This window comes from Anaerotignum lactatifermentans DSM 14214 (assembly GCF_900142265.1).
Taxonomy (GTDB): domain Bacteria; phylum Bacillota; class Clostridia; order Lachnospirales; family Anaerotignaceae; genus Anaerotignum; species Anaerotignum lactatifermentans.
The window spans coordinates 1-48,162 of record NZ_FRAH01000022.1; the positions used below are offsets into that span (position 1 = coordinate 1).

The following is a 48,162-nucleotide window of genomic DNA, read 5'->3' on the forward strand; positions in this document are numbered from 1 at the left end:
CTTTCGTTTGGAATTAAAGTGTTCAATCGGCTTGGTAAACCCATGACCATGGAGCATCAACACCCTCGCATATAAGAATCCAGCTTAAGATGGACAGATGCGAAACCACACTGCAAGATGGTTGTCCAATCACTTAAGCAAACAGCCAGCGGTTTGAAGCTAACTTCCATGTCAGGGGAACAGACTTTTGGTGAAGTAACTCTCTGGGAGTTCAACAGGGGTGACTAGAACTTTTGCCTGATTGACACTGGGACAATTATATCATGGGTTTAATGAAGCCTATTGAACAAAGTAACTATTAAATTTTATATAAGAATAATGGTATCTAAAGATACTATACGAGGTGGTGTAAAGGGTGAAAACAGTATATGAAATCATGCATGGAAATCGGAAGGTTGCCTGGATCGATACACAGGGGCACTGCAAAATATATTATAAAAGTTTTATGCCCTTTAGCCTGTATCTTGAGGAAACAGAGAATGATATTGATACATTGGTAAATAATATCACAAATTTTTATCATTGGTGCGCAAGCAGGATATTGACATTGGACCGTCAGTATGCGAAGGCAATCTTAAACAGTATTGGTGCTTCGCAGGCATTTACAGATAAAGAACGTGCAGGAATTGCATTAACATACAGATGCCTGTCCTTGACAGATATTTATTGGGTACGCCAGAAAAAAGAAAAAATCTTCTTTGACGAAGTGAACCTTTATGAGAATCATTTGGACAATGCTTTGGTAGATGTTTCCTTAAAGGGAAAACAGCTTACTGTCCATAATGAGCATTTGGAAAATGAATTTGCAAAGGATCTTTCTACGAATGGATGTTTCCCGAAAGCATGGATTAGAAATAACGATAATTTTCAGCTTTATAAAGATGGTGGGAGAGAAGTAGTGGAAAATGAAATCCTCGCGAGTAAAGTTTGTCAGTGCTTTGACTGCAAACAGGTGACATATACTTTGGGAGAATATGATGGGGAACCTGTATCTGTCAGTGATATCATGACAACCAAAGAAAGATCTATCGTATCCAGAGAAGCCTTTGAAATTTATGCGGTAAATAAAGAGATTGACCCAATGAAATATATTTTGAAGCTGGATGCCTATTCTTTTTATATGATGAACATACTGGATTATCTTGTTGGCAATGTGGATAGGCATTGGGGTAACTGGGGATTTTTGATCGACAATCAAAAGAATAAACTACTCTGTTTGCATCCGTTGATGGATTTTAACCAGTCTTTCCAAGCGTATGATACCATAGAAGGAGCTAGATGCCAGACAGTTTTACCACTGCATATTTCTCAAAAGGAAGCCGCGGTGGAGGCTGTGAAAAAAATAGGTATGAATCAGATAACAGAAATCGATCCAGCGTGGTTTGCAGGAAAAGAAAAGGAATACAAGATGTTGCTGGATAGGCTGCATATTTTAAAAACATATGTGAAATGAGAAAAAAGTGAATACAAAGAGCAGAATCTATAATCAGGTTCTGCTCTTTTTTTGTTTCAAGAATTTTGTGCGGAAGTAGAAATTTTCATAAGTTAAATTATTTCAGATTTTATTTGTTTACATAATGTTGGTACAAATTTAAGCCACTGATTTTTCAGATTTGTAGATTTTATCATTTTATTTTCCTACAATTTTAGTAAAGAAGGATTTACAAAGATTGAGGTGATTCGTATGAAGACAAAAAAGAATCATAAACAGATGAGATGTCTATACTGCGGTGCAACAGTGATGCTACGTGATGCCAGTTTTGTATACGGGAAAAATGCTTTGGAAAAGAAAGTCTATGTTTGCTCAAACTATCCATCTTGTGATGCTTATGTAGGCGTATTGCCAAATAGCAATGGACCAAAAGGGACGTTAGCCAATGGAGAATTACGCAATTTAAGAATCTATGCCCATCATGTCTTTGATGAGATTTGGAAAAGAGGCATAATGAGCCGAAAAGATGCCTATCGTTGGATGAGAGATCAATTTTTTATGACAGGGGAGCAAGCTCATATCGGAAATTTCTCTGAATATATGTGTCAACGACTCATGGAGAAAAGCCAAGCATTATTGGAACAACACAACAAAGGAACGGGAGGGAAAAAGAATGAATATACATTTGAATGCAGAACAAAGAAAAATGGTAGAAGAAAATTTGTCGGTGATACAAAAAGTCATCAGCAAACATGTTATGCTCAATGAATCTGTAGATGGGATGGGATATGATGACATTTATCAGATTGGCAGTATTGGTCTATGTAAAGCAGCAGTGACATATCGCAGTGGAAGCGATGCGTCTTTTCAAACCTATGCTTTTTCCGTGGTACGCAATGAGATTTATAATCATCTGCGCAGTATTGTAAACAAACAAAAAGCAAAATTGACAGATATTGCGGAAAAACAGGCACTGGTATCATCAGAGCAGACACCGGAAGAGAGGATAGCGGATCAAGCAGCGCTGGATGCACTTCGCTTATCAAAGGAACGATATCAAGGTGTGGCAAAATGCGGAATTGAAGCCTTAGAACTGAAACTGAAAGGATACAGTGGTGCGGAAATCGCAAAAATGTATCAGGTAAAGCCTAATTATATCGCTGCTTGCATTTGCAGAGCTGTAAAGTATCTAAAGAAGGATAAGGCATTTTTCGCGGACTTAGGAAAATAACGAAATTTGTTGTAGTTGATATACTTGATTTTGTATCAGATAAATAAAGGAGGAAGAAAACATGATTCAATTATATGCGGCAGTTGGAAGATATCATATTGAGGTTCAGCCAAATGGCAAAAAAATACCTATTGTTACTGTTGGGATCAATGAATGTGCTTTGACCATAGAAGAGATGGTCCTTTGGTCTAGCCTGATCTGGAACATCCTGACAAAAGAGGAACTGGAAGAAAGCTATAAAAGAAAAGCAGAGAAATCTGGAGTAGATCCAAAAACTTTTGAAAATACTTTGCAGCGAATGGAAGGGAGAAACCTAGTTGCTAGTGCGAAAGCGATAAAGGGCGATGAGGCTTTATATCAACTTCTTGCGAACCTTTATGTGGTTCCTATCACAAGCAGCTTTTCTACAAAAGTAAAAGCGTTTCTGCATTTGATATTTTGCGAGAAAGTACCATTTTCTGCAGTAAAATTAGTTTTTCAAAAAGAATCCTATGACCAGATGCAGCAGAAAGTAATCCATTTGTCTAAGCAAACGCTGTTGTCTAGTGCAGAGATTTTGAAATGTATCGAAACAGGTGTGACAGATGTATCTACCAGTGAAAAAGTTCTGGATGCATTGTATGATGATGATTTCAGTACCTGCGATAATCTGGGACTTTTTATGCGATTTTATGACCATTATAGAGAGATTCTGGAAGCAGTGGCAACATTGTATTTGAGCAGGAATATTGTATTTGATAAATTGAGTCCAACAGATAAGATTTAATCTGATATATTTGGCATTATATATGGAAAACTGGTGATGAGATTTTTCATCAAAAAAAAGAGAATTGGAGTCGTTGCAATACAAAAGATTCCAGTTCTCTTATTTTATGGGATCTTTTTTGGCATTTTTTGTGTTAGATTACGGAATAGCTTAGAATTCATGAGACTTTTTTCACAAAATAATCTGATATGTAAATCTCAAAATTATTTCAAAATAAATACATACATGATATACTTAAATAACAAGATTTTCCATTTAAGCAGTATGCTATTAAGGTAAAGAACATGTATGAGGGCTATCACAGACTTAGGAAACAAAAAATTAGTATGAACCTAGAGAAAAATGCTCGCTCTGTTATGGAAAAACAGTAGAAATTAACTAAATAAAACGGGTAAATTATTGAGGTACAAAGATATGCGAATTATAAACAATGAAGAATATAAAGATATATCTATAGCTGAGCTAAAGTTATCTAAGAGGACATACAACTGTTTGATGCGTGCAGGTTTCCATACGCTTTATCTGCTTATCGAGAATTACGAAATTTTACCATCTATACGAAAAATGGGTGTAAAGAGTTTCAATGAAATTGAGGAGGTTTTAGATAAGATTTCTCAGGATGGGATTTCAGCTTTTATTCAAGGGTATCCTAATGTCACGGTACACTCTGCTGCTGAGGAATGTATGGTAGTTCAAGGTGTTCCTTTATCAGAGAGGATTCTTTCTCGTCCAGCAAGTGACTTGCATGTTTCTGTACGAATATATCACTCTTTTCAGAGTGAAGGGATTGAAACAATCGAACAGGCATTAAAACTGACACCAGAAGCAATATGCCATATGCGAAATATAGGGGCGATATCTGCACGACAACTACAGGAGCAGTTAGAATTACTATGTGAAATGGGTGAAGCTTATTTTGCATTAAATAACGGAGCGGCTGAGGATGATCCAAAAAGCCGGGTGTATAATAAGAGAGAAATAGATATAGCACTTGTAAAGACTTTGCAGGAAAACTATGGCCTTAAAATATCTTGGCTCAGTGAGTGGTACAGTCTTTCCAAACAGTCAATTTACAATAAACTTGCAAAAAAAGTGAACAAAGGACATTGGTGTAATAAAGAACTTCTATCCGAAGAAAGAATTGTTATTACCAGAATGATTGACGAGAGGCTGTTTTTCTTTGAAAAAGATGATGTTAAATATTACTTAGTAAATAATATGAAGGATAACTGTGCATATCTGATTATATCTGCCGAGGATATCAAATGTTTTTTTCTCGTTGATTTACCCGAAGCATTACAGGTGCGTATAAAAACACAGAATCTACATAGATTTACTGAGGATGAATGTACTGTGTTGGATACACTTGGTAAAAAAGTTTTTATTTTAAAAAAACAACATTTTATGCCAAATAATTCTTTAATGTTTAGGAATCTTGCGAATATACGAAATCTATCATTGGATGAATATTCAAAATTCCTTTTTGGACTTCCGTTTTGTTCAGCGAGTGTTTCCATTACTGATGATCGTATAATTGCTTTTTTAGAGGAAAACACAATTAATGGGCAAACTTACATTCCAGCCACTCCTGATAGTCAGTGGATTAGGGCATATATTTCGAGAAGTCCTTACAATACTGAAGAATTTATATCATTTTATGGTTTTAGTGTGGCAGGAAATGAAGAAAATGCTGTACTTGATTTTACTGCTGAGGATTTTAATATTGTCGAGCCGGATATGCAGATTCATGGAACAGGAGTGGATTATATTGAAAAACTATTTGCTGATACACCTCTTTTAGGTAGCCGAATTCTTTCAGAAAAGAATCTAGATATTTTGTATCAGAACAGTAGGGAATTTGTTGGTCAATTATTAAATTCTTTATCAGCAAAGCCTAGTCCGAAGGTTGAAATGCAGATTGCACTTGCAGTAATTAACTATGCCAAAGGCTGGAATACTGAGGGTGAATCTGGATTTTGGCGATATATTACTGCACAGTTTGGATATCGTGATGAGAGTGGTCAATTAAGAAATCTGCTGTGTAGTTGCATAAAAAATGCGTTGATTCGTAACAATAGATGGTTTGTAACAAATGCCAGCGGTAATCAATTTAAGTCTACCATTGTTGCCCATGCGTTTTCGACTAAGAAGTCATGGTTGTATTTCTGCGATTTCTTATTTGATTTTTACAAAACGAATCTTAACTGGCAGTATATTGAGGATGATCCGATGATTGCTCGTATGGTGTTGTCACTTCGAAATAAGATGAATACATCTGATGAAACATCTGATGAAGATATTGAAATCAGTTCTAAGGTCTACTACTTCAGAGAAGGTATTATCAAGCTAATTGTATATCGACCGAAATATGCAACGCGGTTGGTTACATCATTGATAAAGAGAATTGATAGTTTAGTGAATCACACGAACCTGGCTGCAACTACCTATGAGGAACAACTTTGCGATGAGTGGATGGCTAAAAAACTTCAAGGTATTACTACTGTAAGGAAAAAAGAGACAACTCGTGAAAGGCGAACTGTTGCAATTGATTATACCCGGATTCGACCCATCTATCAGTTGCATAATGAAACTGAGGTTAGAATTATGTTTCCTGATGTTCGACTTGCACATAATGAGTTTTCGTCGTTACGGCTTACAGTATGTCATGAAGGTAACATGGTTGAACAAAGAACGCTGAGTTTTTATGGTAATGAACTCGGAAAAACAATGAGCGGATTTGTGTTAAATCTAGAAGATTATCTTAGACGCTCTGGTTCTAATAAATTTGATCCACAGATCATTATTACTTGTGATGATACTGAAATTTATAACTCTGAAAAAGTGTTATATAGAGGTTGTCTGATTTTTAAGGAGAAGTCAGAGAAGGATGTAAGTAGTTGTGAAACAGGTGGCTATTCTCTTTTTGTACCTAAAACAGCAGTGGTAGATATTAACGGTGCAGAAGTATCTACCATCAAAGAAAGTACGTATATTAAGGGATATTATGCTGATCTTCAGAAGGGTTTCGTAATTAAAATCGATGGTGAACTTGTTGCTCTTGATAATGTTCAGAATAGCGGAGAACTTCGTATTATGGTTCCAAGTGGTAGTTACTTAGCTGAATATGTTAAGAATGGTGTTCGTTATAGTGTTGTTTCTGGAAAAGAAATCATATATATAGTTTCTTCTGAACGTGAAAAAGAAAAAAAATATCGACTTGCAATAAACACTGATCTTGTCGATTTTGATACTTTGTTATATGAAGAAAAGGAAGGGACAAGAATATATAAAGTTGAGATTGGCAAGTTAGGCACTGATGATGTGTCATTACGCTTAATGGATCTCTCTAGTAATCGTTTATTACTTAGAAGAAATCTGAAGATAATTCGCTCACTTAACTATCGTTTTAATAGAGCATATTATTTCTCAGATGAAGATTATTGTGAAGCAAGAGTAAGGGTTGCTATTGGAAATGATGGTGTTCGAGAATACCCAATTACTCCTGGTGATACATGCATCAATATTCCATATGAAAACGGAGAACTTGAAATTTCTGTTCCAGTAATTAAAGTTACCGATAATGCTGATACTGAGTGGAATGGATCAAATCTGTACTGGATTAGAGATATTCCACAGGAAAGGTTTGTTTATGTGAAGGTTCCAACAGGTGTTAACGTAGAAATGACTCTGAATGGTCATAGTATTAGTACAGAGAGTTTGAACGCATTTGCTCTCGGTAATGCTGTATATGGGTTTTCGAATTCTGAAGACAGAAGTTGGTTAATGGTTCAGCTGGCAGTTGCTGTAAATGGTCAGGAACCTCAGAAATATAACTTAGCCAGAATCGCTGTAAAAGAGCAGTTTGTTGAAAAGCCTGTAGTTAAGTTCGATGATGGAAAGATTAGTTGGAATCTTGGTTATGGCTTTATTGGTGATAAAAATGGCAGTTTTCAAATTACTATTTGTGAAGGAACTGAGTTTGAGAGAACCTTTAATTTGCAGTTGGAGAATGAACTAATTGCAGAAAATGTTGAACTTCCTATAGGAGAATATAAATACAGTATTAGCAAGCAATCTGGGAATCTGTTTGCGATGCAGCTTACCCCAATTATATGTGGTAGTCTTTTTGTTGGTGATGCGAACGAATTAAGATTTTTGAAGAAAATTATTAAGATTGAAACAATTACGTTTGAAGATGATACAAAGTATGAAGATGTAAAGATTCGACCTTGTTACATTGATCAAATCGAGTATAAAGGAATCCATTATGTTGGAAGCGAAGATAGAGAGTGTCCGGTATATACAGGTGTTATGTACTTTGTGAACGACAGTGGAAAACGCCATGAGTATTCATATGAAGATACAATTGATGAAAAGGGGCATCGCCTCTACCAGATCAATCCAGTTAGAATCGTGTATATTAATGATAGTACATTAAGCATTACCCATGAAACAGGTGATCCCGAAGATCCTGGTGATGGATTTTATTATTATCGTTACTTTGACAGGTGGAAAAATGTTGATATTTACCAGTTAACTGATTGGGAGCCTACAAGGTTCAATAAAGACAAATACTACCTTGCGGATTTATATTCATATAGAAAAGAGGTTTGATTCCATGTTTGATCCTATTCAAGCTTCAAATAACATACGAGATGAATTTATAAGTTACATTTCTACAAGCTTTCATCTGGCAGATCAGGAATATGCTAGACAATTTGCAGAGGCTTTAGGAAAAGAAAGTGCGGTATCAAAAGGTCCGTACCTTGATATTAGCGATTCCTTCGAATCTGGAAAGAGTATTACTACACTAATTGGTGAAAATGAAATGTCTCCGTTATTCCAAGAGCTGGAGCCAGATGTTCAGGAATGTGATAAGGAGATTAAGCTTGTTCGTGGTCTGTATAAGCACCAGGAAATAGCTGTACGTAAAATAAACTCAGGCAAGAACATCGTAGTTACAACGGGTACTGGTTCTGGCAAAACAGAATGCTTTATTCTACCAATCATTAATCACCTTTTACGTGAAAAAGAGGCAGGAACGCTCAATGATGGTGTACGAGCTATTTTGATTTATCCAATGAATGCATTGGCTAACGACCAGATGAAACGTCTACGTTTGATTCTTAAGCAGTATCCAGATATTACTTTTGGCGTCTATAACAGTAGCACCCGACACGAAGAATCTGATGGTATTGCAGAATATGGAAGAGTCTTTAAAGATCCGGATGGAAAGCCTCTAAAGCCTCTGAAAAATGAAGTGATTTCTAGAAAGACCATGCAGACTAGACCTCCACATATTCTTGTAACTAACTATGCTATGTTAGAGTATATGATGCTTAGACCAAATGATGATTTGGTATTTTCTGGTGCGAAGCTGCGTTTTCTTGTATTGGATGAGGCTCATATTTATAGAGGAGCTACTGGTATTGAAACTTCATTGTTACTTCGTCGACTGAAGGCGCGTATCAGCAATCCTGGTGAAGTTCAGCATATTCTTACCAGTGCAACTTTGGGTGGAAAAGAGGCGGATAACGATATTGTGTCCTTTGCTAGCACTCTGTGTGATGCACATTTTGACACAGATGATATCATTCGCTCTACTACTGTAATGCCTCTTTTGCCAGAGGCATCACAGAATATACCTTTTGAGGTTTTTGCGCGTCTTGCACATCCTGACACATCAATGGACGCTATCCTTGAGCAGTATGGTATTACTGTAAATAGTACTCAAAGCGATTCTGAAATATTATATGATCTTTGCGTTTCCTCAAAGGCATATAAGGTTCTACGGGAATGTGCCGTACGTCCGATGACTGTTCATGAAATTGCATCAGCAATGAGAGCTCATATGGATTTGAGAGATACTGATCTGGTAAACTTTATTCATGTAGCGTCGAAGGCAGAAAAAAATAAAACTGTTCTGATGAAAGCTAGATATCATATGTTTGTGCGTGCATTGGAAGGTACATTCATCACTTTAAATCCAAACAAAAAACTTTTTTTGACACGTCAGAACTATGCAGAAATTGATGGGGAGTCATGGAGGGTTTTTGAGGCGGCTGTGTGTGATGACTGTGGCCGTATTGGTGTTGCTGGTAAAACAATCAATGATCGCCTTGTGCCCGCTGCAAATCGTTATGACGAGGATATGGAGGTATATCTTCTGAGAAATCAAGGTGAAGAATTGGATTTAGATGATGATGACGATGCTGAAGATGAAAGTGGGATTGGCAAAGATGATTATATACTTTGTGCAAAATGCGGTGAAATTCATCATGAAAGTCAGAAAGCAGATTTTTCATGTGGTCATGGTTCGGGAAGTCTGATTCGAGTTCGTAAGGCAGAGCGTAAGGGTGTAAGAAATGAAAACACATGTCCTTGCTGTAATATGGGGCATATGAAGCTGTTTTATATCGGTTATGATGTTGCAACAGCCGTTCTTGGTACAGAGCTTTTTGAACAGCTTCCTGAATCTGAGGAAGTTCTTGAAACGAATAAATCTCCAATCGTAGCAACAAATAACCTTTTTGCAATGGCATCAGTACCAAAGACGCCGGTTAACATTATTAAGAAAAAAAGGCAGTTCCTTACCTTCTCTGATAGTAGGAGTGAAGCTGCATTCTATGCATGTTACATGACTTCTTTCTATGAAGAGTTCTTGAGACGTCGTGGAATCTGGCACGTAATTGAAAATAATAGAAAGAATATCAGTCAGCATCCATGGGAAATCTCAACGCTTGTACAGGAATTGACATCCTATTTTGATTCAAATAGAACATTTGCTTCTCCCGGTGATAAAGGTACAGAAAACCTTACGGTAATAAGTAAACGGCAGGCGTGGATTGCTGTGCTTAATGAAATGGTGAATGCGCGAAGAAGTACTAGTCTAGTATCTCTAGGCATTTTGGACTTTGTATATAAAGGAAACTCTGAAGAGATTATGGCTGCTGTTGCACATAAATACGGTCAGAAGGCTTCGGATATAAATGCGTTGTTTAACCTTCTGGTTATGGATATCGTTTATAATGGAGCTCTTGAGGGTGAAGATTGTGCTTTGACAAATGACGAGAGAGAGTATATATATTATGCAGCACATCCTCGTCGCTTCAAAAAATGTAAGGAATCTGATGCAGATAGGAAGAAGAATTATCTGAATGGTTGGATTCCGCGTGTCCGTGAGAATGGAAGACCATTCAAGAATGGTAGAATAACCCGTCTTATGGCAATGCTGGATATTACTGAAGATGCCGCTAGAGAACTGCTGACAATGTATTGGGATGCAGTGCTTATACATGGTGATTATGGATTAACTCCAGCGGGTGATGGGGAATATTTCTTCTCAACTGATAAATTCGTCATTGTTGTAGGCGATAAGGATCGTCCGATTTACATATGCGAAAAATGCGGAAAGACTACCATGGTTAACTGCAAAAATTGCTGTACAGCTTTGAAATGTGATGGACATCTGAAGCCGATCACTCGAGAGGTGCTTCTTGATGGCAACCATTATGCAAGACTGTATGCGGAAAAACTTATGTCTCCGTTACATATCAAAGAACATACTGCTCAGCTAGGTCGTGCAGAGCAACAAAAATATCAGGAAATGTTTGTTAACAAAGAAATTAACGCACTGAGCTGTTCAACTACTTTTGAGATGGGGGTTGACGTAGGTGATTTGGAAACTGTTTACTTAAGGAATATGCCTCCATCACCTGCAAATTATGTCCAAAGAGCGGGTCGAGCGGGTCGAAGCATTCACTCTGCTGCGTATTCATTAACTTATTCAAAACTGAGTTCACATGATTTTATGTATTTCGAACATCCGGAAAAAATGATTTCTGGTAAAATTGGAGTTCCAATATTTTCGATTTCAAACGAAAAGGTTATTCTGCGCCATGTGTTTGCTGTTGCTTTAAGTGAATTTTTTGCCAATAATCCAGATGTCTACAATGGTAATGATGCAGATGTTCTGCTAAATCAGGATGGGTATGAGAGATTGAAAGATTATTTGCTTGAAAATCCAGAGAATCTGGAAGCGTTGTTGCTGAAGTCTATTCCCAGAGCAATGCATACTGTAATGGGAATTACAGACTGGTCATGGGTAGATAAGCTCGTAGGCAGTGATGGTGCATTGAACATTGCCGTAATGGATTTCAGAGAAACGGTAAATTGGTATGAAAAAGAATTTAAGCGTCTGAAAAGCCGTGGAGATATTCAAACTGCTGCCAGACGTGAACGGCAATTGAAAGAATTCCGTCGTGGTCAGGAAGATAAAAGAGGGCGCAATGAATTGATTGAGTTCCTCGTTCGATATAATGTTCTTCCCAAGTATGGTTTTCCTGTTGATACCGTTGAACTTTATCAAGGAATAGATTTCAATCAGGAAAAGAAGCTTCAGATGGTAAGGGATTTACAGCTCGCAATTGCTGAATATGCGCCAGATGCACAGGTTGTTGCAGATGGAAAGCTTTATACAAGTAGATATATCAGAAAGCTCCCTCAAGCTACTGGTCAAGATTGGAGAGAAGTGTATATTGCACAGTGTGGTAACCCTTCTTGCATGACGTGGAACCATAAGATTATTGAACCATCAAAAGGTGGGGAGATTTGTATCTCTTGTGGTAATTCGATTGAGAGGGCTCGTTGGAGAAAAGCGATTGAACCTCGTAAAGGATTTATCGCAGAGTCAAAATCTAAAGATGTTCCGTTGCGTAAGCCAGACCGTTCATATAGAAGTGACGACTACTATATCGGAGATCCGACGCGCAAAGTAATGCATAAGAAGACCTTCAGGATTTTTGATAATGAGAAAATTCAGATGGAGACTTCAGCAAATGATTCTCTGATGGTTGTTTGTAATGATCATTTCTATGTTTGTGATCGTTGTGGATATGCTATTAGTTCTACTGCCGGTAAGGAAGAAAAAGATTTTAACTCTTTTGCAAAGAGCTATGAGAAGAAGCATAAGTCACCATGGGGCAAAGATTGTAACGGATTGCTGTACAGAAAGGAACTATGTCATTCCTTTAAAACTGATGTGGTAAGAATTACATTTGGTACATCCAGAGCAAAGAATCAGTCAACAATGCTTTCTGTAATGTATGCATTGCTTGAGGCGGTTTCTAGTGTTCTGGATATTGAAAGAACCGACATTAAGGGTTGCCTACATAAGGTTCGTTATGAACGCAGTATGGTATATGAAATTATACTTTATGATGCAGTGGCAGGTGGTGCTGGGCATGTACGTCGTCTTGTTTCCGATGACTGCGGAGTATTTCAGAGGGTTATTCAGAAGGCGATTAGTCTGACAAAGACTTGCAATTGCAATCCTTCTTGCTATAACTGCCTAAGAAACTATTACAATCAGACAATTCATGATAAGTTAAACCGAATTGAAGCTTATTCTTTCCTTGAGCACTACAATGGACCGACAATTGCTATTCCGGATGATCATTTCGAAGAACAGCATCATTCTTTGCGAGAAGAACTTACCGAAGACAAGGTTCGCTTTGCTGATGGATATAGCTGTACAGATTATCAAAATTGGAATGAGTTTGCGCCAATGATTCCTGAAGAATACATGAATGCCTTTGCAGATATGGATATGCTCCATGTTCCGATTCCATCAGAGTCTTATTGCAAGCTGAATGTTATCGGAACCAATATTTCTTCTGAGGTGCTTTTCTTTTGGAAGAATAAAAAGATTCTTGTATTCGATAATGACAATGAAAAAGTAGAGATTCAGGGATGGACATCGTTTTCTGTAAGTGAGATAAAGCCACGGGAATTTGCGGGGTATTTTAAATAGGGGGAATATTAATGGCACAAATGATTCCTCAAACAATGGAAGAGGATAACAACAGTTTTGGTGAACGTCAGGTATTTGAAGCGTTAAAAAAGCTATCGGATGATTATACGGTCTTTCATTCTGTAAGATGGAATGATCGTAATGCAAAGAACACAGTGGTATATGGAGAATCTGATTTCACAGTTTTTCATCCTAAAAAGGGCATTATCGTAATTGAAGTTAAGTCAGGTGGAATTGAGTGCATAAATAACACTTGGTCCTATATCCGTACTGATAATGGAGAGCGTCATCCCATGAAAAATCCTTTAAAACAGGCTGACAGAAGTAAGTATCGATTTTTGGATTTATTAGAGGATTTACTGAAGGACACAGAGTATACTGGCAGACCTCAGTACTGTATGGTTGAATCCGCAGTATGGTTCCCTTCTATTAGTAGGCGTGATGTGATTGGAACTCTCCCGATGGAATTCCATCCGGAAATCGTACTTTTTGAAACTGCATTGGATTCTCCAAAGAAATATATAGATGGCATTTATGATTTTTATGAGGGCCGTAAACATACTAGACTTGATAATACATCTGAAGAGATGATTCTTGATGCATTCTCTCCTCTGTATCGTGCAATGCCTAGTCTTAAATCAAAGCGTCTAGAGCAGGAAGAAATTTTTATTCGTTTGACTAAAGAGCAGAATTCACTGCTTGACTATCTGGAAGAGCAGAGGGTAGCGGCTGTCCAAGGGGCAGCTGGAACCGGCAAGACTTTTCTTGCTATTGAGAAAGCAAGAAGACTTGCATCTAGTGGCAAGGTTCTGTTTCTATGCTTTAATCAGTTTTTGCGTATTTATTTACAGGATCTGAAGAATGAAAATCCTAGGAAGTACGAGAATATTGAATTCTTCAATTTACCACAGTTAGTTTGTCAGAAGCTCAGAGTGCCTTCTGTTGATGTAGATGATATTATCCGATTTCTAGAAAATTATGATGTATATGATTGGGGGTACAAGCATATTATCATTGACGAGGGACAGGACTTCAACGATGATGAAATTGAGAGACTGTATGATATTGCATTACTGCAGGAAGGTGCATTCTATATTTTCTTTGATAAAAACCAGTTTGTGCAAGGACGTGAATTTCCGAACTGGCTAAAAAATTCTGAATGTAGATTAGTTCTGAATGTTAACTGTAGAAATACCTTCTCTATTGCGGATACTTCCGGGAAACCAATTAGTGTTGAACCTAAAGTAAAAAATAAAGGTGTAAAGGGGGATATGCCGAAGTTCTATGTTTGTGATGATAAGGCTGCGGGAATTAAAAAGATTTCTGTGTTGATTGATCAATATAGAAATAATGGATATGCTTACAATCAAATCTGTGTTCTGACTGTAAAAACTGAAACAACATCCATTCTACACGGTGTTGAAAAGATTGGTAACCATGGTATTAAGACAATACGTGATAATAGAAATGTGCTCTTTACAACAGCCAGAAAGTTTAAAGGACTTGAGGCTGATGCAATCATCATCATTGATGCTGATGCAAAGACCTTTGCTGATGAAGAGAGCAGGAGATTATTCTATGTCGGTGCTTCTCGAGCAAAACATTATCTTGACATTGTTTTTGTTGGGAATATGGTTGACCTTGAAGATATGGTTTCAAAGATCGGAGATAAGAAATACCCAACTCCATTAATTGGTATTGCACGTAGTTTGAACGTAAAGCCATTACTTAATTGATGAATCTGTATAGAGATAGCATGTGAAGTCCCAAAAAAGTCTAAACGAATATTAGGACTTAGCTCTTTGGATACCATTGTGTTCCCAAGTCTATTAATATTATCCGTAGTGAATGGTGCCGGTGTTATTACACTTGATATATTTTTCTATGCTGATATACTAACTATACAGAGTATACATATACTGCAATGCGATTGGTTTGTATAGTTATCATAGGCACTGTATATGATGGTACGCTGGATACAGGAAGCTAAAAAACAAGATTTGAAGAGGCTACTAAATTTCTGTAAGAATATCGTAGAATAAAATGTTTTTCTATACGAGAAGTCGGAAGCCAAAAGGCTTCCGGCATTTTATGTAGAAGCAACTGAAAAGGAAATACTAAATTTGTTATGATTATAAAATCGTTTTTTTCTTAGGTGGTATTTTATAACAGCTGTTTACAGCTTCTAGAAAAATAGATATGATGATTTCAGAGAGAATTTGTACATTCGAGATTGTTTTCGTGAAAGAGGAAAGATAAATGGAATATATAGAATTCGATGTAACAGAAAGGAATAACTTGCGTTGGAAAGAAATGATGTATAAAAAGCTGAAAACAGCAAAGACCTTTGAGATACACTGCTGGAATATGGAGCAAGAGGAAATCAATATGGCACTTTTATTTGGAGAAGTGAAAGAAACTTGCTGGAAATATGGAAAGATCATTCAGGGCAATGTAACACCGGAATTTACAAACTATGTTCTGAATATACCAAAACCTGCTGACACAGAAATCTATAATAAAATGACACCGTTTTTTACTATTGCCTTGGATAATGGATTTTGGTCAGAGCATTATGGCACAGAACTGACACAAGCATAAGTTGATGTGGAGAGAACATCCAGATGACTTATTGTTTTCATAAGTTTTATGGATGTAAAGAAGTAATAGAAGGATGGAGGTATATGATGATAAAGGCGCTTTTAAAGATTACGTTTTTAATTTTTCTGTTTCCTGTTATGGTTATTTATAATCTGGTAAAATCGGCATAAGAAACGACATCATGAAAGGGGTATAGAAATGGGGAATTTCAAAGCATTTGCAGCAGGTGTTGTGGCGACTGTTGTTGCATTACAATGTGGCACATTTGCATACGGTAAATGGATGGAGGAAAAGATATCTGTTATTTATCAAAATATACAAGTAACTGTAGATGATAAAGAATTGATTACAACAAACGAACCTTTTATTTATAACGGGACAACGTATCTGCCTGTCCATGATGTTGCGGAAGCTGTTGGGAAAAAGGTTTCCTGGGATAATGAAAAGAAAATTGTACGATTATATGACTCTGATGTAGTAGAGTCTACAAAACCGGATCAAAAGGAAACTTCAAGTCAAGATTGCTTTACTGTTTCGAATTTGAAGACAGACTATTTTGCAGGGACTTATCGTGTATATGGGGAAATCACAAACCACTATGACAGAGATTTTGAGTTTGTAGCATTTAAATTGAATTTCTATAATGGTACAAGTTTAAAAGGAACAGGAAACGGTATTGTTATGAACATGAGTGCAGGAGAAACGAAAGTGTTTGAGATCTATATACAGGATAATATTTCTGGTGCAACAAGATATGAATTGCAGATGGAATCGGCATTGAATTATGATGAGTTGTAATTTTATTCGATAAAAACATCCCGGAACAAAAGTGCTTCGGGATGTTTTTTGCTTTCAGAGGATAGTACCGTGTGTTCTATTAGAGGAAAAGAAGTTATGCATACAAAATTACATAATTTTGATTTTATTATGGTCAAATAAAGTGTTTGATAATTAAGTACGATACATTTGAAATATAGATATTCATAATGATACTGTTCATGCCTTTAAAATAAGATGAGAATGATATTCAATGGGTCAAGAAGCGGGAAAAAGTACATTCAGATTATAGGTATATGTTAGATGTTGTGATATTATTTTTAGAAGATAGTGTATGTAAGTTGGAAAAAAATGTTTTAAGATATATAATGATATTAACAAAGAATATTTGCCTATGTTTTTAATGAGTGTTTTTTAAGGTAGTGTCTTTTCGGGAGAAATGTATATGGAATTGATCAATAATACAACAAAAACATTAAAGGATGATTTAGCTATCGAAATAAAAAAGGGGAGCAAGTTATCTATTGCAGCAGCTTGTTTTTCAATTTACGCATTTCAGGAACTGAAAGAGCAGTTGAAAAGCATAGAAGAACTGCGTTTTATTTTCACATCACCAACTTTTGTGACAGAAAAAGCAAAAAAAGAGAAAAGAGAATTTTACATTCCCAGATTAAACAGGGAACGGAGTTTGTATGGCACTGAATTTGAAGTAAAACTCCGTAATGAACTGACCCAAAAAGCTATTGCAAAAGAATGTGCCGAATGGATCAGAGAAAAGGTTACCTTCAAATCTAATACTACAAATGATAATATGATGGGATTTATCAATCTAGATGATAAAAATTATATGCCTATCAATGGGTTTACCACTGTGGATATGGGATGTGAACGAGGTAATAATGCGTATAATATGATCCAAAAAACAGAAACGCCATTTTCCACAGCCTATATTGAATTGTTTGATAGTTTATGGAAGGATAACACAAGGCTTCAGATTGTTACAGATGAGGTGATTGATAGTATTACCGCCGCATATCAGGAAAACTCTCCAGATTTTATTTATTTTGTAACGCTGTATAATATTTTCAATGAATTTTTGGAAGATATTTCAGAAGATATGTTACCAAATGAAGCTACAGGTTTTAAGAAAAGTAAAATTTGGTCAATGCTGTATAACTTTCAAAAAGATGCAGCCCTTGCGATCATCAGTAAACTGGAAAAATATAATGGCTGCATTTTAGCTGATAGCGTAGGGCTTGGCAAGACTTTTACAGCGTTAGCCGTTATCAAATACTATGAAAATAGAAACAAGTCTGTACTAGTCCTTTGCCCTAAAAAGTTGACAAACAACTGGAATACATATAAAGATAACTATGTAAATAATCCAATTGCATCTGATCGTTTACGTTATGACGTATTGTATCATACGGACTTGAGTCGTACAAAGGGTACGTCAAATGGACTTGACTTAGATAGATTGAACTGGAGCAATTATGATTTGGTTGTCATTGATGAATCCCATAACTTCCGTAATGGCGGTAAGTTATCTGGTGAAGATAATGAAAAGGAAAACCGTTATTTAAGACTGCTCAATAAAGTGATTCGTAAAGGTGTAAAGACTAAGGTTTTAATGTTATCTGCAACTCCGGTAAACAATCGTTTTAATGACTTAAAAAATCAGCTAGCTCTTGCCTATGAAGGAAACACAGAACTCATTGACGATAAATTGAATACCACTCGTAGTATTGATGATATCTTTAAAAATGCCCAAAGAGCATTTAATACATGGAGCAAGTGGGAAGCCGTTGATCGTACAACAGCAAACTTACTCCGCATGCTGGACTTTGACTTTTTTGAGGTTTTGGATTCTGTAACCATAGCTCGCTCCCGTAAACATATTCAGAAATATTATGATACAGCGGATATCGGAACATTTCCAACTAGATTGAAGCCCATATCATTAAGTCCACGTTTTACAAATCTAAAGGAAGCAATCAATTATAATGAAATTTTTGAGCAGCTTATGCTGTTGACATTGACGATCTATACGCCAACACATTTTATTTTACCAAGCAAAATGGAAAAGTATGCTGAGTTATATGGCGACAATAAAGTGAATATTGGTTTTACACAGGCAAATCGTGAACAGGGGATTCGTAGATTAACAGCTATCAACTTGATGAAACGAATGGAAAGTTCTGTATTTTCTTTTAATCTCACATTGAAAAGAATTTTAGCATTGATCGATTCTACAATACAAATCATTGATAGCTATGATAAAATGTCCTCGGTGAAATTGGATCTAGTGGATATCACAGATTTGGATGAGTTCGATGGTGAAGATCAGAACGATGATGAACTTTTTACATTTGGCAGAAAAGTAAAAATTGAAATTGGTGATATGGACTACAAGTCATGGAGAATCAGTCTTGCAAAAGATAGAGAAACACTGGAACTCCTGACCTCTATGGTTGGAGATATTACACCTGAGTATGACAGCAAACTGCAGGAATTGTTTCAGGTGATCAAAAACAAAATGGAACATCCAATCAATGAGGGGAATAAGAAAATTATAATATTTACTGCTTTTGCAGATACAGCAGGTTATTTGTATGATCATGTAAGCAAGTACGTAAAAGAAAATTTTGGGTTGAATACAGCAATCGTATCCGGTTCTATCGAAGGACGTACAACAATTCCAAAGCTTCGTAGTGATTTGAATACGGTATTGACTTGTTTTTCTCCGATTTCAAAGGATAAACAGCTTCTGATGCCGAATGATGACAGAGAGATTGATTTACTCATTGCAACCGACTGCATTTCCGAAGGTCAGAATTTGCAGGACTGTGATTATTTGATTAACTATGATATCCATTGGAATCCGGTCCGTATCATTCAGCGTTTCGGGCGTATTGACCGTATTGGAAGCCGTAATGCTTATATTCAGCTTGTTAATTTTTGGCCGGATGTAACGCTTGATGAGTATATCGACCTGAAAGCGAAGGTTGAAACCCGTATGAAAATTGTGGACATGACTGCAACAGGTGATGATAACTTACTGAGCGATGAAGAGAAAACAGACCTGGAATATCGAAAAAATCAGTTGAAACGGCTGAAAGAAGAAGTGGTAGATATTGAAGATATGACCACAGGTATTTCCATTATGGATTTGGGATTGAATGAGTTTAGGCTTGATTTGCTTGCGTATATCAAAAATCATGCAGATTTGGATAAAACACCTTTTGGGTTACATGCTGTAGTCCCGGCATCGGAAGAAATGCCGGTAGGAGTGATCTATGTTTTGAAAAATCGTTCAAACAGCGTTAATATTGATAATCAAAATCGGCTGCATCCATTTTATATGGTTTATGTCAGTCAGGATGGGGATATCGTTTGTGATCATTTGTCACCCAAAGATATGCTGGATAAAATGCGTTATCTTTGCAAGGGAAAATCGGAACCCAATATAGTATTGTGTAAGGTGTTCAATAAAGAAACCCGTGATGGTAAAGATATGAGAGAGTTATCAAAGCTTTTGGAAAGAGCCATTTCCTCTATTATAGAAGTAAAAGAGGAAAGTGATATTGATGCCTTTTTAGGTGGTGGACAGATCAGTTTTCTGTCAAATGAAATCAAAGGTTTGGATGATTTTGAATTGATTTGCTTTTTGGTCATTAAGGAATTGCCAAAATCTATTTCGCAGAAGAAGTCATAAGAGAACAAAACCTTTGTTACTTTGAACCCAGATTGCAAAAAATATATCATTTCATCTGTAACGAACATCTGATAATATTACAAGGAAGGGGCTGAAAAAATGCTTGGATTACCTCAAAATACGGAAATGAACAAGCAGCTTCCGAAAAAAGCGATCTATACTAAATTTCAAATGAATACAGCGGCGAAAGAAAAAATCGACTATGATATTTCTAAACTTTCCATTGTAAATGAAATTTCCCCTTCCCGCGTGCAGGTTTCGGAAGGGGAAAGTGTCAAATCGTTCTATGTACTTCTGGTGTCTTTGAAGCATAAGGATTTTGACGAAAAGAACATCGTTACCATTTCAAAGATCATTCCTCAGAATATGCTGATGGTATTGGAGTATGAACAGGAAGCAAGGCTGGCGGTTTATCACACAAAACTGATGATGACACCGTGGCAGAAAACTGAAGACATTACAGTTACGCTAAAGGGACTGGACCTGAATCAGATTTGGGAAAATATTATTGTTCAGATCGGGGAAATCAATATGGATGCTGGAAATACCCTGGAAGAACAAATTGCACTGGATGAGCAGAAAGCAAAGTTGCAAAAAGAGATTGCGAAGCTGGAAAAGCAGGCGAGAGCAGAAAAACAGCCGAAGAAGAAGTTTGAGTTGGTGCAGAAAATTAATCAATTCAAAAAGGAGTTATATAATGACTAATATACTTGATTTTATTACAATGAATTTGGGTTGGATCATAATCATAACAGGTTTTTTCATTCCGCCTGTGAGGGATTTTGTTATAAAACAGTTTCAATTATCTCTAGATAAGGCACTGGAAGATAAAAAAAGTGTCAATGAGAGAAAAAACTATATAAGTAAAACCAGATTCGATACAGAATTTGAAATCTACCGACAACTTTCAAAAGATTTTTTTGCTATGATAAAACACACATCTAAATTAAATCCTTATGGTATGATTAGTACACCAGCATTTGATAGCGAAGAAGAAAAAGATGAGTATGATAAGAAAATTTATAAAACGGCAGTGAAAGCATTTTTCGTTGCACAAGATAATTTACAAGCAAATGCTCCTTTTATAAGAGAAGATATCTATAATGGGTATAATAAAATATTAGAGCTTTGCAATTATCAACTTCATGTATTTCAGCAACGATGGAATTTATCATTTTGTGCTATTTGTAAAGAGGATGCGTTACCAACAGATGAAGAACAAAAAATGACGAAAGAAATATATGATAAATTGAATGACTTAAATAAAAAAGTCAGAGCATATCTTGCAAGTTTGGATGTGTTATAAAATAGGAGGAAAATGAAAATGGACAAGCTGAAAATGCACACGCCCAACAAGGCGGATGAAAATTACAAAAAACTGGCGGAGCTATTCCCCAACGCAATTACAGAAACCATTGATGAAAATGGGAAAGTTGTGCGTGCCATAGACAAAGATGTATTGATGCAGGAAATCAACACAAGGGTAGTGGACGGCAAAGAAGAACGCTATCAGTTTACATGGCCGGACAAGAAAAAGTCTGTGCTGCTGGCAAACGCTCCAATTGCCAAAACCCTTCGTCCTTGCAGAGAAGAAAGTGTCGGCAAAGATGGAACCCCTGGAGGATTTGACTCCGAAAACCTCTATATTGAAGGGGATAACCTTGAGGTGTTGAAGCTTTTACAGGAAACATATTTGGGAAAAATCAAAATGATTTACATAGATCCTCCCTATAATACAGGAAATGATTTTGTGTATGAAGATGACTTTGCACAAAGTACAGAGGATTACATGGCAAATAGTGGGCAGTATGATGAAGAAGGTAATCGACTTGTTATAAATACAGAAAGCAACGGTCGTTTCCATACGGATTGGCTGAATATGATTTATCCTCGTTTAAAGATTGCTAAGGATTTACTTGCGGAGGACGGTGTTTTTTTCATCAGCATAGACGATGTGGAAGTATCTAATTTGAGAAAAATATGTGATGATGCATTTGGAGCAGACAATTTCATTGCCAACTTGGTTTGGCAAAAGAAATTTTCTCGTTCCAACGATGCTACATATTTTTCTACAATGCATGATCACATCTTATGTTATTGTAAAGTTAATTTGCATTCTAACGAAAATGGATGGAAAATTGGACTTTTACCGAGGGGGGATGAAACTCCGGAAGGATACTCTAATCCGGATAATGACCCTCGTGGACCATGGACATCAGTAGTTTTGTCTGCTAAGTCAGGATCAGAAAGTCTTTTGTATGAAATTACAACTCCAAGTGGACGTAAAGTTGTACCACCAAGCGGACGATTTTGGAGTTGTAGCCAAGAAACCTTTAACAAGTGGAACAATGATAATCGTATTTGGTTTGGCGTAAATGGAGATGGTTCCCCACGAAAGAAAACATTTTTGTCTGAAGTTCAACCTGGATTAAGACCAAATACACTACTATTTCAAGCAGATGTTGGTCATAATCAAGAGGGAAAACAAGAGTTAAAAAAGATTTTTGATGATGTTGGAGTTTTTGATAGCCCAAAACCAGTACGCCTGCTGAAAACCCTTGCAGTAATTGCAAATCTAAAAGATGATGATATAGTCATGGATTTTTTCTCCGGTTCTTCCACCACTGCTCACGCTGTTATGCAGTTAAATGCAGATAATGGGGGGCACTGCAAGTTTATCATGGTACAGGTTTCAGATAGAACTAATGAAAAGAGTGAAGCCTACAAAGCCGGTTACAAAAATATTTGTGAAATTGGAAAAGAGCGTATTCGTAGAGTGGGAAAGAAAATCAAAGAAGAAAATCCTCTGGGAACACAGAGTTTAGATACAGGTTTCCGTGTGCTCAAGTGTGATACTTCCAATATGAAAGATGTGTATTATAATCCGAATGAATTTGACCTTCCGAAAATTGGCGAATCGGTAGATAACATCAAAGAAGACAGAACACCGGAAGATTTGCTGTTCCAGGTGATGCTGGATTTAGGTGTATTGCTGTCCAGCAAGATAGAAGAAACAGTCATTGCTGGCAAGAAGGTATTCAATGTTGCAGATGGTTTCCTGATTGCTTGCTTTGATGAAAATATCACCGATGAAACCATAATAGCCATTGCAAAACAGCAGCCTTATTATTTTGTTATGCGGGATAGTTCTTTGGCAAACGATAGCGTAGCTACGAATTTCGAGCAGATTTTCGCTACATACAGCCCTGATACAGTAAGGAAGGTGTTATAATGGCTACATTAAAAGATATATATGATATTATAAAAGAATTACGCAGTCTTGCAAAAGAAATACAAAACCAAGAAGTATCTGCACTTGTTGCAGATATTCAGGATAAATATTTTGATTTGAAAGAAGAGCTAGAAAGCATTAAGGATGAAAATAAAGAGTTAAAAGAAAAACTTAGTCAAAAAGAAGATATTGTTTTGAATGAATTTGGTTTTTATGTGAAAAAATCAGAAAACTCAAAACATGTTTTTTGCCCATATTGTTATAATAAAGATGACCAACTATGCTTATTAGAACGAGATAATAATGAATTTTATTGTAAAAACTGCAATCAATATTTTATAAATAGAGGTTAAATTATGAAGTTTAATTTTAAAATACAACAATATCAAACAGATGCAGTCAATGCAGTCGTTCGGGTGTTTCAGGGACAGAATTATTCTGATAGCGTTGGTTATATCCGCGATATGGGGAAACAACCTGCTTCGCCTGTCCAGATGAAATTATTGTCGCCTGATGAATTTGGTGATCAGATCGACCTCTATGATGATACTGGCTATAAAAACGAAATGGTCAGTCTTTCTGATGAAGCTTTGCTCAAGAATATTCATCAGTTACAAAGCCAGAACAATATCAAGCTTTCTCCCAATTTGATAAAGGATCTGGGCAGATGTTCTCTTGATATTGAAATGGAAACAGGTACAGGGAAAACTTATGTGTATATCAAAACCATGTTTGAACTGAATAAGCGTTATGGTTGGAGTAAGTTTATCGTTGTAGTGCCAAGCATTGCCATTCGAGAGGGTGTCAAAAAGTCATTTGAGATTACAGCCGACCATTTCATGGAGCATTATGGCAAAAAAGCCCGTTTCTTTGTATATAACAGTGCCAATCTGAATCAGCTGGATAATTTTTCTCAGAGTAGTGGGATCAATGTCATGATCATCAATACACAAGCTTTTGCACGTTCCTTCAAAGAAGTGGAAGAAGGAAAGAAAAAAACGAAAGAACAGCTGATTATTTATGACAAGCGTGACGAATTTGGTTCTCGCCGCCCCATTGATGTCATTGCAGCCAACAGACCGATCATCATTTTGGATGAACCCCAAAAAATGGGTGGGAATGTTACCCAAAAAGCTTTGAAAAATTTTAATCCGCTGTTTTGTCTGAATTATTCTGCAACACATACAGTAAAGCATAACACCGTTTATGTTCTGGATGCGTTGGACGCTTACAACAAACGCTTGGTCAAGAAAATTGAAGTAAAAGGCTTTGAAGTGAAAAATTTTAGAGGAACCGATAGCTATCTGTATTTGGAGCAGATTGTGTTGTCCTCCAAAAAACCGCCCATGGCAAGGATTGAACTGGAAATCGGGTATCAGAAATCCATTAACCGTGAAACCCGTAATTGTAATGTGGGGGATGATTTGTACTATATTTCCCAGGAAATGGAGCAGTATAAAGGATATACCATTTCAGAAATCAATCCGTTGGATGGAACAGTTACGTTTACCAATGGAGAAGTGATTAAAGCGGGCGAGGTAAATGGTGACGTATCAGAAAGTGATATGCGTCGTATTCAAATCAGAGAAACCATTCTTTCTCATTTTGAAAAAGAGGAAAAATTATTCAATATGGGAATCAAATCCCTTTCTTTGTTCTTTATTGATGAGGTGGCAAAGTATCGTCAATATGATGAGGATGGCAATGAGCTTTTAGGGGAATATGGCAAAATGTTTGAAGAAGAATATAACAATGTTCTGAATCAATATATCACTGTTCTGGACACCCCATATCAAAAATATTTGAAAGAAAGTTGCAGCGATGTTACAGCTGTACATAAGGGATATTTCAGTATTGATAAAAAAACTGGTCATAGCATTGACAGCCAGCTGAAACGTGGTAGTGAATTTTCTGATGATATTTCTGCCTATGATTTGATTCTGAAGAATAAAGAACGGTTGTTATCTTTTGAAGAGCCTACAAGATTTATTTTTTCTCACTCTGCACTCCGTGAAGGTTGGGATAATCCAAATGTTTTTCAGATATGTACTTTAAAGCACTCAGATAGCAATACTGCCAAAAGACAGGAAGTAGGCAGGGGACTTCGTCTTTGCGTCAATCAGCAAGGGAATAGGATGGATGTGGAAAGTTGCGGGGATACGGTACATGACATCAATATGCTGACAGTCATAGCAAGTGAGAGCTATAAAGATTTTGTATCTCTTCTGCAAGACGACATCAAGAAAGTTCTTTATGACAGACCGACAGTTGCTACCAGTGAGTACTTTGCTGGTAAGTATATTAAAGTGAATGATGTTCCTACGCTTATCGACAAAAATACGGCAGATATGATTGAATTTTATCTGATTCAAAATGGATACGTGGATCTGAAGCGTAAAGTAACGGATAAGTATCGTAATGATGCGGTTACGAATACATTTGCTCCTATGCCAGAAGAATTGCAGCCTATGGCAGAGGGAATCCATATGTTGGTGCAGGCGGTATATGATGACAGTATTCTGAAAGATATGTTCAAAGATGGTCATGAGTCAAAGGTAAAAGAGAATCCTTTGAATGAAAATTTTGCAAAAGCAGAATTCCAAGCACTTTGGAAACAGATTAACCATAAATATGCTTATACGGTAGAATTTGACAGCAATGAGCTTATTGCAAAATCAATTGCACATATTGATAAAAACTTGTTTGTATCAGAGTTGAAATATACTGCTACAATTGGTCGCCAGAAAGATAAAATGGATGAGTATGAAGTAGAACGTGGCGCATCATTCAGCGGGGAAAAGACAAGAACAGAAACATTAAAGCATACCACAACAAGTCAAATCAAATACGATTTGATTGGTAAAATTACAGAAGGAACAGTTCTTACACGAAAAACCGTTGCAGCAATTCTAAGTGGAATAAGAGTGGACAAGCTTGCTATGTTTAAGAACAACCCGGAGGAATTTATTTCAAAAGTAACTAAACTGATTAAAGAACAGAAAGCTACTATGATTGTGGAACACATTTCCTATGATGTCATTGATGGGGAGTATGATAGTACTATCTTTACAGCAGAAAAGAATACACAAAGTTTTGATAAAGCGTTCCTGGCAAAGAAAGCAATTCAGGATTATGTGTTTACGGATGGTTCTGCTGAAAAAAGTATTGAAAGAAAGTTTGTGGAAGACTTGGATGCTGCAGAGGAAGTATGCGTATATGCTAAGCTCCCTCGAACATTCCATATTCCTACACCAGTTGGCAATTATTCTCCGGACTGGGCAATTGCTTTCTATGAAGGTACAGTTAAGCATATCTTTTTTGTGGCTGAAACGAAAGGCACAATGGAAAGTCTTAATCTGAGACCAATAGAACAGGCAAAAATTTCTTGTGCGAAAAAGTTATTCAATGAGATGTCAACCAATAAAGTGAAGTATCATGATGTAGACAGTTATCAGAGTTTATTGGATGTGATGAAAGCACTTTAAAAGAAGGTGAATTATGGGAAAAAACTGTTATCTGATAGAGATAGTATAGCATGTTGAAAAACATGTGTGTAGAAAGATAAATAACGATGTTATCGTTTTATTAGATAGTATATTTCTCGGATTCTAATGTGAAAATCACAATATGCTTCGCTCTGTTTACGATAGTTGATATAGTAGTTTAGGATAGTCAGCATGATTTATAAAGACTGTTTGTATTATGGCGCTGAAAGGATATATATTGCCGTGCGTTTTTTTGAAATCTTTTGTCATTGTGATGTTGTCGTTGTTTGCGAAAATAAGTATTCTTTTTGGAATTTTTACTCTATTATGCTAAAACGTTACTGTTTGTATTTTATAGATTCAAAAATCAGGTCTTAATGCTGTTTGTAATATTTTGCATTGAGCTTATTTATGAATATGTATAAAAAATGTATTAGTGAATTAAAATGAGGTAATAACGATGGGAATATTTTCTGGAAATAAACAAACAATTAATTTATCAAAAACTCAATACGAGTTAATAAATATGGATTTAAGCAAAAATTGGGTTGTTCAAGGAGGTCCTGGAACAGGAAAAACTGTTTTAGCAATAGCTATGGCAGAAAAATTAGCTAAAGATGGAAAAAAAGTGCTTGTCATCATGTATAATAGACCTTTGATGCAGTTTGTACAACAGAATTATGTAGAACATGAGAATGTTAAGTATGATGTTATGACATACTATAGTTGGATTTATTCGATTTATGCTAATATATTGGGTTGTTCAATGCCAACGAAGACTAATCGTGAACCCGATTGGAATCGTATAGAAAAAACAATGGGAAAATTAGATTTGTTATATCACACAATTATTATTGATGAGGCCCAAGATTTTCCCAAAGAGCTTATACACATTTTATCTATGGTGTCTGAAAATATTATTGCCTTTATTGATCCGAATCAAATTATTCAGGAAGGGCAGTTTGACGTAAATAGTTTGTTATATGAACTGTGTGAAAAAGCACCATATTCTCTAACTATAAACTATAGAAATACACGAGAAATTGGAGATGCCGCAAAATGTTTTGCTGAGAAAAGAGATGATTTTTGTAATGTAAAACATGATAATTATCCTCAGTTAATTTATTGTTCTGGTAATGAAGATATATTTTTAGAACAAACAAACATTATGGGAGAAATTATCCGAAGACATCTTGGAAAAAGTATTGGTGTGATTGTCAATTTTAAGAATTTAGATCGAACTTTAAAGAATTTAAGAGAGGAATTAGGAGATATTATAGAAGTTGAAGCTTATAAGTCCCATACAAATAAAAACGAATTAAACTTTTGGAAAAATAATGTTAAGATTGTATCATTTGGTACTATGAAAGGTTTGGAGTTTCATGTAGTTATTATTCCTAATATTGATTTAATACGTGCTACATCTAGTCAAAAAATTGACTATCATAGGATGTATGTTGCTATGACAAGAGCACGTGAAAATTTGTATATGATAACAACTAACATACATACAAAAACGGGAAAATGGGCTGAGATTTTATCAATTATCGAAGATAATCCAGAATATTTTAAAATAATTTATGATTATTTTCGAAAGTAAATATCTGTTTAAAGTTAATTGATAGTCAAGAGAAACTATATTTATAGAAGCCAATTTTGTGTGAATGTTCTTAACTATAAAAAAGTTTCATATTGTATAGAATTTCAAAGAGGCTAGATAGATGGCTTTTCGATGGTATTGTTGATACAGATGAGAATTCTGTATTTCTAGGAAAAACACAATAGATTATAATTTCTGGAAATCATCTGTACATCCGTCTTTCTAAGTTGGTTATGATTGGAATCGTATTATGGATGTAAGAAAGGGTAGAGCCTTAGAAAATCATTCCTATCCTCCAAAGAATTTTTTTATATTAGTTTTTGGGGCTTACATTGAATTTTAGGCTCTCTTAATACCATTTATTTATATCATATGAAATTATAATTTTCTTGCATACCCGGCATACATAAGCTATCGGAAGCAGCACATCTCCATCAGAAACAATATCTGGAGGCAATAGGATAACTCTGCTTTTATTCATTGATTTGGATCTGTTGACAAACGTAAGCGCTTAACAACAAGGTGTCTTATCTTCGCTTCCGATCCATGAGATACTACTTTTATGAAAATGTATATTTTTTATAGTTATAAGTTTTTATAGTTTTTGTAGTATCTACGGATTGGAGAGAAAATATGGATCAGGTTTCTCAGGTGAAAAGACAGTTCCGTATGGAATAATGGAGAAAATATATAACTGAGTGCCAGGCCAGCGGGATGAGTGTTAGGAGTTGGTGTAAGCAAAACAATCTATCTGAGCAGACATACTATAAATATCTCAGACGTTTTCGGCAGGAACTCTGTAATTCATTACCAGTTCCTGTTGCGGCACCCGAAAAGTCAGTTCAGTTTTCGAAGGTCACTGTACAAACACCGGCACCTCATGCACAGGCTGCAGTAATAATTCATCTATCTAATGCTACAATAGAAGTTCAAAACGACGTGGATCAACAGACTGTGGAGGCAGCGCTTCTAGCACTGAAAACAGTATGTTAGGTGATATCAGGATAGCCAAAGATATCTACATTGCCAGCGGTCATACCGACATACGTAAATCTATCGATAGACTGGCTGCCCTTGTGCAGGAACAGTTTCAATTAGAATCGTTTTCTCCGACATTGTATCTTTTCTGTGGAAAATGCCGCGATAGAATCAAAGCACTTCTCTGGGAGGGCGATGGATTTGTTCTTCTATATAAGAGACTGGAGAACGGAAACTTCAAATGGCCTCGCAGTGCAAACGAGGTAAAATCGATCAGCTGGCAACAGTTCCGATGGCTGATGGAAGGTTTGGAACTGGAACAGAAAACAGCCATCCTGCCTGCAAGACCAAGTGCATTCTGTTAAGAAAAAAGACGTCAAAACCATTGAATTTACTGGGGTTTTGGCGTCTTTTGTGGTATAATAAAACTATTATAAATCAAAGGAGATACACCTATAGATTCCAGAGACGCTTACAGATAAAGCACAATAAGTTTCGCAAATTAAAAAAATAAAAAGAGACATGGTTCGCAGATCTCTGGTAGAATGAAGTCGCGACACACCATTCGAAAGGAGATAGCAAACCATGCCTGAAAAAATTGTACAGCTTAACGAAGAAGTAATCAAGGGTCAAATCAAAGAGTTGGTACGAGGCAGCGTAGAGGAAACCCTCAACGAGCTGCTGGAAGCCGAGGTGCAGAAACTGACACAGGCAGCCAGGTACGAGCGTAATGAGCAGCGCCAGGGCTACCGCAGCGGTCACTACAACCGCAACCTCACCACTACATCCGGAGATGTCACTCTCAAGGTGCCCAAGCTCAAGGGAATCTCTTTTGAAACTGCTATTATTGAGCGGTACCGTCGCCGGGAAAGCAGTGTGGAAGAGGCTCTCGTTGAGATGTACTTTGCTGGAGTATCTGTCCGGCGTGTAGAGGACATTACAGAGGCCCTTTGGGGCAGCAAAGTCTCTCCCTCCACCATCAGTGAGTTAAACAAAAAGGCATATGTCCACATTGAAGATTGGCGGAACCGTCCTCTGCAAGGTAGACGTTATCCGTATGTCTATGTGGATGGGATCTATCTGCGCCGCAACTGGGGTGGAGAGTTTGAAAATGTAGTGGCGATTGCGGTCAATGAGGACGGATACCGTGAGGTTTTAGGTGCTGCTGAGGGCATGAAAGAGGACAAGGCCAGCTGGGTAAGTTTCTTTCAATGGCTCCGCGGACGAGGTCTGGACGGTGTGAAACTTATTGTTGGCGACAAGTGCCTCGGTATGCTGGAGGCTTTGGGCGAAGTATTCCCCGAAGCCAAATATCAGCGGTGTACCGTCCACTTTTACCGCAATGTGTTCTCTGTTACACCTCGCTCCAAGGTGAAGCTGGTAGCCAAGATGCTCAAGGTCATCCACGCTCAGGAGAGCAAGAAAGCAGCCCGAGAGAAGGCCAAAGCGGTGGTAGAAGAACTGCGTGCTATGAAGCTGAAAGAGGCGGCTAAGAAGGTGGAGGACGGCATTGAAGAGACGCTTACCTATTGCGATTTTCCAAGCGAACACTGGACTCGCATCCGCACTAACAATGTCATTGAACGACTGAACCGGGAGATTCGCCGCCGTACCCGTGTGGTGGGCAGCTTCCCAGACGGAAACTCTGCTCTTATGCTGGTCTGTGCCCGACTGCGCCACGTGGCTGGTACCCAGTGGGGCAACAAGAAGTACATGAATATGAAGCACCTGGAGGTTTCCATTGAGGATGCCTCCATTGCTGGCTGACTGCATTCACGCCAGAGACTGCAAACCAATTTGCGCAAAACTCTTGACACTACCCGCTTACATTGAACAGCTTGAAAATACAATTAAAAATCTACAGAATCAGGTAAGCAATCTGACAGAAATGGTGATGCTCCTGCGTAAGGAAAAGTTTGGTCCTTCCAGCGAAAAGACAGTAAAACCCAGTGAGGAACAGTTGTCCCTTTTTAATGAAGCTGAAGTCGAAGCAGATGGTACGATCGATGAACCAATTACAAAAACTGCAAAAGGATACCTCAGAAAAGAAACAAAAACAAAACGAGAAGAACTTTTAAAGGATCTTCCTGTTATAGAGATCGAATGTGATGTCCCTATGGAAGAACAGATCTGTATTCGTTGTGGCAAAACATTGAAACGCATAGGGAAAGAAACTGTTCGAGAAGAAATGGAATACATTCCTGCAAAACTGCAAATCGTGCGTTATGTATGCTGGTCTTATGGTTGTTCTTCTTATAAACACATAGGACAGCCTTATATCGTAAAGGCATTCACACCCACATCTTTGATGAATCATTCTTTGGCATCCCCCAGTTCTGTTGCTTATGTGATGTATCAGAAGTATGTTAATGCAGTTCCGTTGTACCGCCAGGAAAAGGATTGGGAACAGATGGGCTGGCACTCAGTTGGGCAACGATGGCAAACTGGATCATTCGATGTGCAGAGGACTATCTGAAGCTTGTTGCAGAATACCTCAGAAAAGAGTTGTTGGCAAGGGATATCATCCATTGTGATGAAACACCTGTTCAAGTGCTGAAGGAAGACGGTAAGAAGCCGCAGACGAAATCTTATATGTGGTTTTATCGTACAGGAATCGATGATAAGAATCCGGTTGTTCTGTATGATTATCAACCTTCTAGAAATGGAGATCATGCAGTAACATTTCTGAAGGACTTCAAAGGATATGTCCATTCGGATGGTTATTCTAGTTATATCAAACTGACTGGCATCATCCGTTGTGGCTGTTGGGCTCATCTGAGAAGAAAATTTATCGAAGCTATTTCTCAGAAGAAAAGTACAGAAAGTCTTACTAATGCAGAGATTGGCAGGAATTACTGTGACCAACTTTTTATGATTGAAAGAGACCTGAAAGATCTTTCTCCCGAGGAACGCAGGATCAAGCGCCTTGAACTGGAAAAAACTGTTCTGGAGGCTTATTGGTGCTGGCTTGAAATCTGGATGTATTGAAAGGTTCGGTTTTGGGCAAAGTAGTTACATTATGCACTGAATTAGAAAAAATATATGGAAAACTATCTGCTTGACGGCAGATGCTGTATTTCTAGAAATGCTGCCGAAAATGTGATCCGTCCGTTCATGGTGGTCGAAAAAACTGGCTTTTTGCTGATACATCGAAAGGTGCTTATGCATCCGCTGCCGTATATAGCATTGTTGAAACAGCAAAAGCAAATGGAATCAACATATATACATATCTGCATTGTTTACTGTTATACATGTCTGATGTCGACTGGCGAAATCATCCGGAAGAACTGGAGCATCTGATGCCATGGGCTGAGGCAGTTCAGGCAGAATGCAAGTAAAAAAAGTAAAGGATGGCATTATACTATCCTTTTTCATGTTTCAAGGCACCTTATTATCGACCGCGTACACTCTATCCGGTCTTTTGGAGGGAAATAATTATGGTTGATACTCAAAATAATGTTGTTAACCAAATAGACAGAGATTGCTTAATTGATATTCTTACAGATGAGTTGTCAGTATTAAGGGCTAAAATCGGAATAAAACAAGAGGAATTGATTGATATTCTTGGCATCAGTAAACAGACATATAGTGCTATTGAAATAAAAAAAGAAGAATTACATGGAATATGTATGTTTCATTACTAATGTTTTTACGCAAAATGAAAATATGGCTCATGTTATTGAAGTTATTGGTGCTTTTCTTAGTGAATTGAAAGCTGTGATGAATATTAATCACAGAAAGTGGATAAGGGGTTGTTGTTACTATGGATAATTCAATAAATGAAATATTAAATGTGTTAGGTAATATTAGAAATAAACATGTTATTGTTATTGGGGATATTCTTCTAGACGAATATATATATGGTATGGTAAATAAGGTATCAACTGGAATTCAGATACCTATTATTGATAAAGAAATAGTTGAATATCGTTTAGGAGGTGCAGCCAATGTTGCAGCTAATGTTGCAGGATTATGCAATCATACAACACTAATTGGACGATGTGCAAAGGATGATTCTGGGAATAGAGTTAAACAATTGTGTGAGTTATATCATGTAAAGTTAATGGATTTCGAAAGCGAAAAGACTGTCGTAAAACAGAGAATATATGTTGATAATCAACAGGTATCTAGATTGGATACAAATGCGTTTTCAAAATCGGTTGCTAAAGAACTGAAAACAGTATTATCAGACTACAAAGTAGATGTTGTTATAATTGCAGATTATTTATATGGAGTTGTATCACAGAAAGTACTAGATATCACAACTAGTTTTTGTAAGGAAAAATCAGTGCCTATTTTTTATACTTCTAGAGATTTGGGGAGATTTGTCATTGGTGGTTATCCTATTGTTGTTGCAAATCAAAAAGAATGGAATCTGTGGAATCAATCAGATGATTGTCCCCGAGCATTTATTACGAAAGGAAATGAGGGGATTAGTTTTTTATCGAAAACAAAGAAAGCTGAGAAAAAAGCTAGTAAAAAATATTCAGTAAATGTTTCAGGTGCAGGAGACACTGTATTGGCAATAATTTCACTTCTTTATGGCGAGAAATACATTTCTATTGATGATTTACTCCTTCTTGCTAATCTAGCAGGGGAATTAGCCGTAGAAAACAAACTTACTTATGTGGTAAGGCAATTTGATTTAGTTGATGCGTTATATAAGCATTGGATTAATGATGATAGCATCAACAAAATTGTAGATATTTCTTTGGCTCAAGATATAGTATCCGCATGGAAACAAAAGAAAGAAAAGATTGTATTTACAAACGGATGTTATGATTTGCTGCATTTAGGACATATTAAGTCATTTCAATATTCTAAGAAATTCGGTGATAAATTGGTTGTTGCTGTAAATTCTGATTCTTCAATTAAACGATTAAAAGGGAATGGTAGACCTATTAATAATCTTGAAGAACGTGTTAGTACACTTGCGTATTTGAGTATGATTGATATGGTTATTTATTTTGAGGAAGATACTGCAATTAACGTGATTAAGGCAATTGGACCAGATACTTATGTTAAAGGAGAAGAGTATAAGAGTAAGGCTCTATTAGAGGCAGAGTATGTTAAAAAAGTGGAATATGTGCCAATGATAGAAGGAACATCAACAACGCAACTTATCAAGAAAATTGCAAGGGCGGTAGAAGTAGATGGACAATAAAGTAGAAGTGTTCGTGCCTGGTCGGTTGTGCATTTTAGGAGAGCATTCTGATTGGGCAGCTGGATATAGAGCAATCAATAGTGAGATTGAAAAAGGATATGCTATTGTTGCGGGGATTAACCTAGGGATCTATTTAAGAGGGTACAAAAACGAAGGATTTTATTACGAATATGATGATAAAAAATTGTGTTTATCATATGATGAGTTATTGATTAGAAATGATAAAGATTTCTTTGAGTATGTAGTTGCTAGTGCTAAAGTAATGCAGTCAAAATATAAAGTATCTGGTGTAAAAATCATATGCGATAAAATGACACTGCCAATGAAAAAAGGATTAGCTTCTAGCGCAGCAATCTGTGTTGCAGTAATTCGAGTATATAATTTGCTTTTTGATTTGAAGTTATCAGTTGAAGCTGAAATGGAATTGGCTTATGAGGCTGAAATATCAACTGGTTCAAAGTGTGGAAAATTGGATCAGATATGTGCATATGGACAGGGCTTAAGAAAGGTAATTTTTGATTCTGACAAAATTGAAATATCTTCATTATATACAAATAGTAATTTGCAATTCATACTAGTGAATTTGCAGGGGAAAAAAGATACTAAGAAAATATTATCTGACTTGAATAGTGAATTTGTAAAAGAAATGAATACAAATGAAGGAAGACTAATTAGTTCTTTAGGCGTGTTTAACAGTTCTTGTGTTAATGAAGCTACTCAAAAACTGGTTGATAATGATATATTGGGATTTGGTCAAATAATGAACAAGTTTCAGGAGAATTTCGAGTTAAATGTTGCTTGTTATTCTGAAGAATTGAGAGCACCCAAATTACATGGATTAATAGAATACAGTAGGGGAATAAAGGGCGTTATTGCTTGTAAGGGAATAGGATCTCAAGGAGATGGAATGGCTCAAATTCTTTTAGATTGTGGTTCACAAGTAGAAGAAATTATGCAAGGTATTCGAGATACATTGGACATGGAATGTTATTCTTTCAAAACTGGACAAATCGATTTAAATGTTATTATCCCTATTACTGGAATAGGTACTCGAATGTATCCATCTACAACAATTATAGATAAAGCTATATTCCCGGCTATTGATTCGGGCAATGTTTATCCTGTATTGAGTATGATTTTGAGAGAGTTGTATTTTAGCAAGCAGATAAAAATGTTAATTTGATAATTAATGAGAAGCACGCTGAAATAATTAATAAACTTAGAAGTTTGCTATTATCAGATAAAATTGATGTTTCTTTATTATGTAGTACACAGACACAGAGAGGATTTGGAGGTGCAATGGCAAGTTTAAAATTCTTAAAGGAGCTAGGTTTTTCGATGGTATGCTTAGGAGATTATATTTGTAAAGGAATCAGTTATGGAGAGTGTACCACTCAAGCGGTTGAGGTTTTAAGAAAGAATAATAAATCAATAGTTGGAATTAAAGTAATACCAGTTACTGAAACTACAAAATTTGGTGTTGTTTGTGGTGAATGGATTGATGATCAAGTACTTCATATTATGAAGATTGTAGAAAAGTAAGAAACTGATTATGCAAAAGAAAATCTGATGATTGTGTATCAAGGGAATAGATATGGTTTTGTATTTTTAGGGTAATACATTATCAATAACGATATTTTGAGAAAGAGGTCATTGATTGGGGATGATGAAGAAATTGGCTTTTCAGAGTTTTTAAATGAATGTGCACAGAAACAAGATATGTATGTAGTCTTTGTTCGGTGATAGTAATGACTTAGGGAACCCTAAAGATTATTATTCATCATTTGTTGAATATGGAAAGGATAATGTATGAACGAATTAGAGGAATTATATAAAGCACTTCAGATTATTCATGGAAATTTGGATTATGAAAAGTCTCCGATTCCTATCTTTTCATTTGAAGGCTTACCAGGGGCAGGAAAAACAACTCAGATAAAGCTTGTATCTGAAGCACTAACAGAGAAATATGGTAAATCATATTATATTGATTTGCCAACCAAATCACCGATTGGAAAAATTATGAAATCGCTATATTCGGATGAACAACATTGGAATGGAGTTAGGGAACAAACGCCATGGCTGAATCCTATAATGATTTCTACAGATTTGCGCCTTGCAATTAGTAGAGCAGTCGATGAGGGGGCTAGATATGCATTTATGTCAAGAGGTGTATTATCGACTTATTACTATAATTTAGATGCGTATAATTCGGATGAAAATAAAGCGTGGGATATGATGCAAAGCCATATGAAAGCATTTTATATGCCCGCTGCGATTGTATTTATGGATATTCCAGAAGAAGTTGCGTACAAGAGAGTGGTAAAACGAAATCGCGGTCCATTGCGAAAAATGGATGAGGTTGATGAAATGAAAAAAGACAAAATCAAACTTCAGAATTATTTGGCTAAAATGCCTAATGTTCCAGTATATTACATAGATGCAACAGGTACAGAAGAGGAAGTAACAAAGAAGATTATAGAAAAATTAGAAGGACATTTATCAATATGAAGAATGTGATTTATGGACAATATGATTCGAATTTCTATTCATTAAAGAGATTTTACGAACATGAGCTTCCAAATGAAATAAGAGAAATTCTTTTAGAGTTGAGTCAGAAAGAATTGGCTGTATTTAGGGGTGGATTAGCATTTGTGTTCTTGCTAAATGAAACGGACTATTTATTAAAAGATTTGGACATGATTGCTTATGTTGAAAAAATGGATGATATATTAGTTTGTTTAAAAAAAGTAGATGTTGTTTTCATTAACAAGAACACTTTTGGTGACACAGTTATTACCGCGTTTTGGAAATCAAATAATGAATATTTCAAATTAGACGTTTTATTGTGTAATAAAATGCCGAACATATGTGAGAAGGATATTTATGGTAAGAAATGTTATGTGGTAACAGCTTCATATGTATGGAGAAATAGGATTGAAAAGATAGCTGAGAGAGAAATTAGGATGCATGATGATAAGAAGACATTAAATCATTATATGGTTGCAAGAAAATTAAGTCAGTATCTAGTAGAAAACAAAGGCATAATACATGAAGAAGACTGCATTGCTGTTGAGATGAAGTTGCCAGAAGTTCAAGAGGTGCTTTCAAAACTAGTTGTGCTTTCAGAACTAGAACAGTTTATGAATCTGCAATTTGAATTGGTTAAGGGGTGAGTGTTATAAGAATTCTTCTGTGTCAATTAAGAAATCATGGTGATGTTATTAGGATATTTCCGCTAATAGATGCGATTAAAGATATTCACCCAGATTGGTATATAGGATTTACTTGCTTTGAAGATATGGTTGAAACATGCGAGTTAAATCATAACATTGATATTATAATTCCGCAGCCGCGGTTTTCTCCTGTGACAGATACGCAAGGTGGTACAAGAATTCTCGATTGCGCTATTTTTAGAGATGCAGTTGAGAAAGTCAGAAAAGAGCAATTTGATGTGTATGTTGATTTACATGGTGTATTTCAAAGTGCATTATTTGGTGCAATGTGTAACATAAAAACAAGACTAGGAAGAAGTGAAGAAACATCTAAAGATGGAGCTACATTGTTTTATACGGATATATGTCAAATTACCAAAAAAGAATTAAATAGAATGGAACGACATTTCGTAGTTACAAATGAATTGTTTCCAGAAATTGTTCCGTTGCCAAATAAGAAAATATCAGGAGATAAAGTTGTAATATTCCCTGGAAGTAGTAAAAATGGAATATTAAAGAGGTGGAAAACCGATTATTATGTACAACTTGCTAATAGATTAAGCAAAGATTCTACAGTGGTTTTTATATTAGGGATAGAAGAACAGGATATAAAGTTTGATTTGGAGAATGAAACAAATTGTTATATAAAAATCTGTTCCAAGTGGTCTCAGGTAGATGAAGAAATAAGTAATGCAAAGCTTGTAATCGGAAACGATGCTGCTTATGTGCATTTTGCAGTATGGAAAAATATACCTACGATTGAGATTTGTGGTCCGCTATCTCCGATAATAAATGGTGTATGGAGTTATGGAATAGGTGAGACAATTTTTAATCCGTTTCGTTGTAAATGTCCTAATGTATGGAATGGGGTATGTGATAAGAAACACGAATGTATGGATGGTATTACAGTTGAAACGGTTTATGAGAGTGCAATAAAATACTTGTAAGGAATGATTGGATGAAAGACAGAAGACTAGATTTTAGTTTGTTTAGGAACAATAAGGATATTACTTATTTGGATTATGCAGCCACAACATTTATGCCAGATCAAGTGATTAAAAGCTGGGTGCATTATCAACAGAATACAGGAGTGAGCTACAATCGTGGAAATGGCATTCTATCAGATATTGCTGAGAATGAATATAATAAAGCAAAAAAAATTATCTTGAATTTTTTTTCGGCTGAAGAAACCTATGATTTTGTATTTGGTAAAAACGCTACAGAATGTCTGAATATTGTTGCGTACTCATTAAGAGATTGTCTTAATCAAGGAGATGTTATTTTGATGGGACCATATGAACATCATAGTAATATTCTTCCTTGGGAAAAAATGGCAAAAGAAACAGGGGCTTGTTTAGTTCAATTACCTTTATTGGAAGGTGGAAATATAAATTATAGTTTTTGGGATTCACTAGACAAAAAAAGAATAAAGGTTATAAGCATTTCTATGGTATCAAATATTAATTCATACGCCATTGATACTATGTGGCTAAAGGCAGTAAAAAACGATTGCGATGCCATTATAATTTTGGATGTATCTCAACAAGTAGGACATTGTGAACTGGATTGTGAGAAAATCGGTGCAGATGCTTATATAATGTCGGCACATAAAATGTATGGTCCGAAGAATATTGGTGCTGCAATAGTGAAAAAGCAACTTATAGAAAAAATGAACCCAGTACTAGTAGGAGGAGGCATGGTATGGAATTCGTTAGGTGCAGGTCCTACGTGGCAGTTAGGTGCAAAGAAATTTGAAGCAGGGACATTTGACGTTGGATTGGTGAGTGCTTGGTCAGAGGCGTGCAAGTATTTGAATAGTATAGGAATGGATGCAGTGAGAGAATCTGATAGAAGGATATGGGAATATGTAAAGAAAAGAATGGATAGGCGTATTTTTTCTATAGTTCCGGGAGGAAATGATAATTCTTCGATGGTTTCTTTTATGGTAAATTCGGTGCATCCACACGATGTTGCCGAAATGGCTTCATTACATAATTTTGAAATTAGAACGGGACATATGTGTGCACAAAGCACTCTTGATAATTTAGGATATAAAAGTCTATGCAGATTATCATGGGGTATAGGAAGTGATATTTCAGATGTAGAGGCCTTTATATGCCTTGTTGAGGAGGAGTGTTTACATGATAAATAAAAGTCATTTGTTATGGGCTCCAGAGATTATTAAAGAGTCAAACGGTATCGCATGTGGTGATACTTTGTCCATAAGTGCTTATCGAGATGATGATAAATTGTATTTTTGTTACTCGGGTGAAGCATGTAAGGTTGCAGTAAAAGTAGCTGATTATTTGATAGATTCTTTTTCGGGTAAAGAGGAAAGAGAAGTATTTAAGTGTGTTAAAAGACTAAGGTTTGGACAATATACAGAAGAAGAACAGTGGATAAGCATGTTGGCAGTAAAAAGAAAATCATGTGTGGATTCACCAGTAGGTTTGTTATATGAAATACTTAGTGAAAATAATTCCTGCGAAATTGACACACGAGAACAATCTGTTTTGGCTTGTGATGCTTGTGTAAATACAAAGCCTATTAATTGGAAGCCAGAAAAAGGAGATAAAAGAATAACTGGATTACAAGCGATAGCTAGAGAATTAAAAATAATGGATGATTCTATCGAAAGTGAAATACAAAGATTAGGGTTATGCATTTTATCTGAATATCAACAAGCATATTTTTCTGATAGGCTTGCAAATGTTTCTGATAAAGATTTTAAGCTAATTAAGAAACTACGTCTGGCAGTTTTGTTATTTAATAATGCAAAACAATATAATCTGACCTTGGATAAAAGAATTGAAGAATTAGCGATAAAGCAAATTGTTAGCTTGAATGTTGCTAATGAAGAAATCAGAATAGTAAATGCATATATAAAGGAGTCTAATCTGCGAATTGATGCAGTAAAGGGCGGTAAAACAAATCGATATTACCCAGAAGGCTGTTACAGAACACATATGGATTTTGATTATTTGGCAGCAGATTTTGATGATGCATTTAAGTTCATTTCCTATTTGGTCAATGAGCGTCACTTTAAATTGGTAATAGGTGGTTCAGTGCCATTTTCATTGAAGGCATTATTAAACACGGATAAAGAAGAAGTATTAACAGGTCATATTCATCTTGAGAAAATACTACAAAATAGATATCAAGTTGTTGTTGACGTAAATATGGGCGGATTTCCGTTGGGAAGAACAGGAATAATACAGTGTAATAAAGCTGAGAAAATTGAACTTGAAGATTTAATTTGTATAACAGTTTCGCACTTGTTTAAGCACGAACATGCATTTATGAAAGATATTAATGACCTATATTATCTTCTGAAATCACCTGAACTGAATCAGAATCTATTAAGTGAAAAGCTAGAAAAATATAAATTGGTTAATTTGTTCAAGGTTGCATATTTTTTTTTGGAGAAAGAATTGCAGTTGAACACAAAGATTAATATTGAAAGTACAGTTGAATTCTCTCAGAAAAGAATTGATTCATGGCCTATGTCGAGAAAATCTCATTTTTATATTAAGGCTAGAGATATGTTTGAGTTAAATAAAAAGCAATTTGGCGAATATGTCGGATTGAAAGAAACCATTAATCAAATATGTGGTGGACAGGGAGAAATATCAACAAAGAAATATTATGAATTAAATCATATTATGAATGAGAGAGTGTATCTTTACCCTATTGTTATTTTTAATAGATATGTCAATAACTTGAGGAGTGAAGAACTGATAAATATTGATTCGAGTATGTTTCGTAGAGAACACATTTTAATTTTGCCAATAGGATTGTTTTTGATACAGAACAGTAGATATTCAGAAATAGGAAGAGAAACTTTAAATACAGAAATAGAGGAAATAATGAATACACTGGGAATAGATACTTCTTTGTGCAATTTAAATTATGTTATGAAGGCAAGAAAAGATACCTGGTTGTATTGAGGAGAGGAGTGATGAGATGAGAGAGATATGTTTAGTCACTTATACAAGAAGCACAGAAGGTTTTACAGATGAACTTGATAGAATATCTAAAGCTTTTTATGATAAATATAAAAATAACTTTAAGGTTGTAATTTGCTGCGAACAGTGTTTTCAAATAAGTGACAAAGAATATTTAATTGAATTTATGAAATTTGGTGGCACAAAGTATAGAAGGCTTATAAGTTTAATGGAAAAGGATGATTCAAAATATTATTTGAGCATAGATAATGATATTACTGGAAAAATTAATGAGTTGTTAGATTTTGTTAATGAAATGAGTACCAAGAATTATGAAGTGGGTTGGGGGCGAATAAGAGGAAAAAGGCAATGTGGTTTTATTTCTAATATGGTCGCTGTTGATAAACTTCTTTCGCATAATATTATCCGTCCATTGTTGTGGGAAATAGGTGTTGGAATTTCTGTTCCAGGACAGGTGTTTTGTATAAAAGGAGAGTCGTTCAGAGGTAAGTTAATTGAATTAGATACTTTTTTAGATGATTTGGCACTGGGTTTATATGTAAATATTAATAAGAGCAGAAAATATGTAATACCTACTGTTCTAGGAGAGGAAGAACCAAACAGCGAGTTTGCTGGGCTATGGAAACAACGATCAAGATGGGCAATAGGATATTCGACAATTCTGAAGGCTGTAAAAAACAAGAAGGATTATAAGGATAGGGTTGTAATTCATGGTATAAGTTATCATCTTTCGTGGTTATTTAATTGGATGATTATTGCCTTGTTAACTATGTTATTTTGGCCTGCGGCAATCGGATATGTTTTTCTGATTAGTCTATTAATATCGAAGAAGGATATTCGCATGCTATTGTATTCCGTGGTTTATCAGTTTGTGTTTCCGATATTTCATATTAGGTGGGGAATTACATTTATTGGTGAAATGATAAAAGGAGATTAAGGCATGTCAATTATTTATGATAAGTACAATGTTGAAGAAGAAACATACGTAAAAGCATTAATATTGAGTCGAGGTATTGTTTTTTCTGAAAAAGCGTTAAAAGTGTCTGTTTTGGAAAAAGCAAAAGGGCAGAATTTAGTGTATAACATGCCATTGAATGCAACCAGCTCAAGACCACAGGAATTAATTATAAAGAATGTGGGAGATTCATACTCAGTAGTAGTATCTTGTGTTACAGGGAATCCTACAAGTAATCCTGTTGTTTTAGATGTGAATGAAGAAGGGGGGCTAGTTGCACTAGTTGAAGGTGAGAAGGTGGATAATATAGAGATTCATTTTGTTGAAGAACCTGATTATTATTCTGTGAATCTGTCAAATGGAGAACCTGTCAAAAAATATGTATCTGCTTGTGGCTTAGATGAATTAAACATTATACCATGGAAGGGATGTGCAATTTCAAGAGGTTGCAGATTCTGTGGAATTAATAATTTTGTCAAGCCGGATGAATTATCGGCACATAGAATTTCAAGGGATAGCAATGAATGGAAACAAGTGTATGAAGAGTACTTAGATAATTTAGAAGAGGCCGTATTAATTGCTAAAAAATCGGAGTGTTATAAAGAGCATGCTCATGTGATTTTGATTGCAGGTAATTTAGATAATAATAACTTGGATTTTGAATCAGAAATTTTTTCAAGTATAGCAAGGAGAGTATCTCCATTGGTGAAAGATATTTCTGAAGAAGGCGTGGTTGTAGTAATAACTCCTCCAAATAATATGAAATATATTGATGAATTGAAAAAAGCAGGTATTGAGAAAGTTGTTTTCAATTTAGAAGCTATAACCGAATGTGGATTTGAAAAATATTGCCCTGGCAAGGCAGAATTAGGTTATCAGTTTTTTATTGATAGATTGAGATATGCCATTGATGTTTTCGGAAAAGGGAATGTGTGGACAAATTTAGTATTTGGGCTTGAAACGGTTGAAGAAACTTTGAAAAAATGCGCAGAGTTGACATCAGATGGAGTTGTTATCAGTGCTAATGTATTGCATTTGGATAAGGGGAACTCTTTGGATTGTGATGTCCCTTCTACAAAAGATGTTATTGATTTCTTCTATAGGCTAGAGATTCTAAATAATCAAGAGGGTTTTGTTCCATTTTATTGCGCTAAGGCATTAAGGACAAGTTTGTCAAATGAGGCACATGCTATGAGAATAAAGGGGAGAGATAAGTGATTGTTAAATATTTAGGCACAGGTGCGGCAGAAGGCATTCCAGCTGTTTTTTGCCATTGCGAAGTATGTAATCATGCAAGGGTTAATAAAGGAAGAAATATTAGAACCAGATCCCAAGCCCTGATTGATGGGAAACTTTTACTTGATTTTGGTCCAGATACATTTCTTCATTCATTAGAATATAATATCCAACTTGCTGATATTCAAGTGTGTTTTGTGACGCATTCACATGATGACCATCTGTATTTAGAGGATTTGAGAGCACGAAGAAGAAGTAGAGCGAATTTGCGACTTGGGACTCCTGTATTGAAAGTATACGGTGGACAGGGTGTAAGGGAGATTCTAAAACCAAAAGATGACGGATTTGTAACAAAAGATAATAGTGTTGTTTTTTGTCAAATCAAGCCGTTTGAACAAGTTGAAATACTTAATGAATATAAGGTGACAGCTTTGCCTGCTGTTCATACATCAAATGAGCCGTTTGTATATGTGATTCAAAGTAATACTAAAACATTTTTATATGGACATGATACTGACTATTTTGAAGAAAATGTGTGGGAATATCTAAAGAAGAACAATATCTATTTTGATGCGGTTTCATTAGATTGTACCGAAGGAGTTAAGCATATAGAGTATACGGGGCATATGAATTTTGAGAGAATGCAGAATATGTGTGAGCGACTAAGAATAGAAGGATGCATTGATGTAAATACGCAGATAGTTGCAAATCATATTTCACACAATGGACTTGCCAATTATAATAAAGCAAACGAAGTTGGAAAGAGTCTTGGATATATTGTTTCTTATGATGGAATGGAAATAGAGGTGTGAGGATAGAAAATGAAACTAGTAATATTGACAGGAGCGCCTGCTAGTGGGAAAAGTTCAATTGCAGAAGCAGTGGGAGCAAAGCTGGGTATTGATGTGATATCTAAAGACGGATTCAAAATCGAGTTGTTTGAAAAGTATGGATTCACTAATCATGCAGAAAAGAAAAAACTAAGCATAGAAGGTGAAAAGATAATGAATGAAACCATCAAAAACTATGTGAATCATAATGTAGATTTGATTGTAGATAATAATTTTAAGAATTTTAATGACATAAGAGAGATATTAAATCAAGCTGATGTTGATGTAGAGATAAAGTGTGTGTACTGTATTGCTGATTATGATGTTTTGGCGAAAAGATATAATGAAAGAATAAGTAGCGGAAATAGACATCTGGCATTATATACGCTAAATCAGTATCCGGTTATTGAGGAAGTAAGTGAATTCCATCCATTAATTACAAAGGATGATGTAGAACGAATAGAGCAAGGTATTCAGGAGTTTACTTTTGGGCAGGATGTATTGGAAATTAATACTGATAATATCGGATTCGAATTTGATGCTTTATGCAATAAGGTAATAGAGTTTATTAGCTAAGGGAGCTGACAATATGGAAAAGTATAGCATTGTAAAGAAATCAAATAATCCTAAAGTGATAGCAATGCTATCAGGTGGAAAAGACAGTATTGCTGCCGTTATTTTATTAAAAAAGAGTGGAATTGATGTAACTGCTATTCACTTTGTTCATAAATGGGGAGCTGCTATTCCAACTGAAGAAGCAAAGAGAATATGTGCAGAGTATCAGATCCCATTAATTATTAAAGACTATACAGAAGAGTTTTGCAATGCGGTCAATGGATATACTGCGGGGAGACCATGCTTACTTTGCAAAAAACAGATGTATAAAGTTTTGTTAAGTTATTTACAAAATAATGAATTTGGTTGGTTGTGTATTGGCGATAATTCAAATGATAGAACGACAATTGCCAGAATTAAGCAATTTATAAATGATGGACATCCAGAAGATAATTTGTTGTGTAGTGCTTATTTTGGATCGGAGATGGGAATTGTTTTGCCAGAGGGCATGAAGGTTATTAGACCTTTAATTGATATGTCTGCAAAGGATATTGAGAACTTTTTTAGAAGAGAAAATATTGTAATCAAGAGAATTAATTCTACTGGAGATAAGTACTTTGAATATCACAGGGAGGGATGCCCGGTTCAGTTTGCAGATATTGGTGTTGAATTGAATGAAAAGTTGTATGCTGATTTGAAAAAGTATAATGATTGCATTACTGAGTTTGCTAGAGAAGAAGGTATTTTGGCATCAATACATATGCCGTCTACATTTATAATTACGATTCCAAGGGGCCGTGAAGAACAAGCCTTAGACTATTTGGAAATGCATGGGCTATCTGTGAACAGGAATATCAATTCTACAGACATACCAAGTTGGGAAGTTTTTATTGGCTACGTGTATGAATTAAATAGAAATTTATTAGATACAGGGGCATATGAAAAAGTATTTAATAGATTCCTTGAAAGAATGGAATTGTACGGAGAAGGAAGAATAACCAAGCGACTAGATGATGTTACGGTTTGTACTTATACAGAAAAAGCTGCATCACTTGAGTTAATCTTTAACTTTAGTGACAACAAAGCAAGTATTACTTATTCATTTAATAATGACGCATTAAGCCGAAAGGATAAGCAGGTATTTGATAATTTGATACTTGAGATGTTTAGAACTAGGAAATATAAGGTAGTGAATGCTTGGATATGAATGTAAGAGTCGATATTGAGAAACTTTTTCTGTAAATATATGACTGAAGGTTCTTCTATGAGGAGACCGTTTCAAGTTGGACCTGTTGACAAACTAAAGTGAAATGGTTTTCTGTGTTGTATACTGTAAGCGGTCGATAATAAGTTGCCTTGAAACATGAAAAAGGATGCTGTATAATGCCATCCTTTACTTTTTACTTGCATAAAGGTATGAAAAAAAGTCTGTAAATAAGATTCTTCTATGATAAGACTGGGTGGAATGCTTTAAAATTAGGCACTCCACCTTTTGAACTGAACCCAAAAAGTTAGACAATATTTTCAAATTAAAATTGTTCAAGAAGCCAGAAGGGCTTGTTGTCTGTAAATTGCGAGGGTATGAAGAAAAGTCTGTAAATAAGATTCTTCTATGATAAGACTGGGTGGAATGCTTTAAAATTAGGCACTCCACCTTTTGAACTGAACCCAAAAAGTTAGACAATATTTTCAAATTAAAATTGTTCAAGAAGCCAGAAGGGCTTGTTGTCTGTAAATTGCGAGGGTATGAAGAAAAGTCTGTAAATAAGATTCTTCTATGATAAGACTGGGTGGAATACTTTGAAATTAAGCACTCCACCTTTGTTTTATATATATCATCCAAAAGATGGCATGTCAAGAGACCGTTTCAAGTTTTGTGTAAAGTGAATAAACTGATATAAGATATGTCATTAGTTACTTTGGGCAGAGCCTATTTTTTTGAGGTTCTGCCTTTGTCTGTATTATAATGCAGTTTCCGGACATGTCAAGCAGGGCTGGTCAGTCCAGCCCTATCAGCCCGACCGCTGCTTATAATCCTGACAGCCTTTCTTCAAAAAATATCTCCAGCTGCGAATGAATCTGGCCCCAATCCTGTCGGTGTCCGGTCCATTTTTTCGTGATATCCATCATAGCCAGATACAGCATTTTTAGGAGACTTTCATCCGAAGGAAATACCGTCTTGGATTTCGTGACCTTCCGCAGCTGCCGGTTAAATCCCTCGATGGCATTCGTGGTATAGATCAGGCGGCGGACCGCTTCCGGATATTTGAAATAAGTCGAAAGATTTGCCCAGTTGTCTTTCCAGGATTTCGCGATTTTCGGATATTTTCGAGGGTATGAAGAAAAGTCTGTAAATAAGATTCTTCTATGATAAGACTGGGTGGAATGCTTTGAAATGAAGCACTCCACCTTTGTTTTATATATACCATCCAAAAGATGGCATGTCAATAACAGGCGGCTTTTCCGCCTGTTTTAACCAATCTGTTCTTTTTATTCTGGAAGCCGTCCTTCATACATAATACTTAATTCTCCGTAGACCTGACCCCAGTTCCGGATGGTGGTTGTCCATTTTTTTGTGGCTTCAAAGGTAGCCAGATACAGGGCTTTCAGCAATGCT

At 35.9% G+C, this 48,162-nt stretch carries 34 protein-coding genes and 3 pseudogenes; 35 read left to right on the top strand and 2 right to left on the bottom strand.

From position 1 onward, the window contains the following. The first annotated feature begins 376 nt into the window (after positions 1-376). The 35 genes and pseudogenes from BUB35_RS07465 (at position 377) to BUB35_RS07635 (ending at position 46,752) form a co-directional block, all read left to right on the top strand. The gene (locus tag BUB35_RS07465) at positions 377-1,453 is read left to right on the top strand and encodes a HipA domain-containing protein (RefSeq protein ID WP_072850634.1); all 1,077 of its coding nucleotides are present in this window, start codon (positions 377-379) and stop codon (positions 1,451-1,453) included. A 231-nt stretch (positions 1,454-1,684) separates the two neighbouring features. After that, positions 1,685-2,200 carry a zinc-finger-containing protein gene (locus BUB35_RS07470; protein WP_072850573.1) on the top strand — a complete coding sequence of 172 codons (516 nt, stop codon included), beginning with the start codon at positions 1,685-1,687 and terminating at the stop codon, positions 2,198-2,200. After that, positions 2,106-2,663, top strand: a complete 558-nt coding sequence (locus BUB35_RS07475) for a sigma-70 family RNA polymerase sigma factor (protein ID WP_072850575.1) — start codon at positions 2,106-2,108, stop codon at positions 2,661-2,663. Before BUB35_RS07470 ends, BUB35_RS07475 begins: the two co-directional genes overlap by 95 nt. 61 nt (positions 2,664-2,724) lie before the next feature. After that, positions 2,725-3,429 carry a hypothetical protein gene (locus BUB35_RS07480; protein ID WP_072850577.1) on the top strand — a complete coding sequence of 235 codons (705 nt, stop codon included), beginning with the start codon at positions 2,725-2,727 and terminating at the stop codon, positions 3,427-3,429. 414 nt (positions 3,430-3,843) lie between these two features. After that, on the top strand, positions 3,844-8,043 hold the full coding sequence (locus BUB35_RS07485; protein WP_072850579.1) for a DNA-directed RNA polymerase subunit alpha C-terminal domain-containing protein: 4,200 nt from the start codon (positions 3,844-3,846) through the stop codon (positions 8,041-8,043). Between the two features lie 4 nt (positions 8,044-8,047). Next, a complete protein-coding gene (locus tag BUB35_RS07490; protein ID WP_072850581.1) occupies positions 8,048-13,240 on the top strand; it encodes a DEAD/DEAH box helicase in 5,193 nt (1,730 codons plus the stop codon). Between the two features lie 11 nt (positions 13,241-13,251). Beyond that, complete coding sequence (locus tag BUB35_RS07495; protein WP_072850583.1) at positions 13,252-14,976, top strand: nuclease-related domain-containing DEAD/DEAH box helicase; 1,725 nt, start codon at positions 13,252-13,254, stop codon at positions 14,974-14,976. Positions 14,977-15,499: 523 nt separating this feature from the next. Beyond that, on the top strand, positions 15,500-15,841 hold the full coding sequence (locus BUB35_RS07500) for a hypothetical protein (RefSeq protein WP_072850585.1): 342 nt from the start codon (positions 15,500-15,502) through the stop codon (positions 15,839-15,841). A 198-nt stretch (positions 15,842-16,039) separates the two neighbouring features. Beyond that, on the top strand, positions 16,040-16,639 hold the full coding sequence (locus BUB35_RS07505) for a stalk domain-containing protein (protein ID WP_072850587.1): 600 nt from the start codon (positions 16,040-16,042) through the stop codon (positions 16,637-16,639). 424 nt (positions 16,640-17,063) lie between these two features. Beyond that, positions 17,064-20,333, top strand: coding sequence for a helicase-related protein (locus BUB35_RS07510; RefSeq protein WP_072850589.1), 3,270 nt, complete (start codon positions 17,064-17,066; stop codon positions 20,331-20,333). 99 nt (positions 20,334-20,432) lie between these two features. After that, positions 20,433-21,038, top strand: coding sequence for a DUF4391 domain-containing protein (locus tag BUB35_RS07515; protein ID WP_072850591.1), 606 nt, complete (start codon positions 20,433-20,435; stop codon positions 21,036-21,038). Continuing rightward, positions 21,031-21,639, top strand: coding sequence for a hypothetical protein (locus BUB35_RS07520; RefSeq protein WP_072850593.1), 609 nt, complete (start codon positions 21,031-21,033; stop codon positions 21,637-21,639). The genes BUB35_RS07515 and BUB35_RS07520 overlap by 8 nt, the downstream gene beginning before the upstream one ends. An 18-nt stretch (positions 21,640-21,657) precedes the next feature. After that, entirely contained in the window at positions 21,658-23,565 is a 1,908-nt protein-coding gene (locus BUB35_RS07525; RefSeq protein ID WP_200777579.1) for a site-specific DNA-methyltransferase, read from the top strand. Next, positions 23,565-23,918, top strand: a complete 354-nt coding sequence (locus BUB35_RS07530; RefSeq protein WP_072850595.1) for a hypothetical protein — start codon at positions 23,565-23,567, stop codon at positions 23,916-23,918. The genes BUB35_RS07525 and BUB35_RS07530 overlap by 1 nt, the downstream gene beginning before the upstream one ends. Before the next feature lie 3 nt (positions 23,919-23,921). Further along, positions 23,922-27,050, top strand: a complete 3,129-nt coding sequence (locus tag BUB35_RS07535; protein ID WP_072850597.1) for a type III restriction-modification system endonuclease — start codon at positions 23,922-23,924, stop codon at positions 27,048-27,050. A 460-nt stretch (positions 27,051-27,510) separates the two neighbouring features. Then, on the top strand, positions 27,511-28,650 hold the full coding sequence (locus BUB35_RS07540; RefSeq protein WP_072850599.1) for a DNA/RNA helicase domain-containing protein: 1,140 nt from the start codon (positions 27,511-27,513) through the stop codon (positions 28,648-28,650). Positions 28,651-29,340: 690 nt separating this feature from the next. After that, positions 29,341-29,643, top strand: a complete 303-nt coding sequence (gene tnpA / locus BUB35_RS20260) for an IS66 family insertion sequence element accessory protein TnpA (protein ID WP_416385637.1) — start codon at positions 29,341-29,343, stop codon at positions 29,641-29,643. Continuing rightward, positions 29,637-29,993, top strand: coding sequence for an IS66 family insertion sequence element accessory protein TnpB (gene tnpB, locus BUB35_RS07550; RefSeq protein ID WP_072850601.1), 357 nt, complete (start codon positions 29,637-29,639; stop codon positions 29,991-29,993). Before tnpA ends, tnpB begins: the two co-directional genes overlap by 7 nt. Positions 29,994-30,213: 220 nt before the next feature. Further along, complete coding sequence (locus tag BUB35_RS07555; protein ID WP_072850604.1) at positions 30,214-31,395, top strand: IS256 family transposase; 1,182 nt, start codon at positions 30,214-30,216, stop codon at positions 31,393-31,395. A 127-nt stretch (positions 31,396-31,522) separates the two neighbouring features. Continuing rightward, a pseudogene (gene tnpC, locus BUB35_RS07560) lies at positions 31,523-32,616 on the top strand (IS66 family transposase). Positions 32,617-32,858: 242 nt separating this feature from the next. After that, on the top strand, positions 32,859-32,966 hold the full coding sequence (locus tag BUB35_RS20090; protein ID WP_242949219.1) for a hypothetical protein: 108 nt from the start codon (positions 32,859-32,861) through the stop codon (positions 32,964-32,966). Between the two features lie 99 nt (positions 32,967-33,065). Then, a complete protein-coding gene (locus BUB35_RS07570; protein ID WP_072850606.1) occupies positions 33,066-33,272 on the top strand; it encodes a hypothetical protein in 207 nt (68 codons plus the stop codon). A gap of 119 nt (positions 33,273-33,391) precedes the next feature. Continuing rightward, a complete protein-coding gene (locus tag BUB35_RS07575; RefSeq protein ID WP_072850608.1) occupies positions 33,392-34,792 on the top strand; it encodes a PfkB family carbohydrate kinase in 1,401 nt (466 codons plus the stop codon). Then, positions 34,782-35,975, top strand: coding sequence for a mevalonate kinase family protein (locus BUB35_RS07580; protein ID WP_072850610.1), 1,194 nt, complete (start codon positions 34,782-34,784; stop codon positions 35,973-35,975). The genes BUB35_RS07575 and BUB35_RS07580 overlap by 11 nt, the downstream gene beginning before the upstream one ends. Before the next feature lie 116 nt (positions 35,976-36,091). Next, positions 36,092-36,334 (top strand): glycosyltransferase family protein, encoded by a 243-nt coding sequence (locus tag BUB35_RS07585; protein ID WP_072850613.1) that lies wholly within the window; start codon positions 36,092-36,094, stop codon positions 36,332-36,334. A gap of 267 nt (positions 36,335-36,601) precedes the next feature. Beyond that, positions 36,602-37,300, top strand: coding sequence for a nucleoside/nucleotide kinase family protein (locus tag BUB35_RS07590; RefSeq protein WP_072850615.1), 699 nt, complete (start codon positions 36,602-36,604; stop codon positions 37,298-37,300). Next, positions 37,297-37,965 (top strand): hypothetical protein, encoded by a 669-nt coding sequence (locus tag BUB35_RS07595; protein WP_072850617.1) that lies wholly within the window; start codon positions 37,297-37,299, stop codon positions 37,963-37,965. The genes BUB35_RS07590 and BUB35_RS07595 overlap by 4 nt, the downstream gene beginning before the upstream one ends. Next, positions 37,962-38,951, top strand: coding sequence for a glycosyltransferase family 9 protein (locus BUB35_RS07600; protein WP_200777580.1), 990 nt, complete (start codon positions 37,962-37,964; stop codon positions 38,949-38,951). The genes BUB35_RS07595 and BUB35_RS07600 overlap by 4 nt, the downstream gene beginning before the upstream one ends. An 11-nt stretch (positions 38,952-38,962) precedes the next feature. Beyond that, positions 38,963-40,156, top strand: a complete 1,194-nt coding sequence (locus BUB35_RS07605; protein ID WP_072850619.1) for an aminotransferase class V-fold PLP-dependent enzyme — start codon at positions 38,963-38,965, stop codon at positions 40,154-40,156. Beyond that, positions 40,146-41,951: a hypothetical protein gene (locus BUB35_RS07610; protein ID WP_072850621.1), complete on the top strand. Its 1,806-nt coding sequence runs from the start codon at positions 40,146-40,148 to the stop codon at positions 41,949-41,951. The genes BUB35_RS07605 and BUB35_RS07610 overlap by 11 nt, the downstream gene beginning before the upstream one ends. Before the next feature lie 16 nt (positions 41,952-41,967). Beyond that, the gene (locus BUB35_RS07615; protein ID WP_072850623.1) at positions 41,968-42,906 is read left to right on the top strand and encodes a glycosyltransferase family 2 protein; all 939 of its coding nucleotides are present in this window, start codon (positions 41,968-41,970) and stop codon (positions 42,904-42,906) included. A 3-nt stretch (positions 42,907-42,909) separates the two neighbouring features. After that, positions 42,910-44,142, top strand: a complete 1,233-nt coding sequence (locus BUB35_RS07620; RefSeq protein WP_072850625.1) for a radical SAM protein — start codon at positions 42,910-42,912, stop codon at positions 44,140-44,142. Further along, positions 44,139-44,972, top strand: coding sequence for an MBL fold metallo-hydrolase (locus BUB35_RS07625; RefSeq protein ID WP_072850628.1), 834 nt, complete (start codon positions 44,139-44,141; stop codon positions 44,970-44,972). Before BUB35_RS07620 ends, BUB35_RS07625 begins: the two co-directional genes overlap by 4 nt. A 9-nt stretch (positions 44,973-44,981) precedes the next feature. Beyond that, the gene (locus tag BUB35_RS07630; protein ID WP_072850630.1) at positions 44,982-45,566 is read left to right on the top strand and encodes a P-loop nucleotide/nucleoside kinase family protein; all 585 of its coding nucleotides are present in this window, start codon (positions 44,982-44,984) and stop codon (positions 45,564-45,566) included. A gap of 13 nt (positions 45,567-45,579) precedes the next feature. After that, positions 45,580-46,752, top strand: a complete 1,173-nt coding sequence (locus BUB35_RS07635; RefSeq protein WP_072850632.1) for a PP-loop family protein — start codon at positions 45,580-45,582, stop codon at positions 46,750-46,752. Positions 46,753-47,573: 821 nt separating this feature from the next. On the opposite strand, the pseudogene BUB35_RS07640 reads toward BUB35_RS07635, so the two are convergent. Beyond that, a pseudogene (locus BUB35_RS07640) lies at positions 47,574-47,873 on the bottom strand (transposase); the annotation flags it as partial. 162 nt (positions 47,874-48,035) lie between these two features. Then, positions 48,036-48,162, bottom strand: a pseudogene (locus BUB35_RS20095) (IS256 family transposase); the annotation flags it as partial.

Bases quoted from the DNA above. Each gene is read 5' to 3' on its own strand.
- BUB35_RS07590 (WP_072850615.1), top strand. From the start codon at position 36,602: ATGAACGAATTAGAGGAATTATATAAAGCACTTCAGATTATTCATGGA.
- BUB35_RS07485 (WP_072850579.1), top strand. From the start codon at position 3,844: ATGCGAATTATAAACAATGAAGAATATAAAGATATATCTATAGCTGAG.
- BUB35_RS07495 (WP_072850583.1), top strand. From the start codon at position 13,252: ATGGCACAAATGATTCCTCAAACAATGGAAGAGGATAACAACAGTTTT.
- BUB35_RS07595 (WP_072850617.1), top strand. From the start codon at position 37,297: ATGAAGAATGTGATTTATGGACAATATGATTCGAATTTCTATTCATTA.
- BUB35_RS07500 (WP_072850585.1), top strand. From the start codon at position 15,500: ATGGAATATATAGAATTCGATGTAACAGAAAGGAATAACTTGCGTTGG.
- BUB35_RS07580 (WP_072850610.1), top strand. From the start codon at position 34,782: ATGGACAATAAAGTAGAAGTGTTCGTGCCTGGTCGGTTGTGCATTTTA.
- BUB35_RS07530 (WP_072850595.1), top strand. From the start codon at position 23,565: ATGGCTACATTAAAAGATATATATGATATTATAAAAGAATTACGCAGT.
- BUB35_RS07470 (WP_072850573.1), top strand. From the start codon at position 1,685: ATGAAGACAAAAAAGAATCATAAACAGATGAGATGTCTATACTGCGGT.
- BUB35_RS07610 (WP_072850621.1), top strand. From the start codon at position 40,146: ATGATAAATAAAAGTCATTTGTTATGGGCTCCAGAGATTATTAAAGAG.
- BUB35_RS07525 (WP_200777579.1), top strand. From the start codon at position 21,658: ATGGACAAGCTGAAAATGCACACGCCCAACAAGGCGGATGAAAATTAC.
- BUB35_RS07620 (WP_072850625.1), top strand. From the start codon at position 42,910: ATGTCAATTATTTATGATAAGTACAATGTTGAAGAAGAAACATACGTA.
- BUB35_RS07510 (WP_072850589.1), top strand. From the start codon at position 17,064: ATGGAATTGATCAATAATACAACAAAAACATTAAAGGATGATTTAGCT.
- BUB35_RS07490 (WP_072850581.1), top strand. From the start codon at position 8,048: ATGTTTGATCCTATTCAAGCTTCAAATAACATACGAGATGAATTTATA.
- BUB35_RS07570 (WP_072850606.1), top strand. From the start codon at position 33,066: ATGGTTGATACTCAAAATAATGTTGTTAACCAAATAGACAGAGATTGC.
- BUB35_RS07555 (WP_072850604.1), top strand. From the start codon at position 30,214: ATGCCTGAAAAAATTGTACAGCTTAACGAAGAAGTAATCAAGGGTCAA.
- BUB35_RS07615 (WP_072850623.1), top strand. From the start codon at position 41,968: ATGAGAGAGATATGTTTAGTCACTTATACAAGAAGCACAGAAGGTTTT.
- BUB35_RS07480 (WP_072850577.1), top strand. From the start codon at position 2,725: ATGATTCAATTATATGCGGCAGTTGGAAGATATCATATTGAGGTTCAG.
- BUB35_RS07520 (WP_072850593.1), top strand. From the start codon at position 21,031: ATGACTAATATACTTGATTTTATTACAATGAATTTGGGTTGGATCATA.
- BUB35_RS07635 (WP_072850632.1), top strand. From the start codon at position 45,580: ATGGAAAAGTATAGCATTGTAAAGAAATCAAATAATCCTAAAGTGATA.
- BUB35_RS07465 (WP_072850634.1), top strand. From the start codon at position 377: ATGCATGGAAATCGGAAGGTTGCCTGGATCGATACACAGGGGCACTGC.
- BUB35_RS07585 (WP_072850613.1), top strand. From the start codon at position 36,092: ATGGCAAGTTTAAAATTCTTAAAGGAGCTAGGTTTTTCGATGGTATGC.
- BUB35_RS07475 (WP_072850575.1), top strand. From the start codon at position 2,106: ATGAATATACATTTGAATGCAGAACAAAGAAAAATGGTAGAAGAAAAT.
- BUB35_RS07575 (WP_072850608.1), top strand. From the start codon at position 33,392: ATGGATAATTCAATAAATGAAATATTAAATGTGTTAGGTAATATTAGA.
- tnpB (WP_072850601.1), top strand. From the start codon at position 29,637: ATGTTAGGTGATATCAGGATAGCCAAAGATATCTACATTGCCAGCGGT.
- BUB35_RS07540 (WP_072850599.1), top strand. From the start codon at position 27,511: ATGGGAATATTTTCTGGAAATAAACAAACAATTAATTTATCAAAAACT.
- BUB35_RS07605 (WP_072850619.1), top strand. From the start codon at position 38,963: ATGAAAGACAGAAGACTAGATTTTAGTTTGTTTAGGAACAATAAGGAT.
- BUB35_RS07515 (WP_072850591.1), top strand. From the start codon at position 20,433: ATGCTTGGATTACCTCAAAATACGGAAATGAACAAGCAGCTTCCGAAA.
- BUB35_RS07535 (WP_072850597.1), top strand. From the start codon at position 23,922: ATGAAGTTTAATTTTAAAATACAACAATATCAAACAGATGCAGTCAAT.
- BUB35_RS07630 (WP_072850630.1), top strand. From the start codon at position 44,982: ATGAAACTAGTAATATTGACAGGAGCGCCTGCTAGTGGGAAAAGTTCA.
- BUB35_RS07505 (WP_072850587.1), top strand. From the start codon at position 16,040: ATGGGGAATTTCAAAGCATTTGCAGCAGGTGTTGTGGCGACTGTTGTT.